The sequence below is a fragment of the Burkholderia alba genome, assembly GCF_034721475.1.
GTDB lineage: Bacteria > Pseudomonadota > Gammaproteobacteria > Burkholderiales > Burkholderiaceae > Burkholderia > Burkholderia alba.
This window is the reverse complement of sequence record NZ_JAWJWL010000010.1, coordinates 113,492-169,076: the sequence shown is the minus strand read 5'-3', so window position 1 is coordinate 169,076 and position 55,585 is coordinate 113,492. Positions and strand designations below refer to the sequence as shown.

Annotated in this window: 55 protein-coding genes and 3 pseudogenes (2 of these 58 cut by a window edge); 33 read left to right on the top strand and 25 right to left on the bottom strand. The window is 63.8% G+C overall.

Features of this window, described 5'->3' with window-relative positions; genetic code table 11:
* The 4 genes from RZR99_RS13885 to RZR99_RS13870 all read right to left on the bottom strand — a co-directional run.
* Nucleotides 1–764 carry the 5' portion of a DUF3050 domain-containing protein gene (locus tag RZR99_RS13885; RefSeq protein WP_323120348.1) on the bottom strand. It extends 25 nt beyond the left edge of the window, so 764 of the gene's 789 nt are visible here — the first part of the coding sequence; its start codon is at nt 762–764; the stop codon falls past the left edge of the window.
* A gap of 497 nt (nt 765–1,261) precedes the next feature.
* Nucleotides 1,262–1,963, bottom strand: a complete 702-nt coding sequence (locus RZR99_RS13880) for a fumarylacetoacetate hydrolase family protein (protein WP_323120347.1) — start codon at nt 1,961–1,963, stop codon at nt 1,262–1,264.
* A gap of 124 nt (nt 1,964–2,087) precedes the next feature.
* On the bottom strand, nt 2,088–3,008 hold the full coding sequence (locus RZR99_RS13875; RefSeq protein WP_323120346.1) for a helix-turn-helix transcriptional regulator: 921 nt from the start codon (nt 3,006–3,008) through the stop codon (nt 2,088–2,090).
* Between the two features lie 195 nt (nt 3,009–3,203).
* Complete coding sequence (locus RZR99_RS13870; protein WP_323120345.1) at nt 3,204–4,316, bottom strand: response regulator; 1,113 nt, start codon at nt 4,314–4,316, stop codon at nt 3,204–3,206.
* A 314-nt stretch (nt 4,317–4,630) separates the two neighbouring features.
* Between RZR99_RS13870 and RZR99_RS13865 the strand changes: the two genes are divergently transcribed.
* Nucleotides 4,631–6,058 (top strand): sensor histidine kinase, encoded by a 1,428-nt coding sequence (locus RZR99_RS13865; RefSeq protein WP_323120344.1) that lies wholly within the window; start codon nt 4,631–4,633, stop codon nt 6,056–6,058.
* A gap of 22 nt (nt 6,059–6,080) precedes the next feature.
* On the opposite strand, the gene RZR99_RS13860 is transcribed toward RZR99_RS13865, so the two are convergent.
* Nucleotides 6,081–6,578: an acyl-CoA thioesterase gene (locus tag RZR99_RS13860; RefSeq protein WP_323120343.1), complete on the bottom strand. Its 498-nt coding sequence runs from the start codon at nt 6,576–6,578 to the stop codon at nt 6,081–6,083.
* A gap of 439 nt (nt 6,579–7,017) precedes the next feature.
* Here RZR99_RS13860 and RZR99_RS13855 point away from each other — a divergent pair, with 439 nt between their 5' ends.
* The 4 genes from RZR99_RS13855 (at nt 7,018) to RZR99_RS13840 (ending at nt 11,901) form a co-directional block, all read left to right on the top strand.
* On the top strand, nt 7,018–7,527 hold the full coding sequence (locus RZR99_RS13855; RefSeq protein ID WP_323120342.1) for a sigma-70 family RNA polymerase sigma factor: 510 nt from the start codon (nt 7,018–7,020) through the stop codon (nt 7,525–7,527).
* Nucleotides 7,524–8,510 (top strand): FecR domain-containing protein, encoded by a 987-nt coding sequence (locus RZR99_RS13850; protein WP_323120341.1) that lies wholly within the window; start codon nt 7,524–7,526, stop codon nt 8,508–8,510. Before RZR99_RS13855 ends, RZR99_RS13850 begins: the two co-directional genes overlap by 4 nt.
* Nucleotides 8,511–8,611: 101 nt before the next feature.
* Nucleotides 8,612–11,095: a TonB-dependent siderophore receptor gene (locus RZR99_RS13845; RefSeq protein WP_323120340.1), complete on the top strand. Its 2,484-nt coding sequence runs from the start codon at nt 8,612–8,614 to the stop codon at nt 11,093–11,095.
* A 59-nt stretch (nt 11,096–11,154) separates the two neighbouring features.
* Nucleotides 11,155–11,901, top strand: a complete 747-nt coding sequence (locus RZR99_RS13840; protein ID WP_323120339.1) for a hypothetical protein — start codon at nt 11,155–11,157, stop codon at nt 11,899–11,901.
* Nucleotides 11,902–11,933: 32 nt separating this feature from the next.
* Here the strand turns inward: RZR99_RS13840 and RZR99_RS13835 are convergent, their stop codons facing one another.
* The 4 genes from RZR99_RS13835 to RZR99_RS13820 are packed head-to-tail and all read right to left on the bottom strand — an operon-like array spanning nt 11,934 to nt 16,543.
* Entirely contained in the window at nt 11,934–12,902 is a 969-nt protein-coding gene (locus tag RZR99_RS13835) for an ABC transporter permease (protein ID WP_323120338.1), read from the bottom strand.
* Nucleotides 12,895–13,914 carry an ABC transporter permease gene (locus RZR99_RS13830; protein ID WP_323120337.1) on the bottom strand — a complete coding sequence of 340 codons (1,020 nt, stop codon included), beginning with the start codon at nt 13,912–13,914 and terminating at the stop codon, nt 12,895–12,897. The genes RZR99_RS13835 and RZR99_RS13830 overlap by 8 nt, the downstream gene beginning before the upstream one ends.
* Nucleotides 13,911–15,503: a sugar ABC transporter ATP-binding protein gene (locus tag RZR99_RS13825; protein WP_323120336.1), complete on the bottom strand. Its 1,593-nt coding sequence runs from the start codon at nt 15,501–15,503 to the stop codon at nt 13,911–13,913. Before RZR99_RS13825 ends, RZR99_RS13830 begins: the two co-directional genes overlap by 4 nt.
* Nucleotides 15,500–16,543: a sugar ABC transporter substrate-binding protein gene (locus tag RZR99_RS13820; protein ID WP_323120335.1), complete on the bottom strand. Its 1,044-nt coding sequence runs from the start codon at nt 16,541–16,543 to the stop codon at nt 15,500–15,502. The genes RZR99_RS13825 and RZR99_RS13820 overlap by 4 nt, the downstream gene beginning before the upstream one ends.
* Nucleotides 16,544–17,353: 810 nt before the next feature.
* Here RZR99_RS13820 and RZR99_RS13815 point away from each other — a divergent pair.
* On the top strand, nt 17,354–17,956 hold the full coding sequence (locus RZR99_RS13815) for a methyltransferase family protein (RefSeq protein WP_323120411.1): 603 nt from the start codon (nt 17,354–17,356) through the stop codon (nt 17,954–17,956).
* 283 nt (nt 17,957–18,239) lie between these two features.
* Here RZR99_RS13815 and RZR99_RS13810 read toward each other — a convergent pair whose 3' ends face one another.
* A complete protein-coding gene (locus RZR99_RS13810; protein WP_323120334.1) occupies nt 18,240–18,461 on the bottom strand; it encodes a hypothetical protein in 222 nt (73 codons plus the stop codon).
* Between the two features lie 168 nt (nt 18,462–18,629).
* Here RZR99_RS13810 and RZR99_RS13805 point away from each other — a divergent pair, with 168 nt between their 5' ends.
* From RZR99_RS13805 to RZR99_RS33570, 7 genes and pseudogenes are all read left to right on the top strand, one after another.
* Nucleotides 18,630–19,241 (top strand): hypothetical protein, encoded by a 612-nt coding sequence (locus tag RZR99_RS13805; protein WP_323120333.1) that lies wholly within the window; start codon nt 18,630–18,632, stop codon nt 19,239–19,241.
* 125 nt (nt 19,242–19,366) lie between these two features.
* Nucleotides 19,367–19,927, top strand: a pseudogene (locus RZR99_RS13800) (rolling circle replication-associated protein); the annotation flags it as partial.
* 360 nt (nt 19,928–20,287) lie between these two features.
* On the top strand, nt 20,288–20,524 hold the full coding sequence (locus RZR99_RS13795) for a type II toxin-antitoxin system RelE/ParE family toxin (protein ID WP_323120332.1): 237 nt from the start codon (nt 20,288–20,290) through the stop codon (nt 20,522–20,524).
* Between the two features lie 61 nt (nt 20,525–20,585).
* Nucleotides 20,586–20,969, top strand: a complete 384-nt coding sequence (locus RZR99_RS13790; RefSeq protein WP_323120331.1) for an aggregation-promoting factor C-terminal-like domain-containing protein — start codon at nt 20,586–20,588, stop codon at nt 20,967–20,969.
* 4 nt (nt 20,970–20,973) lie between these two features.
* Complete coding sequence (locus tag RZR99_RS13785) at nt 20,974–21,450, top strand: hypothetical protein (RefSeq protein WP_323120330.1); 477 nt, start codon at nt 20,974–20,976, stop codon at nt 21,448–21,450.
* Nucleotides 21,451–21,604: 154 nt separating this feature from the next.
* The gene (locus RZR99_RS13780) at nt 21,605–21,889 is read left to right on the top strand and encodes a hypothetical protein (RefSeq protein WP_323120329.1); all 285 of its coding nucleotides are present in this window, start codon (nt 21,605–21,607) and stop codon (nt 21,887–21,889) included.
* A gap of 142 nt (nt 21,890–22,031) precedes the next feature.
* A pseudogene (locus tag RZR99_RS33570) lies at nt 22,032–22,366 on the top strand (helix-turn-helix domain-containing protein); the annotation flags it as partial.
* 151 nt (nt 22,367–22,517) lie between these two features.
* On the opposite strand, the gene RZR99_RS13770 reads toward RZR99_RS33570, so the two are convergent.
* From RZR99_RS13770 to RZR99_RS13760, 3 genes and pseudogenes are all read right to left on the bottom strand, one after another.
* Nucleotides 22,518–22,826: a hypothetical protein gene (locus RZR99_RS13770; protein ID WP_323120328.1), complete on the bottom strand. Its 309-nt coding sequence runs from the start codon at nt 22,824–22,826 to the stop codon at nt 22,518–22,520.
* 381 nt (nt 22,827–23,207) lie between these two features.
* A pseudogene (locus RZR99_RS33320) lies at nt 23,208–23,480 on the bottom strand (hypothetical protein); the annotation flags it as partial.
* A gap of 64 nt (nt 23,481–23,544) precedes the next feature.
* Nucleotides 23,545–24,456: a LysR family transcriptional regulator gene (locus RZR99_RS13760; RefSeq protein ID WP_323120327.1), complete on the bottom strand. Its 912-nt coding sequence runs from the start codon at nt 24,454–24,456 to the stop codon at nt 23,545–23,547.
* A 140-nt stretch (nt 24,457–24,596) separates the two neighbouring features.
* Here RZR99_RS13760 and RZR99_RS13755 point away from each other — a divergent pair, with 140 nt between their 5' ends.
* The 3 genes from RZR99_RS13755 (at nt 24,597) to RZR99_RS13745 (ending at nt 26,506) form a co-directional block, all read left to right on the top strand.
* Entirely contained in the window at nt 24,597–25,808 is a 1,212-nt protein-coding gene (locus RZR99_RS13755; protein ID WP_407655442.1) for an MFS transporter, read from the top strand.
* A 16-nt stretch (nt 25,809–25,824) separates the two neighbouring features.
* Nucleotides 25,825–26,121: an ArsR/SmtB family transcription factor gene (locus RZR99_RS13750; protein ID WP_323120326.1), complete on the top strand. Its 297-nt coding sequence runs from the start codon at nt 25,825–25,827 to the stop codon at nt 26,119–26,121.
* Between the two features lie 115 nt (nt 26,122–26,236).
* Nucleotides 26,237–26,506, top strand: coding sequence for a Rossmann-fold NAD(P)-binding domain-containing protein (locus RZR99_RS13745; protein WP_323120325.1), 270 nt, complete (start codon nt 26,237–26,239; stop codon nt 26,504–26,506).
* A gap of 237 nt (nt 26,507–26,743) precedes the next feature.
* On the opposite strand, the gene RZR99_RS13740 is transcribed toward RZR99_RS13745, so the two are convergent.
* Nucleotides 26,744–27,337: a 2-hydroxychromene-2-carboxylate isomerase gene (locus RZR99_RS13740; protein ID WP_323120409.1), complete on the bottom strand. Its 594-nt coding sequence runs from the start codon at nt 27,335–27,337 to the stop codon at nt 26,744–26,746.
* A gap of 29 nt (nt 27,338–27,366) precedes the next feature.
* Between RZR99_RS13740 and RZR99_RS13735 the strand changes: the two genes are divergently transcribed.
* From RZR99_RS13735 to RZR99_RS13685, 11 genes are all read left to right on the top strand, one after another.
* Nucleotides 27,367–27,999 carry a TetR/AcrR family transcriptional regulator gene (locus RZR99_RS13735; protein WP_323120324.1) on the top strand — a complete coding sequence of 211 codons (633 nt, stop codon included), beginning with the start codon at nt 27,367–27,369 and terminating at the stop codon, nt 27,997–27,999.
* A 94-nt stretch (nt 28,000–28,093) separates the two neighbouring features.
* Complete coding sequence (locus RZR99_RS13730; protein ID WP_323120323.1) at nt 28,094–28,834, top strand: SDR family oxidoreductase; 741 nt, start codon at nt 28,094–28,096, stop codon at nt 28,832–28,834.
* A 456-nt stretch (nt 28,835–29,290) separates the two neighbouring features.
* Complete coding sequence (locus RZR99_RS13725) at nt 29,291–29,692, top strand: DUF4902 domain-containing protein (RefSeq protein WP_323120322.1); 402 nt, start codon at nt 29,291–29,293, stop codon at nt 29,690–29,692.
* A gap of 177 nt (nt 29,693–29,869) precedes the next feature.
* Nucleotides 29,870–30,538: an acyl-homoserine-lactone synthase gene (locus tag RZR99_RS13720; protein WP_323120321.1), complete on the top strand. Its 669-nt coding sequence runs from the start codon at nt 29,870–29,872 to the stop codon at nt 30,536–30,538.
* Nucleotides 30,539–30,621: 83 nt separating this feature from the next.
* Entirely contained in the window at nt 30,622–31,371 is a 750-nt protein-coding gene (locus RZR99_RS13715; RefSeq protein ID WP_323120320.1) for a hypothetical protein, read from the top strand.
* A complete protein-coding gene (locus RZR99_RS13710) occupies nt 31,368–32,300 on the top strand; it encodes a homocysteine S-methyltransferase family protein (RefSeq protein WP_323120319.1) in 933 nt (310 codons plus the stop codon). Before RZR99_RS13715 ends, RZR99_RS13710 begins: the two co-directional genes overlap by 4 nt.
* A gap of 22 nt (nt 32,301–32,322) precedes the next feature.
* Entirely contained in the window at nt 32,323–33,165 is an 843-nt protein-coding gene (locus RZR99_RS13705; RefSeq protein ID WP_323120318.1) for a class I SAM-dependent methyltransferase, read from the top strand.
* Nucleotides 33,166–33,217: 52 nt separating this feature from the next.
* On the top strand, nt 33,218–34,507 hold the full coding sequence (locus RZR99_RS13700) for an adenosylhomocysteinase (RefSeq protein ID WP_323120317.1): 1,290 nt from the start codon (nt 33,218–33,220) through the stop codon (nt 34,505–34,507).
* Nucleotides 34,507–35,628: a trans-sulfuration enzyme family protein gene (locus RZR99_RS13695; RefSeq protein ID WP_323120316.1), complete on the top strand. Its 1,122-nt coding sequence runs from the start codon at nt 34,507–34,509 to the stop codon at nt 35,626–35,628. Before RZR99_RS13700 ends, RZR99_RS13695 begins: the two co-directional genes overlap by 1 nt.
* A gap of 45 nt (nt 35,629–35,673) precedes the next feature.
* Complete coding sequence (locus tag RZR99_RS13690) at nt 35,674–36,915, top strand: aminotransferase class V-fold PLP-dependent enzyme (protein WP_323120315.1); 1,242 nt, start codon at nt 35,674–35,676, stop codon at nt 36,913–36,915.
* Nucleotides 36,916–36,953: 38 nt separating this feature from the next.
* Nucleotides 36,954–38,138, top strand: coding sequence for a Bcr/CflA family efflux MFS transporter (locus RZR99_RS13685; RefSeq protein ID WP_323120314.1), 1,185 nt, complete (start codon nt 36,954–36,956; stop codon nt 38,136–38,138).
* A 155-nt stretch (nt 38,139–38,293) separates the two neighbouring features.
* Here the strand turns inward: RZR99_RS13685 and RZR99_RS13680 are convergent, their stop codons facing one another.
* Nucleotides 38,294–38,947, bottom strand: coding sequence for an acyl-homoserine-lactone synthase (locus tag RZR99_RS13680; protein WP_323120313.1), 654 nt, complete (start codon nt 38,945–38,947; stop codon nt 38,294–38,296).
* 549 nt (nt 38,948–39,496) lie between these two features.
* On the opposite strand from RZR99_RS13680, the gene RZR99_RS13675 reads away from it, so the two are divergent.
* The 3 genes from RZR99_RS13675 (at nt 39,497) to RZR99_RS13665 (ending at nt 41,903) form a co-directional block, all read left to right on the top strand.
* Entirely contained in the window at nt 39,497–40,210 is a 714-nt protein-coding gene (locus tag RZR99_RS13675) for an autoinducer binding domain-containing protein (RefSeq protein WP_323120312.1), read from the top strand.
* 347 nt (nt 40,211–40,557) lie between these two features.
* A complete protein-coding gene (locus RZR99_RS13670) occupies nt 40,558–41,319 on the top strand; it encodes a hypothetical protein (RefSeq protein ID WP_323120311.1) in 762 nt (253 codons plus the stop codon).
* Complete coding sequence (locus RZR99_RS13665; RefSeq protein WP_323120310.1) at nt 41,316–41,903, top strand: C39 family peptidase; 588 nt, start codon at nt 41,316–41,318, stop codon at nt 41,901–41,903. Before RZR99_RS13670 ends, RZR99_RS13665 begins: the two co-directional genes overlap by 4 nt.
* Nucleotides 41,904–41,949: 46 nt before the next feature.
* On the opposite strand, the gene RZR99_RS13660 is transcribed toward RZR99_RS13665, so the two are convergent.
* From RZR99_RS13660 to RZR99_RS13620, 9 genes are all read right to left on the bottom strand, one after another.
* The gene (locus RZR99_RS13660) at nt 41,950–42,351 is read right to left on the bottom strand and encodes a cupin domain-containing protein (protein ID WP_323120309.1); all 402 of its coding nucleotides are present in this window, start codon (nt 42,349–42,351) and stop codon (nt 41,950–41,952) included.
* A 13-nt stretch (nt 42,352–42,364) separates the two neighbouring features.
* The gene (gene ampC / locus RZR99_RS13655) at nt 42,365–43,540 is read right to left on the bottom strand and encodes a class C beta-lactamase (protein ID WP_323120308.1); all 1,176 of its coding nucleotides are present in this window, start codon (nt 43,538–43,540) and stop codon (nt 42,365–42,367) included.
* A gap of 397 nt (nt 43,541–43,937) precedes the next feature.
* Nucleotides 43,938–44,339 (bottom strand): ATP--cob(I)alamin adenosyltransferase, encoded by a 402-nt coding sequence (locus RZR99_RS13650; protein WP_323120307.1) that lies wholly within the window; start codon nt 44,337–44,339, stop codon nt 43,938–43,940.
* A 125-nt stretch (nt 44,340–44,464) separates the two neighbouring features.
* Nucleotides 44,465–44,650, bottom strand: coding sequence for a helix-turn-helix domain-containing protein (locus RZR99_RS13645; RefSeq protein WP_323120306.1), 186 nt, complete (start codon nt 44,648–44,650; stop codon nt 44,465–44,467).
* 26 nt (nt 44,651–44,676) lie between these two features.
* On the bottom strand, nt 44,677–45,204 hold the full coding sequence (locus tag RZR99_RS13640; RefSeq protein WP_323120305.1) for a cupin domain-containing protein: 528 nt from the start codon (nt 45,202–45,204) through the stop codon (nt 44,677–44,679).
* Nucleotides 45,205–45,626: 422 nt separating this feature from the next.
* Nucleotides 45,627–46,400, bottom strand: coding sequence for a coniferyl-alcohol dehydrogenase (locus RZR99_RS13635; RefSeq protein ID WP_323120304.1), 774 nt, complete (start codon nt 46,398–46,400; stop codon nt 45,627–45,629).
* Between the two features lie 182 nt (nt 46,401–46,582).
* Nucleotides 46,583–47,122 (bottom strand): hypothetical protein, encoded by a 540-nt coding sequence (locus RZR99_RS13630; RefSeq protein WP_323120303.1) that lies wholly within the window; start codon nt 47,120–47,122, stop codon nt 46,583–46,585.
* 459 nt (nt 47,123–47,581) lie between these two features.
* On the bottom strand, nt 47,582–49,399 hold the full coding sequence (locus RZR99_RS13625; protein ID WP_323120302.1) for a S53 family peptidase: 1,818 nt from the start codon (nt 49,397–49,399) through the stop codon (nt 47,582–47,584).
* Nucleotides 49,400–50,518: 1,119 nt separating this feature from the next.
* Nucleotides 50,519–50,989, bottom strand: coding sequence for a universal stress protein (locus RZR99_RS13620; protein ID WP_323120301.1), 471 nt, complete (start codon nt 50,987–50,989; stop codon nt 50,519–50,521).
* Nucleotides 50,990–51,515: 526 nt separating this feature from the next.
* Here RZR99_RS13620 and RZR99_RS13615 point away from each other — a divergent pair.
* Nucleotides 51,516–51,650, top strand: a complete 135-nt coding sequence (locus RZR99_RS13615; RefSeq protein WP_323120300.1) for a hypothetical protein — start codon at nt 51,516–51,518, stop codon at nt 51,648–51,650.
* A gap of 199 nt (nt 51,651–51,849) precedes the next feature.
* Here the strand turns inward: RZR99_RS13615 and RZR99_RS13610 are convergent, their stop codons facing one another.
* The gene (locus RZR99_RS13610) at nt 51,850–52,329 is read right to left on the bottom strand and encodes an Lrp/AsnC family transcriptional regulator (RefSeq protein ID WP_323120299.1); all 480 of its coding nucleotides are present in this window, start codon (nt 52,327–52,329) and stop codon (nt 51,850–51,852) included.
* 184 nt (nt 52,330–52,513) lie between these two features.
* On the opposite strand from RZR99_RS13610, the gene RZR99_RS13605 reads away from it, so the two are divergent.
* Both RZR99_RS13605 and RZR99_RS13600 read left to right on the top strand, forming a co-directional pair.
* The gene (locus tag RZR99_RS13605) at nt 52,514–53,815 is read left to right on the top strand and encodes a cystathionine gamma-synthase family protein (protein ID WP_323120298.1); all 1,302 of its coding nucleotides are present in this window, start codon (nt 52,514–52,516) and stop codon (nt 53,813–53,815) included.
* 532 nt (nt 53,816–54,347) lie between these two features.
* On the top strand, nt 54,348–55,585 hold the 5' portion of the coding sequence (locus RZR99_RS13600) for a hypothetical protein (protein WP_323120297.1). The gene runs 616 nt beyond the window's last position; the window shows 1,238 of its 1,854 coding nt (coding positions 1–1,238); it begins with the start codon at nt 54,348–54,350; its stop codon lies off the right edge, out of view.

The window sequence follows — 55,585 nt, the reverse complement described above, 5'->3', positions numbered from 1 at the left end:
CGTTCCTGGCTCAGATGCGCGAGCAAGCCGTCCCACAGCCGGAGGCGCTCGTCGATGGCGGCAAGTCCCGCTTCCAGCGCCTGCTCGAACTTCACGGGATCGTCGCCGGCCGCCTCGAGAATCAGCGCGCGTGCCGCCGGCCCGTGTTCGCCGGAATCCACTTCGATATGCCGGTCCAGGTAGTAGCTCAGCAACGGCACGCTCTTGCGATCGATACCCCAGGTGTCGAGCAGGGTGCGGAACATGTCGGGAATCACGTTCTCGCGGCCGTAGAAGAAATTGCCGAGCACTTCATGGGTCGGACGCTCCAGACACGTGGTCATCGTCGCGGTGACGAACGCATGAACCGGCGCGGGCGGCGCCACCGTGTCGAGCGCGGGGCCGATGCCGGTGCCCGCGCGCAGCAGCGTCATGAGCCGTTCGACCTGTTCGGTCGAGGCGTCGATGTCGCGCATCGCATGCAGGTACAGATCGTAGTGGCTCATGTAGCCGCGCGGCGTTTCATCGCACTCCTCACCAAGGACGATCTCGTTGATGAGCCGCGCGGCGTTGACGTTGCGCGGCGCGATCCACGGCACCGACACCGTCGTCAGATCCGCCTGCAGGCGCTTGACGAGGGACATGAAATCCCACACGGCGAACACGTGCCATTCCATGAAGGTCTGCAATTCTTCGATCGAACGAATCGAACTGAAAACGGGGTGATTAGCCAGCGCCTCGTGCTGAGCGGCAATCTTCGATTCCAGCAATTCAATCTTGGCCATGATGTTATTCCTTGGGAGAGGTCAGATTATGTTTTGATGCCGGGAACGGATCGAATAGGCGAGCGCTACCAGGCATTGCGAGCGGAACGGAATGTAGTTGGCCCGGCTCGCGCCTCCATAGTAATAAGCCTTAAGTGCGGAGTATCGCGTTTTCGACTCGCCGGGGAAGCCGCCTGGATAACAGAAGCCGGTTTCTTTTGGCGGCGCGGGCGAGGCAGATCCGAGGGGATTTTTTTATGATTTTCGTTTATGCGATTCGGTTTGTTTGCTCAGGGCGTTGGCCGAAAAGATAAATTTTTCCAATCCCCGATCGGCGGGATTTTTATTTGGCGAGGGGAATGGACGACGAAGCCGGCGGGGACGGTCCGGCGTCTGCCGCAATCGAATCTGTCGCAGCGCGGCGAACGAGCGGCGCGCCTTGTCTGGCCGGCCTTCGGGGAGGATCGCGACCGGCTGCGGCACGCCTGTCGCGGCGCCGCGCACCCGGTCGTCATGGTTTACACGGGTTTGGCGCCCACCGTGAATTCGAACGATGCCACGCCGTCGACGCCGCCCGTCACCCTGTCGCCCGGCTGCAGCGCGCCGACTCCTGCCGGCGTGCCGCTGAAGATCAGATCGCCCGCGCGAAGCTCGACCGAGCGCGACACGTAGCTGACGATGTCGGCGACCGGCCAGATCATGTCCGCGAGGTCGCCTTGCTGGCGAATCTCGCCGTTCACCGACAACCAGATGCGGCCGGTCAACGGATGCCCGATCGATGCGGCCGAATGCAACGGACTGACCGGACCGGACGCGTCGAACCCTTTGGCCCAATCCCACGGCCGGCTCAGTTTCTTCGCTTCGGCCTGCAGATCGCGGCGGGTGAGATCGACGCCGACGCCATAGCCCCACACATGGTCGAGCGCGGCGGCGGCCGGGATCGAACGGCCCGACCGGCCGATCGCGATCACCAGTTCGATCTCGTGATGCAGGTCGCCCGTCAGCGGCGGATAGGGGACGGTGCCGCTCGCCGGCACGACGGCATCGGCCGGCTTGGTGAAAAAGAACGGCGGCTCCCGATCGGGATCGGCGCCCATCTCGCGCGCGTGATCCGCATAGTTGCGACCCACGCAGAAGACGCGGCGCACGGGAAAGCGCGTCGTGGTCTCCGCGATCTCGACGGAGGTCGGGGTGGGCGGCGTCACAGCATAGTCGGTCATGTTCGAGTCCTCGGATAGGGATCGGCGCCGGCGGCCCGGTTGGCCGCCGTGAGCCGGTTGTTCATCACGATAGCAACGCTACCGCTGCGCGAGTGCGACGGAAGTGTCGATTCCATGGACAAAACTACGCTGGCCGAGCGGTGTCGGTACTGTTCGCTTCCCGATAATCTTTCGGGGACATGCCGACGCGCGCCCGAAAGCGCCGTGAAAAATAGCCTTCGTCGCGAAAGCCGACCGCGCGCGCGATGTCGGCGATGCGCCGCGTGGTGTGCGCGAGCAGCGATTGCGCGAGCGCGATGCGGCGCTCGGTAACGAGATCGGTGAAGGTACTGCCGGTTTCCTTGCGAATCAGATGCGCGAGATAGTTCGGCGAAAGGAAGGTCGCTTCCGCGGTATTCGCGAGCGTCAGTTCGCCGCTCGTCAGGTTCACGCGAACGTGACGCATCACGCGCGCGAGCGCATCGCGTCGGCCGGCGCGCTGCGCGCCGCTCTGCGCGAGCTTGCCGAGCCCACCCGCGTACTGCGTGCACACGAGCCCGATCAGTTGCAGCAGGTAGCCGCGCAGCAGCGGCACCGAGCCGAACGTGCGGGCCCGGTCGGTATCGAGCATGCGCTGTGCAAGCCGGCGCGCTTCGTCGAACGCGCCGCCCGTCAGGATGAAATCGAGATGTTCCTGGAAGCGGAACGGCGTGAGTTCGGGAACCCGCTGCGCGGAGACATCCTCGAGATCGAGCGGGTCGACGTCGAGATCGGCGCGCAGGAACGCCTGCGAAAAATTGATGACGATGAAGTGCGCGCCGGGCGGATGCGGGATCAGATGCTCGCGATACGGCAGGATGAATGCGAGCGCGCCGTGCGGAAACGGCCGGGTGACGCCGCCGATCCGCTGTTCGGTGTCGCCGCCGAGATTGAGCTGGATCTGGAAGTACGCGTGCCGGTGCGATTCGGTGATGGCCTGGCGCGTGGTCTGATCGCGGATGTAGAAATCGAGACGGTCGCTGCGCTCGGGCATTCCGTAAGTGCGCGGCAGGGAGGGGGCGGGCATGGCGATCGATACGAGGTCAGGCGGGACGAGTCGCGATGGTACAGCGGTTGGCTGCATCGCGCCGGATCCGGCAAAGCGCGCGCGGCCTCGGCACGGCGGACATCGGCGGCGGGCTTGCGCGCGGCGAGGGGGCATATCCGGGCATGGCCCGGGTTGCTTCGCGCAGGGACAGGGGCGGGCCGATTCCCTGCTCCGTCATTTCGAACGCAGTTGCCCCGATTCGCTCCATTCCGCGAAGGTCAGCGGCTGCCACTCCAGTTCGCTCCTGTCGAGCCTGACCCAGGTATAACTGACGTCCGGCAGCCCGGGAACGACATGAAGCGGCGCGCGGTGCGCGGGCCGGGAGCCTGACCGGTAGGTCTGATCCGGCCAGAAAACGGGAATGAAGCGCCGCGCCTGGATATCCTGTTCCAGGTCCGCCGGGCCGCGCTCGTCGCGCACCACTTCGCACTGGAAAGACCAGTCGTTTTCATCCCAGGCGAGAAACACGCCCGGTTCGCCGTCCGCATCGAACGTCAGCACGGCGTTCTGTTCCGGCCGCCAATAGTATTCGACAATGCGTTCGCGGCTGACGACGCTGTCGAGCACGGCCATCACCTCGGGCTTGCAATAGACCGCACCGATGCGATGCACGCCGATCCGGCCGCGTTTCATGCAGTGGCTGCGGCGGGCTTCGTCCAGCAGCGCCCGCAGCTTTTTCCCGAGGTTCGGCTCGGACTTCCTCAGGTAATAATCGATCAGACCCGCGTTGAACGCCTTGACGGCCTGCGTATCGCCCGCCGCGCCGGTCAGCAGGATGCGCGTGCAGGCCACGTTGTCCAGCCGGGACAGAAATTCGATCCCGGTGAGATTGGGCATGTCGTGATCGACGATGATCGTGGCGACGGTCTCGAACCGCGTCTCGTCCTCCATCACGTCCGGCCCGATGGCGTTCACGTAGCCGCGCTCGATCTCCCCGCACTCGGATTCGGCCATGCGGGCCGCGGCGGCCGGGTATCCGTTTCGCATCACAAAATCCAACGCCTCGGCCGGGCTCGAAAAGAAGTGATTTGTCCGAGTGTCCGGAAATATACCCTTCAGCGCATACAGAAAATCGGAACTATCGTCGATAAACGCCACCGAAATGGGGTACCAGACGGGTTGCCTGACATAGTCGCTCATTGTTGCCCTCGACATTAACCGCGCACATGAACCGATTCCGCGTGACCGATGCCTGGCGCAGATCGAATGTGGCCGATTATCGGCGCATCCGCCCGCTGCCGCAACGCAGATCCCTTCCAACGGACCGCCCGGCATGCCAGTGATCAACGAATGAGACCCTGTCAAATCTATCATCCGTGTTAACCAGCATTCACAAATCCGTAGTCACGCTTCTCCGATTATTACCAAGAAAAATCAAATTCAATCTGATGAGATGGCGTCGAATCCATTCATTTCCTGTTCTAGAATCGCGGTGAAATAGGTAAATCGACGAGATCGGCCGAGTTGTTTCTCGCGCATCACGCTCCGCGCGCTGAAACGGTGAGATCGGCGCACTGCCTGTGATTGATCTTGGCGGCGGACGGCGCTGGAAAGTGGTCCGCAGCGTGCCGCCAACTGACTGACCTCTACCCGGGCCGACCATGTATTCCCTTGTTCCTGCATTCGTGTCCGCGCTCTTCCTAGGCTTCGGATTGTACGTCTGGATGGCGGAGGGCATGACCCGGCAATCCGCGCCGTTCGGCGTGATGTGCGTGTTCACCTGTGCGTGGCAGGGTATCTGGGCGTTCCTGTTTCAGACCTCGGACCCGGATGTGGCGCTGACGCTGGTCCGCATCGGCTATCTCTTCATCCTGTTTCTGCCCACGACGTTCTATCACTTCATCACCGAAGTCACCGCTCGTCGCCGGGAGCGGCCGTGGCTGATCTGCTCGTACCTGTTCAGCACGATGCTGGCGGTCATCCTGCTCACGGGCGACGACATGGTGGCGGGTTACCACACGTATTTCTTCGGCCCGTATCCGCGCGCCGGCATACTGCATCCCATTCACCTCGCGCAGACCGCGCTGCTCGCGAGCCGGAGCGGCTGGCTGCTGCTTTCCGCCAGATCGAGCGTGCAGACCGGCGCGCGCCGCCGTCTGCTGGATCTTTGCCTGCTCAGCCTGCTGTTCTACTCGCTCGCGGCGGTCGACTATGCGGTCAACTACGGCGTCGCATTCTATCCGCCCGGCGCCATCTTCATCGCGGTCAGCCTGGGCATTCTCGCGGTCGCGGTGGTGCGCTACGGACTGATGCGCCCGTATGCCCTGGCGGCTTCGGTTGCGCACGAGGTGGCGACGCCGCTCGCCGCCATCGGCCTGCACGCGGACGAGTTGAACGATGCGCTTCCGGATCTCGTGCGCGGCTACCAGCTCGCCGCCCAGCACGGGCTGTTCGTGGACGAGATGTACCCGGGGCAGACCGACCGGCTGCTGAACATCGTGTCCGAGATCAGAAATCAGGTGGACGCCACCAGCACGGTGATGCAGATGTCACTCGCGTCGTTCACGCTCGACAAGGTCGACCGGACGAGCTTTTCCGCGTACCCCGTCCAGCATTGCGTGAACCTTGCGCTGGAGCGGTTTCCGTTTCGCGGCAGCGAGCGAAGCCTCGTCGCCGTCGCGCCGATCGATCCGCACCTGAGATTCTGGGGGCAGGACGTGTTGCTGACATTCGTGATTTTCAATCTGCTCAAGAACGCGCTCTACGCGATTCAGGCAGGGGGAAGGGGCAATATCGAAATCTCGGCGTCGAACGTCTCGGGCGCGTGCCAGGTTCATTTCAGCGATACCGGACCGGGCATCAGCACCGACGTACTGCCGCACATTTTCGACGATTTCTTTTCCACGAAATCGCACGGCAGAGGCGCCGGGATGGGCCTGGCGTTTTGCCGCCGGGTGATCCGCGCGCTCGAGGGCGAAATCACCTGCAAATCGGAACTCGGCACGCGGACGCTGTTTACGATACGGCTGCCCCTGCCGCCGGCTTCCCGCGACACGGAGCCGCTCGGCGTGGCGACATCCCCCGGCTGATGAAGCCGGGGGATGCGTCCGATTAATTGACGGCCGACGGCAGGATCATTTCATAGTCCTTGACGCGTTCGATGATGCCCTCGGGGAAACGCCGGATGCGCCGATCGCTGGCCGCGAACAGAATCTGCTGGTAGCCGAGCGAGACGAGCCGGTTGTCAATCATGAAACGGAAGACCAGGTAGGCCGAGCACTGCCTGACGGCAAACGTGTTCAGGTAGCAATCGACCCGTTGGAACGGGAAGGTTTCCTCCACGTACTCCTGGTGCGCCCGCTTGGTGATGAAGATGCCGCCGGTCGCCAGCAGGTTGTCGTGAATGCACTCGTGGAACCAGCGTTCGCGGCAGACGCCCTGCCATTCGAAGTAGCGGGAAAAGTAGGTGTTCGAGAACGCATTGGAATCCTTCAGGTAGATATCGATCGGATGATGGAAGGTCTTGTGGGCCGCATCTTCCAGACCGTATTGCGGACGCAGCACGAGGCTTTGGGACAGAAACGACGGAATGGCTTCTCGGGTTTGCATGGTGTAACTCCAGATGAACGACTGCAGCGGCAGCCCCGCGCTCCTCCCGGAAAGGAAGGAACGGTTTTCATTCTGGTCCCGGTGTCGATTCGGCAAGAAAACACGCCGGCAGGTATCGGCGGGTATCCCATGCGTTGAAAGGCGCGGCCGGCCATGCGGCCGTTGGCGCGCCGACGGCATTCGGCGGCGGCGCCGGTCGGCGAGGATGGGGCGAACATCGGCTATTCCGCGCGGAAATCGGGGAAGTCGTTCGACGGCAACGCAGCGTAGCCCGCGCGCGCTTTGATCCCGGTCATCCCGCACCGGCACAACCGCGTTCCGGTGATTGCCGGATTCCCCCTGGTGTGCTCGCGCCGTGTAGGGTTGCTGCAAGTTTGTATATAATAATCATTCTCATTTACATATGCAGCCACCGGCGTGAATCCGGGGAGGGCGGCTCATGTCGGCAAACAAACTGCATCTGCACCGCGAAATCTCGGCGCTCTACACCGGTCATCACCGCTGGCTGCACGGCTGGCTGAGCAAGAAGCTCGGCTGCGGGCACCGGGCCGCCGACCTCGCGCACGATACCTTCATGCGCCTGCTCGCGCGTGACGAGCCGATCGGCGCGAGCGAGCCCCGCGCGTTCCTGACGACCGTCGCACAGCGCGTGCTATACAACCACTGGCGACGCGAGCAGGTCGAGCGCGCGTATCTGGACGCACTACAGCAGATTCCGGAAGCGCATGCGCCGTCGCCCGAGACGCGCGCGATCCTGCTCGAAACCCTGATGGAAATCGACCGGCTGCTCGACGGCCTGCCGGCCGCCGCGAAGCGCGCGTTTCTGCTGTCGCAGCTCGACGGACTCTCGCATGCGCAAATCGCGGCGCAGTTGCGGGTGTCGCTGTCGACGGTGAAGCGCCATCTCGTCAAGGCCGGGGCGCAGTGCTTTTTCGCGATGGCGGCGTGAGCGCGCCGCAGCGGCCGGCGGTGCCGCCGCACGTTGCGCGGCAAGCGGTCGAGTGGTGGGTCGATCTCAGCTCGGACCTCGCGACCGACGCGACCCGCGCCGGCCTCGCGCGTTGGCGGAAAGAAAGCCCGCTGCACGAGGCTGCCTGGCACCACATCGAGACAATCAACGGCCGGCTGACCCGGCTCGCGAGCGAGCTGAGCACGGACGCCGCGCGCGCCGCGCTGTTGGCGCCGCACACGAAGCGCCGCCGTTCCGCCGTCAAGGCGCTGGCCGTGCTGCTGTTCGCCGGCGGCGCGGCATGGACGGTCGAACGGCGCGCGCCGTGGCAAGACTGGCGTGCCGATCTGCGCACGGCAGTGGGCGAGCGGCGTAGCGTCGTGCTGGCCGATCGAACGACCGTCATCCTGAACACCGACTCCGCCGTCGATATCCGCTTCGATGAGACCACGCGCGGCGTACATCTGCTGCGCGGCGAAATCATGGTGACGAGCGGACGCGATGTCCGCTCGGTGCCGCGTCCGCTCGCGGTGTTCACCGCGCAGGGCGAGTTGCGGCCCATCGGCACCCGCTTCGCGGTGCGCCAGCAAGCGGCGGCGAGCCGTGTCGAGGTGTTCGAGGGCGCGGTCAGCGTCGCGCCGTTCGACTCCGATGGCCCCGCGCAGGTGGTGGCGGCCGGAGAGGGCGCCCGCTTCACCCGTATCGCGCTCGATCCGCCCGATCCGCTCGCCGAACATGCGGCCGCGTGGACGGACGGCATGCTGGTCGCGGCGGGCATGCGGCTCGCCGATCTGCTCGACGAGATCGGGCGCTACCGGCGCGGCCGCGTGGACTGCGATCCGGCGGTCGCGGACCTGCGCGTATCCGGCACCTATCCGCTCGGCGATACCGACCGGATACTCGACGCGCTGCGCGCGACGCTGCCGGTCGAGATCCGCTTCTTCACGCGCTATTGGGTCCATGTCGTGCCGGTGCGCGCGTGATGCACGAAAATTTTTTGCCGCTTGCCTGACCTGTTTTCGATGTTCGCGGGACATAGGAAATAAGAACAGCACTTTGCCTGTCGCCCAACCAGCCATCGATCATGGATTCCTTCCGCAGCAACCGCCTTCGTCATCCCGCTTTTGCCCGCGCGCCGCGCCGGCTTGCCCGGCCGCTGGCCGCCGCGCTGATTTCCGCCGCCGCCGCGTCCGGCGCGCTGGCCGCGCCCGACGACGCCGCGACAGTCGAGGCCGCCCCGCGCCGGCAGTACGACATCCCGGCCGGGCCGCTCGAAGCGGCGCTGAACCGTTTCGGCCGGGAAGCGGGCATTCTGCTGTCGTTCCCCGGCGCGCAGGCCGACGGATTGCGCAGCCCCGGCGTGCATGGGCAGTTCGATACGGCGACGGCGCTGGACCGGCTGCTCACGGGCACCGGGCTAGCCGCGATCAGGCGGCCGGGCGGCGGCTATACGCTGATTCGCATGTCGGCGACGGAGGGCGCGACGGCGGCCGGCGTCGCCTCCGAGACCGCGCTGCCCACGGTGGCCGTGCGCGCCGCCGCGCTGCAGGCGGATAGCTACCGGCCCGCGAAAGAAGCATCGATCACCCGCTCGCAGATCCCGGTGCTCGACACGCCGCAGGCGATCAACATCGTTCCCGCGCAGGTACTGCGCGACCAGCAGCCGCGCAATCTCGACGACGCGCTCGGGAACGTCAGCGGCATCACGCAGGGCAACACGCTTGCGGGTACCCAGGACACGTTGATGAAGCGCGGCTTCGGCGCGAACCGCGACGGTTCGGTGATGCAGAACGGCATGCCGCTCGTACAGGGCCGCGCGCTGAATGCCGCGTCGGAGAGCGTCGAGGTGCTGAAGGGGCCGGCGTCCCTGCTGTACGGGATCATGGATCCGGGCGGCGTGATCAACATCGTCAGCAAGCAGCCGCTGCAGACGCGCTACAACGCGATCTCCGTGCGCGGGTCGACATACGGCCACGGCCGCAACGGCGGCGGCGCGACGCTCGACACGACCGGACCGATCGGCGATACGCGGCTTGCCTACCGGCTGATCGTCGACCAGACCAACGAGCGGTACTGGCGCAACTTCGGCGAGAACCGCAGCACGCTGGTCGCGCCGTCGCTCGCCTGGTACGGCCGCGATACGCAGGTCGTGCTGTCCTACCAGTACCGCACGTTCCTGGCGCCGTTCGATCGCGGCACGGCGCTCGATCCGCGCACCAACGAACCGCTGTCGATTCCGAGCCGCAGGCGGCTCGACGAGCCGTTCAACAATATGCAAGGCGAATCGCATCTCGCCCAACTGTCGGTCGATCATCAGATCAACCCGGACTGGAACGTGCATGTCGGCTACAGCTACAACCGCGAGACCTACGATGCGAACCAGCTTCGCATCACGGGCGTCGATCCGGTCAAGGGCACGCTGACCCGCAGCAACGATGCGACCCACGGTTCGCTGAGCACCGACAGTTACGGCATCGCCTATGTCGACGGCCGCTTCCGGCTGGCCGGCATGCAGCACGATGTGCAGATCGGCATCGACACGGAGTACCGGCGGATCTATCGCGCGGACCTGCTGCGTCAGGCCGTAAAGACGCCGTTCAGCTACGTGAATCCCGTCTACGGGCAATTGCCGCCGTCGAGCACCGTATCGCCGAGCGACAGCGACCAGACCGACACGCTGCACAACGCGTCCGTGTTCGTCCAGGACAGCGTGAAGCTGACCGACAAGTGGATCCTGGTCGGCGGCGCGCGTTTTCTCAGCTACAACCAGGTAGCGGGCCGCGGCCGGCCGTTCAAGCGCAACACCGATATCGACGGCAGCCAATGGCTGCCGCGCGCGGGCGTCGTCTACAAGTGGAACGACGCGTTCTCGCTGTACGGCAGCTACACGCAGTCGCTGAGACCGAATTCGACGATCGCGCCGCTCGGCTCGGGCGTCGTCATCGATTCGGCGATCCTGCCCGAGGAGGCGAAGTCGTGGGAAGTCGGCGGCAAGCTCGACATGCCGGGCGGCCTGACCGGCACGCTCGCGTTCTTCAACATCGACAAGCGCAACGTGCTGGTGTCGCAGTACAACGACTCGACCAAGCTGACCGACTGGCGCACGTCGGGCAAGGCGCGCTCGCGCGGCATCGAACTCGACGTATCCGGCCGGATCGGCGAACGTTGGAACGTGATCGCGAGCTACGCGTACATCGACGCCCGCACCACCGAAGACCCGCTGTACGCCGGCAACCGGCTGTGGAACGTCGCGCAGCATACGGCGTCGCTCGCGGCGGTCTATGACGTCGGCACCGTGTTCGGCGGCGACGAGCTGCGGGTAGGCGCGGCGGGACGCTATGTCGGCGCCCGGCCCGGCGATTCGGCCAACAGCTTCACGCTGCCCGCCTATGCGATCGCCGACGCGTTCGCGACTTACGACACGCGGCTCGGCAAGCAGAAGCTGCAGTTCCAGCTCAACGTGAAGAATCTGTTCAACCGGACCTACTACCCGTCGAGCGCGAACCGTTATTTCGTCGCGGTCGGCGACGCGCGCCAAGTGTCGCTGCTCACGACGCTGCAATTCTGACGCTTCGATTCATCGACCCGGTCCGCCCACGCGGCGGCCGGACTTCACCGGGGAATCCCATGAAAACCGTTTTGGACAGTCTGACGGGGCGCCGGCGCCACGTATTGCGCGCGGCCGGCGGCCTGATGCTGGCGATCGGTATCGGCGCAACGGCCGTCGCGCATACGGATGCGCCGCGTCCCGGCGCCGGCAGGCAAGTGGCCATGCTCGTCCAACTGGGCGGCCCGGACCTGAAGGTCGACGAACGGGCAAAGTCGCACCTGGAAGCGCGCGGCTACGCGGTACGCCTCGTCGATCAGGCGCAGCCGGCCGGCGCGGCGGCCGACGCGGATCTCGTGATCATCTCGTCGACGGTCGCGTCGAAGCAGGTCGCGAACGGCTGGCGCACGCTCGCGAAACCGCTGCTGACCTGGGAGAACGATCTGCTCGACGATCTCGCGATGACCGGCAAGCGGCATGACGCCGATTTCGGCGAGACCGGCAAGGAGCGCTATCTGTGGATCGTCAACGCGCCGCATCCGATCGCGGCGGGGCTGCCCGCCGGCACCGCGAACGTGTACGGCAAACAGGCGAGCATGAGCTGGGGCAAGCCGGGGCTCGGCGCAGCTATCATCGCCACCGTGTACGGCCAGCCGGACAAAGCCGCGATTTTCGCGTACGAGACCGGGGCGACGATGGACTACGAGTCGCTCGCGCCCGCGCGTCGCGTGATGGTCTTCCTGAACAACGACACCTTCACGAACCTGTCGCCGCAGGGTCTTGCGCTGTTCGACGCCGCCGTCGACTGGGCGGCCGGCGTGCGCTGAGCGCCGGGTTTCGTCTCCGGGGCGCGCGGAAATCAGTGCGCGTCGGCTAGCCGGCCGCGCTGCGCGGACGCGCCGAGCGCCAGGGTGCCGAATATCAGCACGCCGGTCGCGACCTGCTGCCAGTAGAAATTCCAGCCGATCAGCAACAGGCCGTTGGCCGCGAAACCGAGCAGCAGCACCCCGACCAGCGTGCCGCCGACATTCGGCCGCCCGGCCGCGGACAGCGTGGTGCCGATGAATGTCGCGCCGATCGCATTCAGCAGGTACGCGTTGCCGGCTTGCGGCGCATATGACTTGACCGTCGACGAGAGCACGATGCCGGCGACGCCGTAGATCAGCGCGCTCGCGATCAGCGTCAGCGCGGTAAGCGCGCCGACCGGCAGGCCCGAATACAACGCGACGCCGGGTTGCGCGCCGAGCGCCGACGCCTGCCGGCCGAATGTCGAGCGCGCCAGCGCGATGTGCAGCGCGAATGCGAGCAGCGCAACGATCCACAGCGGATGGGCAATGCCGGCGGTACTGCCGTGCGCGATCGCGTCGAAAGCGGGCGGCAGCGAGAGGCTCAGCAGATAGATCGGCTGGCCGCCGCCGGTGGCGAGCTGCTGGATCGTCTGGCCGATGAACAGGGTGCCGAGTGTCGCGAGAAACGGCGCGATGCCGAGCCGCGCGACGAGCAGCGCGTTGAAGGCGCCGACCGCGAATGCCGCGACGAGTCCCGCAAGCGCCGCCGGGGCCACGCCGAGCCGATGCGCGATGGCCGCGACGAACACGAGGCTCGCGACATCCACCGAGGTGCCGAGCGACAGATCGATCGCACCGATCGACAACGCGAGCGTCATGCCGAGCGCGGCAATCGCGAGCAGCGCGAAGTTGTTGACGAGCACCCGTTCGACATTGGCGAGCGTCGCGAAGCCGGGCGCCGCCGCCGCGAAGAATGCAAGCACGGCGAACAGCGCGCCGACGACCGCGAAGCGGCGGGCTCGGGCGAATCCCTCAGTCATGCGCTGATCCCCCCGCTTGGCGTCGCCGCTGCAACGCGGTTGCGGCGACGACGAACAGGATCAGCAGACCTTCGACGCCGTTGACCCAGTCGCTCGAAACGTTGTTCAGTTGGAAGCCGTTGATCAGCATGCCGACGAACAGCACCGCGACGAGCGTGCCGGGAATCGTCGGCACGAAGCGCCGGGAGAACACCACGCCGAGCAGCACCGCCGCGACGACGGGCAGCAGGTTGTCGCCCGCGCCGGGCGCGCTGCCGCTCAGCAGCGCGGACGACGCGAGCGCCGCGCTCGCCGCCGCGAGACCGCAGGCGAGATAGCTGGACGCCACGTAGCGCGCGGCATCGACCCCTGACGCGACGGCCGCCGCGCGGTACGCGCCGACCGCATGCAGCCGCAGCCCGTAGGGCGTGCGATGCAGTAGCGCGCTCGACAAGCCGGCGGCGATCAGCAGCGCGTAGGCGAGGTTCGGCACGCCGAACGGACCGTCGGCAAGCAGCGTGTCGAGCAGCGGACTCGCAGCCGCCACGGAGGTGTTCTGCGTCAGCACGAGCTCCAGGCCGGCGCAGAGATTCATGGTCGTCAGCGTGGCAAGCAGCGGCAGGATGCGCAGGCGCGTGACCGCCCACGCATTGAGCGCGCCGACCGCCGCGCCGGCCGCGAACGTGAGCGCGCAAGCCACAGCATCGCCATGGCCGGCGCGCTTGGCGACGGCGAACACCGCCGCGCACCAGCCTAGATTCGCGGCAACCGACAGATCGAGTCCCCCCCTGATCGCATCGGCGCCGCCGCCGATCATCACGATCGTGAGACCGAACGCCAGCAGGCCGGTGACCGCGCTTTGCTGCAACACGTTGCCTAGATTCGCGGGTGACAGGAACAGCGGTGAACTCAGTGAGAAGCCCGCGAACACGAGCGCGAATGCCAGCCACGCGCCGTGCCGGAGCCAGAAGCGCGGCGCGGCGAGCGTGGTCGCGAATACCGGGCGGGTCGCCCGGCCAGCGCCGTCGCTCATGCCGGCACCTCGGCAACCGGCGCGGCCCGGCCGGCGTCCTCGGACGGAGCCAGAGGGGCGCTCGCGCCGGTCACCCATGCGAGCAGTTCCTGCGTATCCGTCTGCGCAGACGAACGCGCCGCGACAATCCGGCCGCGCGCCATCACCAGCACCCGGTCGGTGACGGTAAGCAGTTCCGCCAGATCGCTGGACAACACGAGGACCGCCGCGCCCGAGCGCGCCAGTTCGTCGAGCAGGCGGTAGATCTGCGCTTTAGCGGCGACATCGACGCCGACGGTCGGCTCGTCTAGCAGATACACCGACGACGCGCGGCTGAGCCATTTGGCCAGCGCGACTTTCTGCTGATTGCCCCCGGACAGGAAGCGGACGGGCACTTCGGCGCCGGCCGGCCGGACATCGAGGCGCCGAATCAGCGCATCCACCGTATCGGTCTCGAACCGAAGGAGCATCAGGCCGAAACGCGCGAAGCGGGACAGGCTTGCGAGCGACATGTTTTCCCGCACGCTCAGCGCGGGTGCGATGCCATGCGCGCGGCGGTTTTCCGGCACGAGGGCGATACGCTGCCGCACCGCGTCTCGCGGACGCCGGATGCGGACGGTGCGGCCGTCGATCTGGAGCGTGCCCTGCGTCGCCGGCTCGATCCCGAAGAGGGCCCGCAGCAGTGCCTTGGCACCCGATCCCAGCGAGCCCGTCACGCCGACGATTTCGCCGCGCCCGACGTCGAGCGACACCGGTCCGAAACGGCCCGGCAGTGCCAGGTCGCGTACCGACAGGGCGATCTCTCCGCGACGGCGTGGCGCAAGCCGTTCGCGAGCGACCGCGCCGTCGCCGAGCATGGCGGCCACCAGCGCCTCGCCCGGTGTGGTGCGCGCATCCACATGGGCGACGTCGACGCCGTCGCGCAGGACCGTCACGCGGTCGCAGAGAGCGGAGATCTCGTTCAGGTAATGCGATACGTAGAGGATCGTGAGACCGTCTGCGCGCAGCCGGTCGATCGTCCGCAACAGCCGGTCTATTTCGCTCGCGACAAGCGCGGCGGTCGGCTCGTCGAATACCAGTATCTCGTTGTGCCGGATCAGCGCGCCGGTAATCTGGACGATCTGTTGCTCTGCGACGCTGAGCGCCCCGATCAGTCGGTCCGGCGGCAGATCGATCGCGAACTGCTCGTGCAGGAGATCGCGGCACGTTCGCCGCATTCGCTTCGTGTCGAGCGGCCGGAATGCGCGAAGCAGGGCGGGGCGGCTGCCGCCCAGGGTCGGCGGATCGGGGAAGCACAGCGCTTCCGCCACCGTGAGCGTTGCGGGCAGCAGTCGCTCCTGGTGAATGAAGCCGATGCCGGCCGGGCGCGTACGCGGGGCGCCTCGGTAGCGGGCCGGCGCGCCGTTGACGTCGACCGTGCCTTCATCCGGCGCGTGCAGTCCGGCAAGAATCTTGATGAGCGTCGATTTGCCCGCACCGTTCTGGCCGATGAGGCCGTGCACGGTGCCGCGCTGCACGGCGAGCGATGCGCCGCTCAGCACCGGTACGCCGTTGAAGCGCTTGACGATGCCGCGCAGTTCGAGCGCGGGCGGCAAAGGGACCGAGGTCATTGCGTGGCGACCTGGGCGGCGGCTTGTCCTGGATTGGGGGACTGGCCGAGGGTTTGCTGCACGATGCCCGCGTTGTCCTTCGTGACCAGCACCGACGGCACGTAGGTGTAGGCGGGCAGCGAGCGGTCGCCGGCCAGATAGCGCGCGACGTTCTGTACCGCGGTCTTGCCGATCACGGCCGGCTGCTGCGCGACCACGGCCGCCGCGCTCGATTTCGGATCCTTGACGAGCGCCACCACGTCGGGGCTGCCGTCGACCGCATAGGTCCGGATTTCGCGACGTCCCGCCGCGTCGACCGCCTGCGTCGCACCGACCTGCGGCACGTCCCAGGCCGCCCAGATTGCCGCGATCGAACCCTTCGGATATTTCTGCAGCAGTTGGCTGACCTGCGCATAAGCGTTCTGGACCGTGTTCGGAATCACATCGCGCAACTCGGGCTCGATGATCTTCACCTTCGGATACCACTTGAGCACGGCCTTCAACTGGTCGTAGCGAATCGCACAGACCGGCACACCGTAAAAACCGTTGAAAACCAGGATATTGCCTTCGCCGCGAATGTCGTTCACCAGCTTGAGCGCCAGTTGCGAGCCGATCAGGAAATTGTCGGACGTGACGACGTTTAGGCTGGCCGGGGACGCGGTGTCGATCGTCAACAGCGGAATGCCGGCCTGACGAATCTTCTGGAGCCACGGCTCCAGGACCGACGCCGTGCCGAGCTGTTCGATGATTGCGTCCGGCTTTTGTGCGATCAGCGTCTGGATCTGCGCGATCTGGCGGCTGTCGTTGCGGCCGGCGTCGAGTGCGATCGGTGTGCCGCCGAGCCGCTTGACCTCGTCGACCGCGCCCTGGTACGCCTTCAGGTCCCAGTAGTGATCGGTGCCGGCCACCGTGATGCCGATCCGTTTGCCTTTCAGCGACAACGGCGCTTTCGCCGAGCCGGTCGCCGGTACTGCCTGCGCCAACGCGGCACCGGTGCAGACCGCCGTCAGCGCAGCGGCGCTCAGCAGGGAGAGAAGCAGACGGCGGATGGGCGTGGGCATCGAGGGAGTCATGGCAGCGCAGTCGCGGGAAATTGATCGTTTGACGAGCGGACACTCTATGCAAGCCGTCCTCGGAACGGAACGATGGATTCGCGCTTTGGTTATCCGATTCCGGCAAATGCGGGGGCGCGACAAGCAAAGATGACGCAGTGGGAAGGCCGGTGAGGGCGCAGGCAGGCGCGGGCGTTCCTGTTAGTGGGCAGACCGTCGGAACGCGTCATGAGAATGAAAAAATCGAGTAGCTCGCGCTGCGTAAATAAAATGAAAGAATTGAGTAATCAGGTTTAACCCTCGACTTCGAAAAGATCGATTTCCTTTGATCATGGAATTGAGTAATGTGAGGTAACAAAGGGAGAATTCGAATGGACTGATGTTATGACCCATTCGATAAAAATAGAGAGAGTATTCGATTCATGTGCCGGTATTTTTTTACCGGAGGGGGCCGGTGCAAAGGCGTCGGCGGCCGATTCGCCTCGCAACCCGCAGGGAAGCGAACGATCGGAGAGACGGGCGCCCGGGGATAAGGGAATCATTGCTTTTGGCCAGCGACAGCGCAACATCGTCGCTTGGCGAATCAGCCGGGAAGCAAGGGTTTTCTATAAGATTAATTGACTTTATTTTAAGATTGTCAACGCGGGTCGCCTGATTGCGGATGGTACGGGGCGCGAAAAGGCGATCGATCGGCGTTGCCCGGATATTGCCATGACACCTATGACACCACGAGAAATGGCTGCGAGGAATCTGTACCCCGGTACCGTCTTGCCCAGCGCCTCGTCGTCGGGAGCGGCCGCGTCGCCCGGCTGGGTCGGCATGCTGGTCGAGGTGGGTTCCCGCGTGGCGGCGGGGCTCGCGCTCTGGTTCTTCGCGTACGGCGCGTTCCTGCAATGGCGCATCAGCCCCTGGCGCATCACGCTCGTCCTGCTGGTCGCGTCGACGGTGCTGAGCGTCGGCATGTCGCTGTTTTCCAATATCCCGAAGAAGCGCGACTGGAGTCCGCTGGCGCTGTTCTTCTCGATCGCCGGTACGTTCTATTACCTGGTGTTCCAGTTGACGACGAGCCGGCAGATCGTTCCGGAAAACATCGGTGCGGGCATTCAGGTGATCGGAATTGTCTGGCAGCTGTACGCGAAGCTGTCGCTGCGGCGCTCGTTCGGCATCCTGCCGGCCAACCGCGGTATCGTTTCGCGCGGCGCGTACCGGCTCATCCGTCACCCGATGTACCTCGGCTATCTGGTGATCGATACCGGCTTTCTGCTGACGAACTTCAGCACGCGGAATCTGTTGACGATCGTGATCCAGGTTCTGCTGCAGATCGGGCGGATTTATCGCGAGGAAAAGATCCTGTCGGAGGACGGCGAGTATCTGGCGTACAAGCAGAAGGTTCGGTATCGCGTGATACCGGGGGTGTTCTAGGACGGGTAAGGCCGGTTCAAGCAGGGCAGTTCGACGGTGCCGGCGCGGAAACGACGGGGTTCCGCGCCGGTTGCCGTTGGAGCTGCGATCGGACGATGCGACGTACCAGATGCCTTCGAGTCCGGCGGCTGACAGAGCCTGAATTGCGTGCGTCTAAGCTTGATTGCTTCATCAGCCGGAAGCCGGCGTCAGTTTGTTGATTTGACTTGAGTTGTGCGCTAGATACCGAACCGGATTGTCCGTCATTACTCTCCTGGATCACCGGGAAATTCCCCCAAGCGCGTCAGCGTTCATCGGCAGTCGTATTCCCTCGTTTCCTTAGCCCTTTACCCGACACGGCCACCGGTCGCGCGATGCCGTTTTCACGGACGCGCTTTCGCGAGTGAATTGCAGTCGCTTCGTTGCGCAACGCGAAACAACGGCTGAAAGCAGGGCGTTTGGGGCTATCAATAACCAAATTCGCAAGTTGAATTTTATGATCCTTCGCCAACCATTTCTTGCTCATTATCTTGGCCGATTAAAAGCGGTTTTTGATTTATGCTTACATATCGGTCTATGTATAATTAATTTGTCAGAATCCAATTAGGTGACTGACAGTCCCGCGATCTTTCGTCAGGTCACACTACCAGGATCGCCATTACATCAAGTGAGGAATAAAACTAGGGGATAGTTCATGAAATTAGTGCGTGCAGTCATTATTGTTTCGATGTTCATGTGCGGTATCGGCGTCGCTGGCGGGGCCGCGATCGCGGCGGAAACCTCCCAAGGGGCGAGCGGCATCTCGAGCACGAATGGCGTAGAAGGGAATTTCAAGCTGGATCCTGCGCAACAAGCTGAACTCAACCAGGCCCTCAGTTCTTATCCTCGGCAGGATTTCAAGGGCGCTTACTTTGACGTGACGCCTTACTGGAATCCGGGAAGCGGTCCTTTCTGTCTCTATAACTGTCCGCCGCCCGTCGGCAGCGTATCGGCATCCCCTCAGCAGGTCAGTGTCCCGAAAAATGGAACTGGCAGCACGACGTTGCACTGGACCTGGAACGAATCACGAGGCCAGCCGATTGCCGAGTATGCCTGCCTCTGGGTGAGTGCCGCCGGCGAGCAAAATGCTCATATGGTGGATTGCGAACATCCGGGGAACAATTACACGGTGAATGTCTCGTGGATTGCGCCGGTAACGTATACGTTCTGGGTCGCCTTGGGTAATCCTAAAGGCGGGCCGGCAACCGTGCCGATCACCAATCTGGTTCGATTCGCCCAGACGACTGTCGTGGGAATCTCTCAGTAATACACAAAGCGCTGGATAGCTCCGGAATTTCCGATTTTGGAGTTGTCGATGAAAGCCTTGCGGCCGAAGAAGTGCCGCAAGGCTTTCGTGCTTTGGTGCAGGTATTCGAGCAAGCATGTGTGGGACGGCTCCGTTGTAAAGCGATTGGAGCCGATCGCATGATCACGCTGACGTACCGGGAGAACATGCAGGACAAGGCCCGTCTCAAGTGCGATTTCGATGCGTTGCGCCGCCGTCTGTCAAAGCTGTCCAGATTTCAGTACGTCGCGACGCCGGAACGGCAGAAGCGAGGCGCGTGGCACCTACACGTCGCCGTCAAGGGGAGGCAGAACTATCGCGTGCTGCGTTCGATCTGGCAAAGCATCGTGGGCGCGGGTAACGGTCAGGTCAATATGCGGAGCCCGTTCAAGGAAAAGGGGCTCCGGCACAAGTTGGCGGCCTATCTTGCGAAGTACATCACCAAGGATTTCGCGGAGCACGCGCTCAATGAGAAGCGGTATTGGACGAGCCGGGGCGTTGTCGTACCTGAGGTGATGCCGATCGATCACATCCTGGCGGACGATCCTATCGAGGCGCTGAAAATTGCCTTCAAAGCGGCGTTACGTGTTGGCGCGACGCTCGACCGGTGCCAGTCGTATTGGCGACAGGAGCTTGGGGTGTTTTGGCTATCGACTCGTGAAAGCTAAAGATCTAGCCGTAGGACTGCTTGATGCGCCGGAAGGTTTTACAATAATGGGCATGATGTTTTTTGGGGACAGATATGCTTACTGTTACTTTGCCCGCCGAGCTCGAAACCGCCATCGTTACGGCGGCGCGCCGGTCGGGCCAATCTGTTGATGAGTACGCGGCGGCTGTTTTTGCAGATGCGTTGTCGCTTGAGGTGGATCGAGCCCGGTTGGATTCGTATCTCGCCGGAACACCGGCGGTGTCGCACGAGCGTGTGTGCCAGTGGTTGGATGATCTATCGTCGGGAAAGCGGGCTCCATGTCCGCGTTGAAGTGGCATCCCGATGCTGTAGAGGATCTTGAGCGGCTTTATCCGTTTTCTTGCTATCAACAAGTCCGGCTGCTGCGGCGCGGGCAGGTAAGGTTATCCAGGCGGCAGGCTACTTAATTGCTGAAAATCCGGGATTTGGCGCGCCGCGTGCTGAGTTTCGTGAATGGACGGCGAAATTTGGCCGAAGCTCATTTGTGCTGCGGTATGCGATCCTGGACGATACCGATGTCCTTGTAACGCGGGTGTGGCATAGCCGTGAGCTGCGAGAGCCGACCGGCGAAGTATGATTCACGCGTCAAGAGAGGCGTCGCCGGACGTACTATATAGATCGATGTAACCGGGCCATCTATGAAGAAACATTCTCACGCGCATCGACCACTAAAACCCGCAAAAAAAGGTTGGGTGGCGAAAGATCCTACAGTTGTTCCTGCAAGCTCTCAGGCGGCGCTGCGCGCTGCGATGGTTCAGGAGGAGGTTCCGGTAGCAGATTTCAATGACCTACTGTGGATCATGGCTCAAGAGTCTGGCGGACGGGTGAATGCGAGTAATTCGAGTTCGTCGGCACGCGGTCTGTATCAGTTGTTGAAGGCCCAATATTCGTTGAATCCGAACGGAGAAAAGTCGTTCGGCAATGCTGTCGAAGAGTGCCAGGGAGGTATCCGCTACATTTATGGGCGTTACCACTCCGCTCGTACTGCGCGGGCATTCTGGGAAAAACATCACTGGTATTGACGGAATGAAAAAGTATCCTCTGGTTACGCTCGCGTTCGGTTTGTGCGCTCTCGGGCACGTCTACGCTGACGAGCAGCTGCCAAGTTTCGACGCATACCCAGTTGCTGAAAAGTTCGAAGGAAAGGTCGCGAAGGTCCGTATCGAGTCATCAAAGGACAAAGAATATGCGACTCGCTTGCGGCAGGTCATTCGCGGCAAACCGAATTTTGCCGGGCATTACATTTTGAGTAGCTGGGGTTGTGGCGCTTCGTGTGTTACGACTGTGGCCGTTGACGCGAAGACAGGTCAGACGACATGGCTACCATTCACGCTGTGTTGCTGGGCTCCCGAAATTGACGTGCCAATCGAGTTTCGCGTGAACAGCCGTTTGCTAATCCTACATGGCGCTCGTAACGAGTCGGGCTCGGGTACTTACTATTACCAGCTGGGTAGATCAGGCTTTGAGCTTGTGAAGGCTGTAGAGGATGGCACGAACCACTAAGTTCGTCGGGATCAGAATGGTGCGTTTTAGCGCGCTTCGAGGGTGAGGATTTAGGGGCGGGCGTGTAGGGGGTTGCTGTTACGGGCTTACAAAAATATTCAAAGACATGAGGGTACTTGCCGATATAAAGCATGTCACCTTTTATGGACTTGAAATGATTCAGCTTGAACTGTTAGAACGACCTGAGCTGTCTGAACAAGAGCTGTTTGATGTGGCGCGCGATATCCGACACCTGTACTGGATCATTCGAAACACACGGCGCGGGGTTCATGACGCAAGGCGTCGCCGGACGTACTATCTGATCGCGGAGCATAAAAAACGCCTGCTCATGGCAGGCGTCTCGAAGGATGCGATTCTGGGTTTGCTACGCTGTTACCGGTCGAGGCATTGTCAGCAGCAGGGTTGTTTTGATTGCCCGAATCGTGCGGCGGATTCTTGACCTCAATTTGACATAAGGTAAATTATCACCATATTTGATGTTGGAGCTTTTTAGTCATGTCTGGTTTGGGCTCGTTAGAAATGTCTGATTTCCGCTCCTGAGCGCATGCCATGCTACGCGCTGGCGTCGCCGGGAGCCCAACATGAATGGACGTGAGCTGGTTACGGCAAGCATGCGTGAACTCGAGCGGGTCAAGGTCATTGCCGCAGTCGTCGAGGGTTGCCTGAGGTGTGGCCAGGCGGCTGAGCGACTGCAGATCAGTGAACGGCAGATCAGCCGGCTTGCCGACGGTATGAGGCGGCCGGCGTGGCGGGTCTGGTATCGGTCAAACGCGGGATGCCAAGCAATCGGGCGCTACCGATCGATTTACGCGCCCAGGCGATGGCGCTCGTGCGGGAGCGCTACGCGGATTTTGGGCCGACGCTGGCCTGCGAGAAGCTGTACGAGTGCCACGGCATCCGGCTGGGCAAGGAAACGGCGCATACCGCCGCCATGTGTTCATCAACAGATGGGCCTGACCGATGCGCGGCCGCCACGATGGCGGCCTGCAGTTCGACGGGCAACGCTACTGTAAGCATATGCATCCCCTATTCCAGCACCCCGCTATCGAATATTAAATCTTAGAAAATCAAAAATAATAATCACACTTTACAACACCCATCCCATGTACATCTTTGTAATGCGAATATCTTCCACAATTATCTTTGTAAGGAGCGAAATGTAAAAATTCACCTTGATCAAAATCGTAAAGTGTTTTTAAATACTCCTGGTTAATATCGGAAAAATTTTTCAAATAATCCGATTCATAATTTAAAAATATATCTGAATATTCCATTGAAATTGGCCTTGCATTGACGGATGACACGGAGCAAGAAAAAATCACACCTCCAACAAATGCATAAATAAAATTTCCAATTTTCGATGGATTGATTTTCATAATCACGTCCACATGGTAATTGATTGGTGATTTAATCTCTGTCCAACTGAAATTACGAAGCGTGCATCGACCGACCGCTTGACCTGAATCATTCACGGGATATACATGGCACTGGACACCAGAATTGGTTCCCAGGTCATCTTCAGCCTACTCCGTTGCAATCGGGAAAGTTCCCGCGAAGCCCAGCACAGAAACAGATCGCCCCTGTGATGCGCCAATTTTTCATCCCGCCCTCTATCGAAAAGCAAAGATTAATCATGTCGGCATGTGATGATTTGGCGTCGAGCAGAGTAAGCCTAGGATGATTTGTAGAATATTCAATTAATTTATAAAATATAATCAGACCATCAAGTCGAACAGAAGAATTAAAATCATCCACAATCAACCTAATAATTCAGAGTATGAGGCAGTATCAACTCTCTCTCGTAGATGCCTCCCCAACTCTTGCCTCCAGAATGCCCGACCACTGCAGGGCCACTTTCAGCGCCTCAGCGGGATCGTCCGAGAGAATGTGATCGATCGGCATCACTTCCGGCACCACTACGCCCGGCTCGCCCAGTAGCGCTTTTGGTTGAGTGCGTGCTCCGCAAAATCCTTGGTGATGTACTTCGCCAGATAGGCCGCAAGCCTGTGCCGTAGTAACCCCTTCTCCTTGATCCATGCCGTGATCTGGTCCGGATGCACATCGAACTGCTGCACCAGTTCGGCCCGTGAACGATCAGCGCCCGGGCGTCAGCCCCGCAATGCGTTCACGCAGGCGCGGCACGACGAAATCGAGGAACGCGCGCAGCTTCAGCGGCATCGGCGCCTGCCCCTTGTGCACCAGGCTGACCGGCAGCGGCTGCGATTCGAACGCGTCGAGCACCACGTCCAGCGCGCGGTCGCGCAATGCCTGCGCGACCTGATACGACAACACACGGATCAACCCCACGCCGAGCACGGCGGCATCGATGGCCGCCTCGGCCGTATTCACGGCGAAGCGCGAATGCACGGGCACCGCCAGTTCGCCCTTCTCTCCCTCGAACACCCAGGCACGCCGCGAAGCCAGCACCTCGAACGTGATGCATTGATGCCGCGCCAGATCGGCAGGCTCGCCGGGCGCACCATGCGTATCCAGGTAGGCGGGACTCGCACAGACCACACGGCGCACGCTACCGACGCGAGTCGCCATGAAACTGCTGTCGGGCAGCTCGCCGATCCGCAGCGCGACATCGATCTGCTCGTCCATCAAGTGAGCGACGCGATCCGTCAGCACCAGGCGCACGTCGATCTCGGGATAGTGAGCGAGGAACGCGGCCACCACCGGCACGATATGCAAACGTCCGAACACGATCGGCGCGGTGACGATCAGTTCGCCTCGCGGCGCCGCGTATTCGCCGGTGGCGGCTCGCTCGGTTTCCGCGATGTCGTCGAGGATCCGCCGGCAACCTGCGACATAAGACTCGCCCGCCTCGGTCAGTGACAACTGCCGCGTGGTGCGGTGCATCAGCCGCGTATTCAGGTAGGACTCAAGCTCCGCAATCTTGCGGCTGACCGTCGCCAGCGGAATACCGAGCTGGCGCGAGGCGGCCGACATGCTGCCGGCATCGATCACCGCCACCAGCAAGGACATCGACTCGAGACGATTCATGTTACCTCTCGAATTTTGGAAAGATGATTCCAAATTCTGGTGGATTATCTTTTCCGCCGCAAGTCGGTACGCTCCGTTCATCCATCGCGGCGACAACATCCGCTGTCCGCGATGAAGGATCGCCATGAAAGGAGCCTGCCATGAACGAATTACCGCTCGCATCCGGCATGCCGCCCGTCGCGGCCGCCGCTCATCCCGCCACCGCCTCGCGCGGAAAGATCGTCGCGATGGCCGTCATCGCCGGCGCCGTGGTCACCAACATCTACTGCACGCAGCCGATCCTGCCGCTGATCGCGCAAGGCCTGCACGCCGACCCGGCGACGGCCGCTCTCGTGGCGGGCGCGGCCCTCTTCGGTTTCGCGACCGGGCTCGCGCTGCTTCTGCCGCTCGGCGATCGCTACGATCGGCGAGCGCTCGTGCTGGGACAAATTGCGCTGGCCTTCGCGTTCGCCGTGACGTCGTCGCTCGCAACCGGCGTGTGGGCGCTGATCGGTGCCGCGTTCGCGCTCGGCGTGGTCAGTTGCGTGCCCCAGCAATTGGTGCCGTTCGCGGCCGTGATGTCGGCGCCCAGCGAACGCGGACGCAACGTCGGCACGGTCGTCACCGGCATCATGGTCGGCATTCTGCTCGGCCGCGCGATCAGCGGCCTGATCGCCGCGCACTACGGTTGGCGCGCGGTGTACGGCGTCGAGGCCGCCGCGATGGTGCCGGTGGGAATCGCCGCGGCCTGGCTGCTGCCGCGCGGCGTGCCGAGCACTACGCTGTCCTACGGCCGGCTGCTCGCCTCGCTGTGGACGCTGGCGCGCGATCATCGACCGATCCGCGAATCGATGATCGTGCAGGCGCTGCTGTGGGCCGCCTTCAATGCGTTCTGGGTCAATCTCGCGGCCCTGCTCGCCGACGGCCCCTGGCACCTCGGCAGCGCGTGGGCCGGCGGCTTCGGCGTCATCGGCGCGGCGGGCGCGCTGGCCGCCACGATCGGCGGCCGAGCCTCGGACCGGATCGGCACGCGGCGCGTGATCGGTCTGAGCATCGCGATCGTCACGGCCGCCTATCTGTTCCTGGCGGGCGCCGGCAGTTCGCTCGCGCTCCTCGTGATCGGCGTGGTCGTGCTCGACATCGGCGTGCAGGCCGGACTGGTTGCGAACCAGACGCGCGCCTTCGCCGCCGATCCGAAGGCGCAGGGCCGCATCAATAGCCTCTACATGACCGCGACCTTCATCGGCGGCGCGCTCGGCGCGATCCTGAGCGGCGCGCTGATGGCCCGCTTCGGCTGGCACGGCGTAGCCGCGTTCGGCGTCGCGGCCGGGCTCGCCGCCGCACTCGCGCATCGCGGCATGGGACGGCGCTGATCCGGCGGACCCCACGATGGACACCCAGCTCGTCCACAAGGCGCTTGCGCATCCGTTTCGGCAGGACGTACTGCGCTGGCTGAAGTCGCCGGACACGTTTCCGGACGCGGCGATCCTCCACTCGTGCCACGGCGTGCCGCTGTCATCGATCGTCGCACGCAGCGGATTGTCGCAGTCGACCGTTTCGGCCCACGTCGCGCTGCTGCGCGACGCAGGGCTGATCATCGCGACACAGGTGGGCCAATGGATCTTCGTTGCACGCAACGATGCGGCCATTGCCGCGTTCATCACCCGGATCGCCAGCGATCTCTGATTCGGCCGGCGACACGGAGGTGGTCAGCGCCGCAACGAGCACGCCCCGAGGCATTCCGCCCGCTTTCCGCGGTCGCGAAATATGCGCGGCGTACACGGAATGGGCGGGGCGATCCATGATTGTGTCCGAGACCATCATCGACGATTACGCGGAATCGGCCGGCAAGCGCCGAGCGGCAACATACGCCATCTCCGGTCACCAGCCGGGAGACCCGGCCAAAGGCGCCGCAGCGGTGATTGCCGCGATGGAATCCGATGCGCCGCCGTTGCGTCTGCTGCTTGGCAGGTCGGCGCTCGATGTCGCATTCAAGCGCCTGGATGCCTTGCGCGAGAATGTCGAAGCGTGGCGCGACTTGACCGAGAGCACCGATTATCCCGCGTCGTGAAGCTTCGCCCGGAGACGCTTCTGCGCGAACGGGCTTGGCAAGCCGGCAAGCTACCGGGTCATGCCGGTGCGGAGGAACACTGAACACTCAGCCCCTTTCTCGCGACGCCCCTGCCCGGCATGTGCCACCTCCTCGTGACACCCTTGATCAAGGTCGCGTACATACCGGGGAACGGCCGGCCTGTACGCGACGCGCTTCCATGCGGACTCGCGTATCGGTTCTGCCGCGCGATACGATTTAGCGCGTCAATTCATCCCGGACCATCTCGAGCCGGTCCTGACCGAAGAACATCTCGTCGCCGACAAAGAAGGTCGGCGCACCGAAGACGCCGCGATCGATCGCTTCCTGCGTCGCCGCCTTCAGCGCTTCCTTGATTTCCGGGCTTCCGGCAAACGCGAGCATCCGCTGGGGATCGAATCCCGCGTCCGAGAGAACCTGCGCGGTCAACTCCGGCTTGTTGAGATCCAGAGCGTCGACCCAGATAGCCTTGAATACCGTGTCCAGGAGCGCGTGCAAGCGATCGGGCTCCTGTGCCGCGATGCCCGTGACGACTCGCATCAGGAAAAGCGTGATGATCGGGAAATGCGGGTTGACCGCCAACGGCACGTCATATCTGCGCGCATATCGTTGCAGGTCGTGATTCACGTACCGCGCCTTGGCCGGCACGGTCATCGGAGACGCATTGCCGGTGCGCTGAAAAACGCCGCCGAGCAGCATCGGCTTGCAGACCAGCTCGGCGCCCGCGGTGCGGCACAGCGTCGGCAATTGAGTCCAGGCCAGATAGGAAGCAGGACTGCCGACATCGAAATAGAAGTCAACGCGCTTGGACATGGGCATGGACATAGGGTAACGATCGTTTAGTGAACGAAGGCTATGCTACGCTGGAGGCCGTGTCAACATGGGTCGCCTCTACCGCCATGCGCTACTCCAGCACTCACAAACAGGAAACCCGCGCACGGCTGCTCGCCAGCAGCCGCTCGATCGCCAAGCGCGGCGGATTCGCGTCCACCGGGGTGGACGCGCTCATGTCCGCCATCGGGCTCACGGGCGGCGCGTTCTACAGCCACTTCCCGTCCAAACAGGCGTTGTTCGAGGAACTGGTTCGCGAGGAACTTCAGAACAGCGCACACATGCTCGCAGGTCACGACGATGCGTCGGCCGACCACGTGGCCAAACGACTGCGCGGCTATCTCAGCAGCTTCCATGCCGCGAACCCCGAGACCGGTTGCGTCCTCCCCACGCTGGGACCGGAGATCGCACGCGCCGGCCCGGCCGTGCGCAAGGCAGCCGAAGCGAGTCTTCGGCATACGCAGGAAAGCTGGCACCGGCGGCTGGAGGATCCGGATGCGGCCTGGGCACTGATCGCTCAGTGTGTCGGCGCGCTCGTGCTGGCCCGCTCCGTGGAGAGCGACAAGATACGCAAGGAAATCCTGGCCGCATGCCGGCGCTACATCAGCCGGATGCACTCGCTGGAACTCGACAAGAAAACCTGAGCAGAACGCCGGCGCGCATCGGCACGCTTGACATCCTCATTCCCATTACTTAACGTTCGTTTTATAAAGCGAACGTTTATCAAAGGAGAGAGCGATGCCGGATGCCGCAGAAACCCGAAAAGTCGCGCTGGTCATCGGCGCGGGAGATTCCACCGGCAGCGCCATCGCCGCGCGCTTCGCGAGGGAAGGCTTCATCGCATGTCTGACGCGCCGCTCCGCGGATAAGCTGCAGCCTGCCGTCGACGCGATCCGTGCTGCCGGCGGTCAGGCCTTCGGTTTCGGCAGCGATGCGCGCAAGGAAGAGGACGTTGTCGCGCTTGTCGACCATATCGAGCGCGAACATGGGCCGATCGAAGTGTTCGTGTTCAACATCGGTGCCAATGTCTCCTGCAGCATCCTCGATGAAACGGCACGCAAATATTTCAAGATCTGGGAGATGGCGTGCTTCGGCGGTTTCCTCAATGCGAGAGAAGTCGCCAAACGCATGGTCGAACGTGGCCGCGGCACCCTCCTCTTCACGGGCGCCACCGCTTCGCTGCGCGGCTCGGCGAATTTCGCGGCTTTCGCCGGCGCGAAGCACGCACTGCGTGCGCTCGCGCAGAGCATGGCGCGAGAACTCGGCCCCCGGAACATTCATGTCGCCCACGTGGTGGTCGACGGCGCGATCAACACCGCGTTCATCCGTTCCAATTTCCCCGATCGCCATGCCCTCAAGGACCGGGACGGCATTCTGAATCCGGCCCATATCGCCGAGAACTACTGGAATCTCCATATGCAGCCGCGCGACGCGTGGACCTTCGAGCTGGACCTGCGACCGTACATGGAACGCTGGTAAATCCTCGTTCGATCCGTCTCCCGCTTGCGAGCCCTCGGCTGCCTCGGATGATTCACGGAAGACGCTGGAACGGACACAAGCACCCTGCTCGTTCAAGAATTCGACTTGTCGGCGCCGCGAACGTCCGTGCGCCCGCCTTCATTGCGCTGACGAAGCGTCCGGCCGGCGTGAAACCCGCGCGCGTTGACGGAGGCGTCGCGCCCCACGCCGCGGAGCCGGATCACGGCGACTGCCGCTGCACACGGATTCCCGGCCTCGTTCGCCTGGTGCCCGAACAGGCAGTATATTTTGTATGACTAACCGGTTAGAGTCCGGGTTTGAGATGCGCCCCAAGCGGGGACTTTGGCCGGTTCAAGCCGAATCGACTCCGGACACACCAACGCCCGGAATGGGTCATGCGTTGATGCGGACAGGCAGGCTGCCCCGTGTCAACGTCCGAACCTTATGCGAAGCGACATGCCAGAACATCGACACGACGACTCCATCCGGCTGACGCTTTCCGAGTTTCGCGCGCTCCGGTTCCGCCGGTATCTGTGCCTGCAGGATCTCGACCTGCTCCGCGAGCTTTGGCGGGAAGGCATTCCTGCCGTCAATGCCGGCTTCTATGAACTGATCTGTGAAGAACATCGCCCCGCAGCCAGCATCGGCTGTACCTGGCATGTTTGCGCCGGCCGGTACGACATCAGGATTCCAAAGGAAGACGTCAGCTTCAACATGATGCTTCTCGACACATACGGCAACGAATACGGCATGGGGTGCAGTCGCCTGCTGATCCACGACTGGTTATGTTCCGGCGCGCGCGAGCGCGATATCCAGTCCGCCGTTCTTAAGGAAACCGGTATCTACCGGCACAACTGAGACCCGTCCAGGGTCGGATCCGCCGTCGAAACGCGGTGCACTGCACAACGCTCGACGCGCGACGTTCATCTCCGCTCCCACCTTGCAAACACCCTTCGTCACTGCCCTGCCCATTCGGGCAGCTTCTTCGTTGGAATAAGAAAAGATTAAATAGTGATAACACTTTCGAGGATGCGCATGATGTTCGATGTCTTGTCGGGAAACAGCGCGGCACTGGGTCGAAGTACGATGCGGCAACTGAGGGGGTATCGACACAAGATGCTGTATCGGGAGCCGGACCGGCCTCTGCCGGCGCTCGATGAACCAGGGCATGACGAGTTCGATCACGACGAGACGCTCTACGTCGTCGCCATCGATCAGCGCGGCGACGTCACCGGTTGCGGCCGTCTGCTGCCGACAAGCCGGCCTTACCTGCTGGGAACCCACTTCGCGCATCTGATGAGCCCGGCGCTGCCGCCCGCGGACAACGACGTCTGGGAGTTGTCCTGCTTCGCGATCGGCCTGCCTCGGGGCGAATCGATGGGCGAAGAAGATGTTCGCCGGCCGGCGCTCCTGCTGGTCGACGAAATCGTCCGCGTCGCGCGAACGCAAGGCGCCGACCGTCTCATCACCTTCTCCTCGCTCGGCGTCGTACGGCTGCTTCAGCGAACGGGAATCGACATTCACCGGGCCGCACCGCCGCAATGGATGAACGACACGCCGACCCTGCCATGCTGGATCGACATCGACCGGCACGCCGGTGCCGCGCACGCACGTGATCCGGGGCCGAGGCGGACCGGCACACTCCGGCGCGCCGATCTCCCCTCCGCGAATCGGCCGGCCTGCCGGTTAAGCGGCGTCATGTAGCCGAAGGCAACGCGGTTCCCGAGCTCGATTCGGCTATCGATCAGAAATTTGCTTCAGTTCAATGGGCTGACAGGACTGACTTCATGACCTTATTGGCGGAATGCTACATCAAGGAAAAATTCCCTTTCAGGGAACGAAGGGCACTGGACCTGCGCGTGCAGGAGCACTTCTTCTCCCGCGTGGCGATCACCTACGACATGACGCCGCACGCTCCAGACGATCCGGACGTTCGCGAGGCGTACGAAGCGCTCAAGGAAGAGATCCTGATGCAGTTCGAGTTCATGTCACGGCATGACATCAAGATCCGTCCATTCCTCGGTCAGGGTCAGCCCTACGCCAATTCGGCCGAGATGATCGCCCAGGTAGGGTCGACCAGCACGCTGTTCGTCTATCTGACCTCGCGCGGATACGGCAGCGACGTCGCGCCGCCGCCCGATCATCCGATGCTTGAACTGAGCGACGTCGTGATCGATGGGTACCGGTTCGCATACAACGACCTGTTTCGAGCCGTCCACGACTACTACTGCCACTATTCGCCGCGCCAGGATTTTTCGCTGCACGGGGAATGCATGGCGGCACTGCATCATCTGGAACTGCTGTCGTCCACGGCGGGCCGCGCCGTGTTTACCGAGACGGTCGGCCAGATATGCTGGTTCTACCGCGGTGCCCATCTTCTCGACCGGACGCTGCACCTGCCGACCCGCACGGACGCCGACTACAGGCCGCCGCGTTCGCGGCGCTATCCTCCGCAAAAGGCGATGCTGTTGCCGGCCTGCCTGATCGAACGGTTTCGCGAAAGCGTCATCCAACCGTGGGCAGGCCAACCGACATGAGCGATCGCGCATTGATGTCGCTTCGCCTGAGGCTTGCGTCGAAGATGCCCGTGCTGCTCGACGGCGCCACGGCCACCGAACTGCAACGCCGCGGCTACGAGATGCGGCCGCCGCTCTGGTCCGCCGAGTCCTTGCTGACGCCCGAGGGGCGCGCGGCGCTGCTGGAAATTCACGGCGAGTACGTCGAGGCCGGCGCGGACATCATCACCGCCAACACGTTTCGGACGACCCGGAAGGCCGTTTCCGCGAGCAGCCATCGCATCACGGCCGCGGAGCTGACCGCCGTCGCCGTCGAGCTGGCCCGGCAGGCGATCGACCAGGCCGGCGGCGGCCGCGAGATTCTGATCGCCGGATCGCTAGCGCCCGTCGCCGACGCCTATCGCCCCGAAGAGACGCCGTCGAACGGCATTTTGCGCGAAGAACACGGCGATTCGATCTCGGGTCTGCTCGATGCCGGCGTCGATCTGATCCTGGCGGAAACCATCAACACGTGGCGGGAAGCGCAGGTGATCGGCGCGTTATGCCGCGAGAGGCAGGCGCCGTTCATCGTCAGCTTCGTCTGCAATCCAGACGGTCTGCTGCTCAGCGGCGAGAACTACGCACCGCTGGCGGATTTCGTCGCCGAATTCGCACCGCTCGCGATCAGCATCAATTGCAGCAATCTGGCCGCGACGCACCTCGCGCTATCCCGCCTGCCGTCGATCGGTCATCTCGCTCTCGGCGCCTATCCGAACGTCGAAGACCGGTCCGAAGAGCCCGCCGACGCGCCGGGCGGGTACTTGCGCCCCAATGTATCCACGCGACAGTTCGTGGAATTCATCAGCGAGAGCGCTTCGCGCTACGGGCTGAGCCTCGTCGGCGGCTGCTGCGGCACGTCGCCGAGATATATCGCGGCGCTGCGAAAGCTCGTCGATACCGGCGCGATGTAAGCGCCCTCTACAAGGAATGCCTATGAATACGATTTCCCCGAGCCAGGAACAGCGGCAAACCTGGAACGCGCTCGCTCAGGCGTGGGAACGCTGGGGCGACGCATTCGAGCGCGGTGCAAGCCACGTCAGCCGGACGCTGATCGGCAGCGCCGCCCCGCAGCCCGGCGACCATGTTCTCGACGTCGCGACGGGCCTCGGCGAACCCGCGCTGAGCATGGCGGCGCAGGTCGGACCCGACGGGCACGTGACGGGCATCGACATCGCCGAGGAGATGATCGCGGTGGCGCGCCGGCGCCAGGGTTCGGTCGGCAACGTGTCGTTCGCCGCGGCCGACGCCGAGCAGTTCGTGCCGGATTCCCGCTACCAGATCGTGACGAGCCGGTTCGGGCTGATGTTCATGCCGAACCGGCAGGCGTGCCTGCTCCGCTTCCGGGAGGCCATGACACCCGGCGGACGGCTCGTCTTTTCCACCTGGAGCACGCCGGACCAGGTGCCGATGATCAGTCTCGCCGTCGGCTTCTTCGCCCGCGAACTGGATCTGCCGCCACCGCCGCCCGGCAAACCCAATCCGTTCTGCATGGCCGACGAGCAGGCGGTACGCGCCGAGCTGGAGGCCGCGGGCTTCTCGCAAATTCGTTGCGAACGGGTCGTCGCCCCGTTCATGTTCGAGACGGTGGACGAATTCGTCCGGTTCTCGCGCGACCTGATCCCGCCCGGCATCGGCGCGGCCATCGCCGAACGGGCGTCGCCGGATCGGCTCGCCGCGTTGTGGACCCAGTTCGCCGAAGCGGCCGGCCGCTTCGTGCGGGCGGACGGTACGGTATCGCTGCCCTCGCATGCTCTGTGCTTTTCCGCCCGACGATGAGCGGTCAAGCCATCGTTTCCTTCACTTTCATCGTTCTCAACAAGGTGCCTGCATGAACATTCATCCGTCTCATATCGCCGATATCAAGCTGGCCGACGAAGGCCGCGAACTGACCGAGTGGGCACGGCGCAGCATGCCCGTGCTCGAATCGATTCGTGTGCGCTTCGAGCGCGAACGCCCGCTGGCGGGCCGCGTGATCGGCGCCTGCCTGCACATCACGGCCGAGACCTCCAACCTGATCGAGACGCTGCGCGCCGGCGGCGCCAAGGTGTTCCTCTGCGCGTCCAATCCGATCAGCACGCAAGATCCCGTCACTGCCTATCTGTCGTCGCAGGGCGTGCACGTCTACGCGATTCACGGCGAAGACCTGAAGACCTACGAAAGCCACTGCCACATGGTGCTCGACGCGCAGCCGCACGTGGTGATCGACGACGGCGGCGATCTCACCAAGCTGCTGCATTCGGACTATGCGTCCGCTGCCGCGAACATCGTCGGCGGGCTCGAGGAAACGACCACCGGCGTGATCCGCGTGAAGAACCTGGAGCGCATGGGCGGACTCAAGTATCCGATCATCGCGATCAACGATTCCAAGACCAAGCATATGTTCGATAACCGGTACGGCACCGGTCAATCGACCGTCGACGCGGTGCTGCGCGCGACCAACATGCTCCTGGCCGGCAAGAAATTCGTCGTGGCAGGCTTCGGCATGTGCGGACGCGGCGTGGCGATGCGCGCGGCCGGGATGGGCGCCGACGTGATCGTCACCGAGATCGATCCGGTCCGCGCGCTCGAAGCCGTGATGGAAGGCTTCCGTGTCATGCCGATGGATCAGGCCGCGCCGCTCGGCGACGTGTTCGTCACGGTCACGGGCAACAAAGCCGTCATCGACGACCGCCACTTCGCATCGATGAAGGACAACGTCGTGCTCGCCAATGCCGGCCACTTCGATTGCGAGATCGATCTCGTGCGCCTGCGCGCGCTGTCCTCCGGCACCCGGAAGATCCGCTCGGACATCGAGCAGTTCACCCTTGCGAGCGGGCGGCGCATCTCGGTACTGGCCGAGGGCCGCCTCGTCAATCTGTGCGCCGCCGAGGGGCACCCCGCCGAGGTGATGGACATGTCGTTCTCGAACCAGGCGCTGGGTTGCGAATATCTGCTCAAGCATCCGAACCTGCCGATCAGCGTGCTGGACATGCCGGCGGAAGTCGACACGATGATCGCGTCGATGAAGCTCGCGTCGCGCAGCATTGAAATCGACGTTCTCACGCCGGAGCAGCGGAGCTATCTCGACGCCTGGGAAGAAGGCACGAAGAAGGATCTCGAAGTCGAGAGCGTGGCCTGATGAAATTCGACACGATCGCGGTACACGTCGGCCAGGAGCCGGATCCGGTCACGGGGGCGGTCGTCCCGCCCCTTCATCTGGCGTCGACGTTCGCGCAGGAAAGCCAGGAGCCGCTGCGTTATTTCTACGGCCGGGGCGAGAATCCGACCCGTGAAGCGCTCGAACGCTGTCTCGCGGCGCTGGAAGGCGGCGACCATGCGCTTGCCTTCGCCTCCGGACAGGCCGCGGGTGCGGCGGCGCTGAGCCTGCTGCGTCCGGGCGATACGTTTCTGTGCTCGGACGATGTCTATGGCGGGACGCTCGACCTGTTCCAGGCGCTGGAAACCACCAGTGGCCTGCGCCACCGCAAGGTCGACATGAGCGATCTGCAGGCCGTGGAAGCCGCCCTGACCGGCGGCGTGCGTCTCGTGTGGATCGAGACGCCCACCAATCCGACGCTGAAGCTGGCGGACCTGCGGGCGATCTGCGCGCTCGCGAAGCGGCGCGAGGCGCTGGTGCTGGTGGACAACACCTTCGCCAGTCCGTATCTGCAGCGCCCGCTCGATCTCGACGCCGACTTCGTGCTCTACAGCACGACCAAGTATCTCGCCGGCCACGGCGATGTCATCGGCGGCGCGCTGATCTCGCGCGACGAATCGCATCACCGCGTGCTCGCCCGGCACCGCACGGTGACGGGCGCGGTGCCCGGGCCGCTCGACTGCTACCTGGTTCACCGGGGCGTCAAGACCCTGGGCTTGCGCGTCGAGCGCCAGGTCGCCAACGCGCGGGCGCTGGTCGATCTGCTGCAGCGATCGCCGAAGGTGTCGCGCGTCATCTATCCCGGCCTCGAATCGCATCCGCAGCACGCGTTGTGCGCGCGGCAGATGACCGGCCCGGGCGCGATCATCTCGTTCGAGTATCTCGGCGACGTCACGACGCTGATGCATGGCCTGAAGTATTTCCATTGCGCGGTGAGCCTCGGCGCCGTGTTCTCGCTGATCGAATGCCCCGCGCTCATGACGCATCGCGCCGTGCCGGACGAGATCAAGCGCAGCCTCGGCATCACCCCGAACCTGATTCGCCTGTCGGTCGGCATCGAGGATATCGCCGACCTGTCAGCGGATCTGACGCGCTATTTGTAACGCCAACGCCATCGCGTTCCCTCACGTTTCCAGGAAAAGGTCATCATGTCTCTCAACCAGGCCAAGAAAGACTTTCCGATCTTCACGCACGACGAAAGCCTGATCTATCTCGACAACGCGGCAACGACGCAGAAGCCGGCCTCGGTCATCGACGCCATCACGCATTACTACAGTCATATCAATGCGAACGTCGGGCGCAGCGTCCACAAGCTCAGCAATCGTTCGCACGAAGCTTACGAAGCCAGCCGCCAGACCCTCGCGCGTTTTATCAATGCGGCCTCGAGCGACAGCATCGTCTTCACCAAGGGCACCACCGAATCGATCAACTTCGTCGCGCAGAATTTTTCCAAGCGACGCCTGAAACAAGGCGACGAGGTCGTGGTCACCGGCATGGAGCACCACTCCAACCTGCTGCCATGGCAGACGGCCTGCGAGGAGGCCGGCGCCACCCTGCGCGTGGTGCCGGTCGATACGACGGGACGGATCCGCCTCGAGGATTACCAGGCGCTACTGTCGCCCCGGACCCGGCTGGTCGCGATCGCCCACGTGTCCAATGTGCTGGGCGTGACCAATCCGGTGAAGGAGATGGCGCGTCTGGCCCGCGAACGCGATATCCCGGTCCTGATCGACGGCGCGCAGGCCATCGCCCACGTGAAGGTCGACGTGCAGGATCTCGACGTCGATTTCTACTGTTTCTCCAGTCACAAGATGTACGGGCCGCAAGGCATCGGCGTGCTGTATATCAACCCGCGCCAAACCGAATGGCTCGCGCCGTTCCAGACCGGCGGCGGCGTCGCCTACGGCGTCAATTACGAGCGCGTGACGCATTACCTGCCGGCGCCGCATCGCTTCGAAGCCGGTACGCCCAACGTGGCGGGCGCCGTCGGCCTCGCGCGCGCGGCCGATTACCTCGTCGCCCTGGGCCTGGACGCCGTCCGGGAGCACGATCAGGCGCTGTTCTTCCATGCCGCGAAGCAACTCGGCGCCCTGCCCGGCGTGCAACTCTTCGGCGCGCCGGGCGAGCCGGGGAGCATCCTGTCGTTCGGTATCCGCGATCTGCATCCCTACGACGTGGGCAATCATCTGAACAGCTTCGACATCGCGGTGCGCACCGGCGTGCATTGCGCCATACCGCTCGTCGACAGCCTGGGCGTGCTGGGCACCGTGCGCATATCGTTCAGCGTCTACAACACGCAGGCCGATATCGACAAGGTGGCGGAGGCACTGGTCAGCATCAAGCCCGGGCAATGGACGAAGGAGCACCCGACGTCCCGCTTCCTGCATTGAACGGGCCCGCCGCCATGTCGCCTTCCTCGCGCTCCGCCATGACCTGGGCGCCCGTCCTGCTGGCCTTGTTCGAACTGGCCGTGTACCTGTCCAACGACATGTTCCTGCCCGCGCTGCCGGCCATGCGCGGCGATCTGTCGGCCGGTACCAACTTGGCCCAGCAGACGCTGACACTGTGGTTCCTCGGCGGCGCCGTGTTCAACCTGTTGCTGGGCCCGGTATCCGATCGCTTCGGACGCAAGCCGGTGCTGCTGGTCTGGGGCGTGCTGTTCTGCGCGAGTTCGTTCGTCTGCGCCACGACCAGCGATATCGCGCTTTTCCTGACCGCGCGTTTCCTGCAGGGCGCGACCGTATCCGCCGTCGCCGTATGCGGCTATGCGACGATCCACGAAATGATGGACGAGACGGCAGCCGTCAAGACGCTCGGCTGGATGAGCTTTCTCACCGTGCTGGCGCCGGCCTTCGGCCCCACTCTCGGCGGCATCATCGTCGAGTGGTGGGCCTGGCGGCCGATCTTCGGGCTGATCGGCGCGGCGGCCGCGATCGTCGTGCTGCTGATCGCGTGGCGCGTGCCGGAAAGCCATCCGGCAGCGCGTCGCACCTCGCTGCGAATGAGCGATGTGATCGCGCGTTACGGCCGCCTGCTCGGCAATCCGGCCTTCATGGTGAATACGGTGTCCGCATCGATCCTGTTCGGCGGCACGCTCGCGTGGATCGTATCCAGCCCGCATCTGCTGCTCGAGGTGCAAGGCTACAGCCCGGTACGCTACGGGTTGACCCAGCTCGTGCTGTTCGCCGGCTTCATGATCGGCGCGGCCGTGGTGAGCGGACAGGCGTCGACCGTGCGAAAGGAAGTCTTCGTGCGCGCCGGCATTGCGATCGCGCTCGCGGGCGGCCTGCTGCTCATGCTGTCCGGATGGATCGCCGAATCGGTGTGGCCGCTGCTCGCAGGCGTATTCGTCTACAACGTGGGGAACGGCCTGACGTTCGCGATCTTTCAACGCATGGCCATCGACGGAAGCACCGAGCCGGCCGGCGCCAAAATGGCCATGTTCGCCACGGCCATGGTGTCGTGCGCCACGCTCAGCAGTCTGCTGGCCAGCTTCGCCGACCGCAACATGTGGCACTTCGTGGCCATCATGTTCACGGGCGCGGCAATCGCAGTCGCCGCGATCCGCCTGCGCTGGCGCCGTCGGCGAGTGCTGGAACTGTCCGGCGAATAGGCCGCGCAATATCGATCCGGCGCGCGAGGCTCGCGGGAGGGCCCTCGGAGGCCTCGGCTGTCCGGCCGCAGCGAAGCGCGTCGACAGCCTCTCGATTGCCCTGCCCGCCCGGATACGCCATCGGAACAACGGCATGGCGCCGGCCGGATGAAGGCTCAGGCCGCTGTCATGCCGCAATCGACGCCGGCCGGCAGGCCGGGGCCAGCAGCCTCGCGGCGGCACGGGGCCGCCTCGAGATCGAGCGCGTCGAGTGTGCGCTCGTCGATGGCGACCCAGAACGGCACGGTCGGTTTGCCGTCGATCAGTTGAGGCGGCGCGGCCCGCCGGACGCTCACGCCCATGCGCCGCAGCAGCCGCTCGTTACCCAGCACCGAAAAGGCAATCAACCGCTGAGCTCCATGCCTCTGCGCCACGCGCACGATTTCCGCCATCAGGCCTCGCGTGTTGTCCCACGCTTGCTCGGCAGTCAGGGATTCGTCGTCGGGCGTGCTGATCGCGAAGCGCGACAACTCCCACACGTCGGACGCGCCGGGCAGCGCCGCGTTGCCCATCAGTCCGGGAAACACGGAACCGAGCAGATAAGGTCCGCTGGTCGGCAACAAGCGGCCGCACCCGGTCACGTCGCCGCGTTGACTGAGGGCGACCACGTAGAGCGTGTCGGCATGGTCGAACTCGTCGGACTCCAGACCGCCGGCGACAGGCAGAGACCACCCGAGTTTCTCGATGAATACCGCGTACCGGTATTGCTTGAGCCGCAGCAGCATCTCCCGGCTCAGTTCGGCGCCATTCCCTGATAAAAAGCGCAGCATCGCGACGGCTCCCTGAATTCGGTTCCGCAATTCAAGCCAATACCTGGTCATTCATCTAGCTGCCCGTATGGACAGGGCATGACGATGTCGCAATCCAAGCCTTCCGGCTGCTTCATTTACGAAATTTCTTTATCTGGCCACCGATGCCAACATGATAAAATTTCTGCAATAACATCTATATCGAAAGACTATTGTAATTAATTGAATTGAAAACCTCGATACTCGAGCGTGTTCACGCACGGCAGTCGGAAACACTGAAGAATTACGATGTGTGACATGCGGATCACATGGATGAAACATGATCGCTTCGCCAGTGCCGGCGCGTCGATCTTCAACCGCTTCCAGTCTGGATATTCCGTGTTTTCCTTGCCCCGGCGGCTACGGTAACCTCGATCGACGGCATGCCGCCACGGAGCGCGCCGGCGTGCTTCGCCGCAGATTCGTTTCGATATTTTCGTTTCGCTCCGCGATACCCGGTTTTATTTACTTAATCAGCATCATTTCCGACATGAATTGCTGTTTTTGAAAGTATTTAACGCAGGTGCCATCATGCAAATGTGGAGAGAGACGTATCTGGACTTATTTGCTGCGGCGCAATCCGAAGCCGATATTTTTCGGGAATTATCGTTTGCGGTCAGGGAGTTGGGTTTCGAATACTGCTCATTCGGCACTTGTGTCCCATTTCCGATCAGCAACCCGCGATTTACGCTTCAGTCCAACTACCCGGACGCCTGGGAAACCCGATATGTCAGTTCCAACTATTTCGCGATCGACCCCACGGTCCGGCACGGCCTGACTCAATCGATGCCGCTGGTCTGGCGAACGAACGGCCAGACGCAAAGCCCCGAGTTCTGGGAGGAAGCGGCTCACCACGGGCTGCGTTACGGCTGGAGCATGCCGACACTGTGCCGCAACGGACCGGTCGGATTGGTCACCATGGTGCGCTCGGGCGAGCCGATCGACCGGCGGGAGCTCGTATCCAAGGAATACCGGATGCTATGGCTCGTCGACGCGGTCAGCGGCGCAATGCGCGCGGATTTCGCTACACGGCTTGCGCCCGAATACGCGGTCGAACTGACAGGCCGCGAACGCGAGGCCCTGAAATGGTCGGCGTCGGGAAAGACCTACGTGGAGATCGGCATGATCATGTCGGTCGACGAACGGACGGTCAAATTTCATCTGGTCAACACGATGCGCAAGCTCAATGCGATGAACAAGACCGAGGCGGCGGTCAAGGCGGCGATGCTGGGCCTCCTGTGGTGACGCCGCGGTATCGTCGAGCGCCCCACGCTCGAGACGATTTCGCGAGCGATCCGGATGCCGGCACTATTCAATTTCTCCGGCGCGACGCAAGCCAGCCGCATACAACGCCCTGTCCGGGGAATGAGATGGTCCAAGCGGCGGTCCGATCAGGCTTCGACGTCCGGGCAGCCACCCGCCACCCTCCTATTTTTAATAGGTTTACTTCCTCTCAAAACCCCATATAACCAACATCACCCGTCATGCGACGCGTCAGGCCGGACGATCGCCCGCACGACACATGGGTGCACCGACCTTGCCCGATCACGCGCCGAAGCCGCGCGTCGTCTCCCCGCCTCCGAGGATCTGCCATGCGAACACGCCGAGCATGCCGTGCCTTGCTGCAAGCCGCTGCCCTGACGAGCGCCGCCCTCTTCGGCCAGCATGTGCTGGCCGTCGCGCAACCGGTTTCCAGCAGCGCCGTATCGAACGAGGATACGGCGCCTCGCGCGGCCGCTGAGCAGGGGTTGATCACCCTCGTCCAGCGCCTCGCCGCGCTTCCGCCGTCCGGCAACGCGCCGCGCATCATGGCGGTGAACCACTACACGGATTTGCGCCGCGCTTCGATCGGCTACGGATTCCAGGTCAATCTGCTGGATCCCCAGGCGCTTCTGAGCGGCGGCAGCCTCGCGGCCAGCGCACACCCGAGCGGCGAGTGGCGCTTCGTCGTGATGCTGGACAGCCAGCCGGTCGGATTGATCACCGTCGCGCAAGTGCGCAGCCGCTGGCGGATGGTGTCCGCCGGCGCCAGCGAACTGGCGCGCGACATCATGCCGGTCGTGTCGCGCTATGCCGGCCGGACGCCCCCGGTTCAACTGCGTTTCCTGCGCAGCCAGCAAGCTGTCGCCGATTTCATCGAAGTCGCGCCTTCCGCCGCCGACACGCCGGCCGCCCCCTCGTATCTCGCGCTCGATACCGTGCGCGAGGCGCTGCGCCAGACGTCCGGCGACACGCGAACGGCCGCGCCCAACCTGCAGCCGCGCCCGGAATCCCAGTTGATGCCGGCGTTGCGCGCCAGCGTGCGGCGCGGCATGCTCTCGCCCCGCTTCATGCACCAGGAGACGCCGCAATGAAAGCCCTCTCGCTCGTCCGCCGCAGCGTTGCCTTGCTCGGGCTCGCGCTGCCGATCGCCGCGATGAGCGGCGCTCAGCAACTCAACGTGCCGATCGTGCAGCAGGATCACAGCGAATGGTGCTGGGCCGCCGACGCCGACGCGGTGCTCACCTATCGCAACATCTCCACGTCGCAGTGCGCGATCGCGAACTGGGTCAGCGGCGTCGGCTACGCGTGCAACAACAGCAGCTTCGACTGGAACGACGCGGTGAATTCGCCGAACTACCTGAGCGGCACCACGGGAATTTCCGGAATCCTGTGGTCGCTGGGCCGGCGCAACTCGACCTACTACGACGAACCGCTGTCCTATCAGGCCGTCACCTCCGCCATCCGGCAAGGCAACCCCGTCGTCATTCTCTGGCAATGGCCGAACGGCGGCGGACATTTCCTGGTCGTGGACGGATATGACGACAACGGACAGATGATGTACTTCATGAATCCATGGCCCGGCGAAGGGGCGGGATACGGCGACTATGACTGGATGAGCGCCGGCACCGGCAACATGGGAACCCACACGTGGGTGGAGTCCCTGGTCACCCACTGACCCGGCCGGCGGCGGCCCCCGCGCAGCCATGCCGCCGCGCTTCGCGTCAATCGGGTACCGCTACGTTGAACGGCTTGCCCGGCACGCGCACCCAGCTCGCCAGGACTTTTGCACCGGCGGGGCCGGCCGTCGTCACGTGAACCACGCCGGCGGGCAATTGGAACGTCTCGCCCGCATGAAAGACGCGCGGCGGCTCGCCTTCCAGCCGCACCGTCACCTCGCCCTCGAGCACGTAGCAAGCCTCGGGGCCGCTGGCCTTGTGGCGCGGCTTGGCCGCGTTCGGCGGAAATTCGGCGATCCCCATGCCCATCTCGTGCCCGGTTCCCGGCACGGCGACGCGCTGCAGGACCACGGTGTCCTTGGCGTCGGGCGCTTTTCCGGCCGCGAGGGCCGGCTGCGCGCAGGACAGGGCCGCCAGAATCGGCAGGCACCATCGGATCCGATTCATCGCGTCCCCCTTCTTATTGATCAGGCTTGTTGTCCAGCGTCGTGAGAATCCGATAAGCGGCCTTCACACGGTCGTCGATCGGAAAATTCTTGTTGGCCAGGATGACGATCCCGAGCCGCTTTTCGGGGATGAACGCGACATAGGAGCCGAAGCCGTTGGTGGACCCTGTCTTGTTGATCCACACGTCCTGCCGGGGCGGCTGCGGCGGCGTGATCGCGCTGACCGGCGTCGGGTCGAAGATCATCGACGCTCCGTTCCCTTTCAGCAGCGACTTCAACGAGACCGGATACGGGTACTGTTCCCAGATCAGATCCTGCGTCATCGGTCCCGCCTTGAAGTAGCCGGTATGCGTATCCGTGACGGCGTCCTGGAGCTTCCCATCCAGCTTGATCAGTTGCATGTTGGCCTGCACGAAGCGAATCATGTCGGTCGCCGTCGCCTTGAACCCGTAGGCTTCGGCGAACAGCATGCCCGGCTTCATCCGGATCGGCGCGCCTTCCGTCGTGTAGCCCTGCGCATAATCGGCCATGCGGGTCTCGGGAACGTCGATGTAGCTGCCGGTCATGCCGAGCGCGGGAAGCAACTGCCCCTGCATCAGCGCGGTGAAGTCCTGCCCCATGCTCTTAGCGGCGATCAGACCGAGCATGCCGATGCTGGGATTGGCATAGGTCCGGTAGGTCCCCGGTGCATAGGCGGGGCGCCACGCCTGGAAATACCGGATCAGTTGCTCGTCGTTGCGGATGTCGTCCGGCACCTGCAGCGGCAGCCCGCCCGGCGTATGCGTGCCCAGATTCATCAGGCTGACGTGGCCGAAGCTGCTGTCTTGCAGCGAAGGCAGATACTTGCCCGTCTGGTCCGACAGCGACAGATAACCGCCGCGCTGCGCGTAGGTCGCGAGCGTCGCCGTCAAGGTCTTGCTGACGGATCCCAGTTCGAACATCGTGTCGCGCGTGACGGCCTTGCCGGTATCCGTCGACGCCACGCCGTAATTGAAGACATAGGGCTGCCCGTCCGCCACGATGCCGACCGCGACACCCGGAATCCGGTACTTCTCCATGAGCGGCCGTATCTCGCGATCCACTTCGCTTCTGATTCCGTCCTGGCGGGCGTCGGCCGCCTGGGCGGCGCACGGGATGGCGCTGATCGACACGGCGATGGCCGCGATCACGGTGCTGACGTTCAACTTCATATCCTGGGTGTCCTTCGGTGTCGGTCGGTTGTTCGATTTCGGTGGTGCGGGAGCCGCGCGGCTTTGTCCTGGATTCCGCGAGCGGCTCATGACGCCGCATCCCGGAACACGCGGCGCCGGCAGGCGACGGATGTCCGGCTCGGGGGATGCAATGCCAAATGATTTCTATCGGACGGATCGGCATGCGCTGACGGCGCAGATTGGACAGCACGCCCACCGAGCAGCACTATCCGCTGTTCCCGGGGCGCTGACAAACGAGGATATTTTTTCGCAGGATAAAGAAAATCTTATGGCTGCCTGGTGCGGCGTTGCCGAACGCGATCACCGGTGTGTCGCATTCGGCGGACACGCGCAATCAACCCGCGCGGTGCGAGAGGGCTGCTCCGCGCGGGACCGCTCATGCCGATGCGGGATACGGCGTCGACAGCAGCGATCGCGCAGTGGCCAATGCATCGTCGCGCGTCGTCTCCACGAGCAGCGGATAGCCCCAGACTTTCTCGAACGGGTCGGAAAATGCTTCCAGTACCGTCCGTTTGTCCGCGTCCGATTCGATCGCGATCATCGCACCGATCTGCTCGCGCGATTTCGGACGGTTTTTCTTGGCCCACAACACCGCCTGCTTACGGCCCTCGGCATCGTCGTGGGACGAGTCGTCGCCGGCCGGGGCATCGTCGGTCAAGAGCACGAACCGATCGCCTCTCGCAAGCAGCGTATCAAGATGGTCAAACACATGCGCCGCGCCCTCCCCGGACGTGTAACGCAACCAGACGAACGGAAAATCCTTGCTGTCGATATCCATGACGGCCTCCCAAGTGATAACGATTCTCATTCTAGATATCGGGATCCCGCGCGTCATTCGGCAATCCGGCCATTCTCTTGATCGATCCGGCCAAACTCGGTGCTTGCGGCTGCGTGCGTGACCGCTCAGCCGTGACGCGCCTTCAGATAACGCATCGGCGATTTGCCGGTCGTCTTGCGAAACATCGCGATGAAGCTGCTGGCGCTTTCGTAGCCGAGATCGATCGCGATGTTCTGCACGCTGTCGCCCGCCACGCGTTTCTGCAGCGCGAGGATCACGTGCCACTGGCGGCGCCAGTCGCCGACACTCATCCCGACCTCCTGCTGCACGAGCCGCCTCAGGCTGCGCTCGCGCCGGCCGATCCGCCTGGCGAATTCGGGCAAGCGTGTGTGGTCGGCGGGATCGGCGAGCGACATGCCGGCCAGGTCCCGCAAGCGCCGGTCGTCCGGCATCGACAAGACAGATCCTCGACCGGCGTAGCGGCCAGTTCGTCCAGCAAGGTGGCAGCGAGCCGCCCTTCGGGACCATCCAGGTCGGACAGACAGGGAAAACCGGCCGCTTTCAGCAACAACTCGCGCAGCAGCGGCGAAACGGCCAGCGTGCAGCACTGCCCGGGTAGCGCCGGGGACGCGTCCGGCTCCACGAGCACGCAGCAACATGCGGCGCCGATCAGGCCGCGCTCCACGCCGCATCGGATCACGCCGTCGAGCGTGCCAATCAGTTGCGCCTGGCGGTGTCGGTGCGTCTGACGCTGCGAGGTTGACCCGGCAACCGACGCCTCGATCATCACGAGCGGTCGAGGCACCTGATCGATGTCGAGCAAGGTCAACGGAGCGACGCCGGTGGCGAGCGGAATGGTTCGCATGAGCGGGCCGGAGAAGGATGCATCGAGAGGGGAACGGCTGTCCCGGGAAATGGATACGCGTGCGGCAGCGGTCATTCCGCTACGAGGTCAGAGGCACGCGTGTTCGGCGAGTGCGCGAGGCTGAACGAGGCATGGTGAGGCAATTCCGGATGGTCCGCGATGAGCCCGAACACGCAATGATCAAGGAGAGGCGCCGGGCGCGGCTTGCTCCGTATCGAGCCGTGCGGAGCAGTCGGACAAGCGCCGTGGCTTCATGCGATGGCGCGACGGCATGCGCCCCGGGAAGTCTCGCGTGAGCAGCGGCCGTCGACCGTCCGATGACTACCGCGGGTCGCAGACCCGCCTGTCGCGCCGTGACGGCTGACTACGAGGCAACCCGGCCGGCCCCCCGAACGCAAGCGGCTTCAGCCCCGGTCGCACCTTCACAGTCCGTATTGCTGCGCCTGGATGTGCGCGAACATCCCGCCGTCCGCCGCGATATTCGCGCCGCGCAGCCAACGCGAACCGTCGCTCAGCAGAAATGCCACGACCGGCGCGATATCCGTCGCATGTCCCGGCCGGTCCATCGTCTTCATGTCCTCTTCCACCCGCGCACCGAGGGTCTGCACGAAGTCCTTGAGAATCGGCGTGTCGACCGGTCCCGGGCTGACGGCGTTCATCCGGATGCCGCGATCGCGCCAGGTCCAGCGGTTCTGGATGGTCCACGCGATCAGCGCTTCCTTCGCGAAGAAATAGCTGCGTGTCTGGTCGATGCCGTGCCGCGCATTGAATGCGGCCACGCCGTCGAAGTCGAGCGCCTCCGCCGCCTTGATCGTCGCCACCGCCTCCGGCCACCCGAGGCCCGCGAGCGAAGCGAGATTGACGATCGCCGCACCGTCGGCCAGTTTCGGCAGGACGCCGAGCGTCAGGTACTTCAACCCGACCAGGTTCACCTTCACCACCGCGTCGGCCGGCCGGGTCGGCGGCAATCCCGCGATGTTCGCGAGTCCGTGGATCGCTTGCGGCAGCGCGTTCAGCAGATGATCGATCGCCGCCTTGTCGCCGAGATCGGCGCTCAGGAATCGATCGACCGCCACCTTCGGCGGATTGACGTCGACACCGATCACGATGGCGCCCAGCGATTTCGCAAGCCGCGCGGTTTCCTCTCCGATTCCGGAACCGACCCCGGTGATCAGCAGGGTTTTGCCATCGAGCATGTCTTCTCCTGTTCGTCCCGACGCAGACGGAAAGTCGGCGCGGCGGGTTGCATCGTGCATCGCGCAGCAATCCGCTGGACGTTCGCCGCGGCCGCAAGGCGGCGGTTCATCGCGCGCGCCGCGAGCCGGACCGCGCAACCGAGACGGCGGTTGCCGCGCCGCCGGCTCGACGCCCGACGCGGCTATTGCGCGGCGACCTTCGCGTTCAGCGTGACCGTGATCGCCGGATCGTAGTACGGCACGGTGATCATCGCGTCGTCGCTCGGGTCCGCGCTGAAGCGGAAATGTTTCGGCATGATCTGCGTGGTCGACGCCTTGACGGTCGTTTCGGTCGGATCATAGCCCGGCTTCTCGCAGCGGATCTTCAGATCGGAATCCGAGCGGCGGACCGTCACCGTGTCCGGCGCGGTGATCGACCAGTCGCCCTTCGCGTTGGACAGGGTGCAGGCCGCGCCGGCCACCGTGCCGCCGGCATCCACGACACGAATCGACAGATCCTCGCGATTCCGGTCCTCGCCGCCGGACTGGCCGTTGTTCCCGTCCGTCACGCTCCTTTGATTCGTGCCCTCCAGCATGTTACCCAGCTTGGGAATCGACCCATCCAGGGGGGCGGCGCAAACGTGAATGGAAACAAGCGAAACGGCGATCGTTAATGCAGCTTTCTTGAGATTTTTCGGCATGGACGGACTCGTTGGATTGTTATTCTGAGCGTCGTGCGGCACACGACGCCGCCGGGAAGCGGCCGGATCAGGCGGGCTTCATGATATACGGCAATTCAATCCCGTATCGGCTCGTTTAAGGCCATTGTGCGGGGCGAGGGAGAGGGGGCATGGGCGCGCTCGACACGGGACACGCTGGCTGAACGGCAGCGCCGCTACCGGATGCCAAGTGAAAGTCGATGCACCGGCAACGATTGCCGGTTCCAGGCGCTGCGACGATTCCTGCGGCGCCAACCTGCGCGTCCGTTCCGAGTCCGGCTTTCCGTCCGGGCTCACGCGCAAACACTCGGAGCGGCGGGACACCCGTTTCCGGCGCGAACATCGCGTAATCCATGTCGCGTATTTTCCGCGGACGCTCCAGCCGCCCGGCGATACCCGGGGCCCAGCCCGCGGAAAGACAGCGGGCCGGGCCGGAATGCCTCCCGACCCGGCCCGCCCGGTCAAGCCGCAGCGCTCAGATCCTCAACGGGCAAAATCCGACGTGCTCTGGATGAACGTATTCAGCTTGGAGATATCGACACTGCCGAAACCGGTAGTCGCATCCCAGCCCGTCTTGGCGGCGTATCCGTATCCGCCGCTGCCGTTGTTGCCGGACGTGACGTCGTGGATCAGCGCCGCGTTCGACGGGAAATACTTGTAGATGCTCGTCGCCGGGAAGCCGAGGGCGTTGTTGTTCGCCGACTGCAACCGGGCCCAGATCCCCGTGAAGATCGGTGCCGCGAGGCTCGTGCCGCCTTCGTTGTTCAGATAGCCCGAGCCCCACAGCGTGTCCGTCGTCTTGCCGGAGACAACCAGGATCGCCCCCGTCCGGATGTCGGCGTCGAAGCCGACGTCCGGCAGCGCCCGGTAGCTCGACCCGGTCACGCTGGACGACTGCCACGACGGCGCGCGCTCGTATTTGCTGAACCCGCCGCCCGTCGACCACACCGTCCCGGACTGCCAGCTCGGATCGTTCCACACGATCTCGCTGTTGTACGCGTTGGTCGCCGTGTTGGTGAACAGCGTCGTGCCGCCGACCGCGATCACGTACGGCGACGTTGCCGGCTCGCTGACCGTATAGGTCGAACCGGACGGCTTGCCGCTCGCGCACTCGTACGCGCCGTGATCGCCCGCCGACACCGAGAAGGTCTGCCCCTGCGCGACGGCCTGCTTGAAGATCGTGTCGTCGGTCGCCTGCGATCCGGCGCTGTTGGCGGACGATTCGCACACGCCGAGCGACACGTTGATGACCTTCGCGACATTGTCGGTGACGGCCTTGTTATAGGCTGCGGTGATCGCCGACAGCGTCATCGAGGGCGCATCGTAGAACACCACCTTCTTCACGCTGCCGCCGGCCGCGCCGACGATCGACTGGCTGTCCAGATTCCACTCGACCATGCCGCTGGTATCGGTGTACGAACTGCCCGACGAACCGGTCTTCACCACCGAGCTGCTGATCGTGCCCAGTCCGTTGTTCGATGCGAAGGTGTTCAGGTCGGCGATCGTCTGCGTCAGATCGCCTTCGGAAATGATCCCCACCGTGGTCTGCGATGCGTTCGGCGTGGTCCCGCCGCCGTAGATCGACGAGAACTCCGTCGGGTTGTGCGGCACGGCGGACGCGCCGGCCGGAATCGTCAGATTGCTGGTGTTCCCCTTGGGCTGGCTGGTCGCGCCCGTATGCATCACCTCGACGTTCTGCAGCCCGAGCACCGCTCCGACGATGCTGCCGAGCGCACTCGGCACCTGGGCGGCGTCGGTGTTCGCATAGACGCTCCGGCCATCCTTGCTGAAGCGCTTCAGCGTGGTGCGGAACGCGGACTTGACCGTGGCGGCCGTGCCGGACGCGGAGACGAGCAGGCGGTTCGGCGACACCACGATATTCACGAAGCCCGCCTTGCGCAGGTGCGCGGTGACCGCGGCCACCTGCTGCTCGGTGGGCGCGTACTGGGCCGCGAACTGCTCCGGCGTGACGAAGCGCCGGTACTGCGGTGAGCCCGGCGTATGCAAGTCGTGCAGGAACTGATCCAGTTGCGCTTCGTTGCGCAGGTTCAATCCCAGCACCACGTCGACCGTTTCGCCCGCCGTCATCTCGACGGCCGAGTTCGTCGCGGCGGCGGTGGCCGCCGACGCGCCGCTGCTTTCCTTGAGCTGCACCAGCGGCAGAAAGCCTTTGGTGCGGGTTTCCGTCCAGCCCGCATCCGCCGCCGCATGCGCGGTAGTCGCGCCGAACGCCCCCGCCACGGCGGTTGCGATCATCAACTTGAGGATGCTGTTCCCTGTCTTGCCTGAAACGTGATTCATTTGAAGTTACCCCCTCGGTTAAATATCAAATGCCATCGACATCGCCTTGTTCCGGAGGCGCCGAGACAATGCGCCTCCGTCCCTCTCCACCCCGGCCCGGCCTGCTCTGTGTAGGCGGCCGCGTCTCGGGGTGCGCGGGTTCTTTCGGCCTGGAGGGAAACCTCCGCTTCCATCAAGCCGTATTCTTCATCGATCATTAGCAGTACGACATATGCAGATTTCGCGTTTTCCAGGCGAACCGACCCGGCTCCTCGCCAGGCTGACGGCACAGGCCGTGCGTTCGACCGGAACCGGTGCTCACGCATGAATGCAAGCCGGGTACGCAGTCGTCACCGCGTGCCTGCCAACTTCGATAATTCTGGAGTCCTATCGGGCCGGGAGACTTCCCCGCCCGGCTGTCGAGCGAAAACGGGACGGCAACGAGCCCCCCGTGCCCACGCGATCGGCGTCGCGGAAAGATCCGCTCAAGGGCGCCGTTGCGGCGCAACAAGAACGGAAGGGGACTGTACGGATATTGATTGCTTTGTTTGCAATACGTCAGATTTCTTGAAGCCAACAGTAGCAAGAACGAAAACCAGGCGTCAAACTTTTTTTGATTGGATGTAAAAAATTTAAATGCGAATACATGAAAGCGATCAGTAATTTAAAAAACATTTTGTAATACTGAGTGCTAAAAAACGCCATAATCGCGAGATAACGCATTCATATCCATCGATGGAGCATCAATGGGCAGCGGGTGCTTTGTTTGGGTGGGGTTCGTCCGTGATTGACGTGGAACGTATCGCTGTGGCGCCAAGCGTCGCTCGAGACCGAATGGACCGATGCACGCTGAAAGAAATCAGGGCGGGGAAACGGACTGATGTTGCAGCGCAAGGATCGCGCGCGCCCAAACTGTGGGACGAGTCATGCCGCGATCGCGGCCGTCAAGTCCGCGACGGGGTCGACGTACGGGTCATGTCGAACGGCGATTTCGCCCGCGCCGCCGTTACGCGCCGGCGCACGGAGTACACGCCCGCGGTTCGAGCCATGCCGTGGCGGATCGGCTCGTCATGACAGGCGCCTCGCGGCCAGGTCGCCGATCACACCTGCCGCGGCCGGTCCCGCCATCGCATCGAACGGTCATCCGGCGGCGTCGACCGCGGGCTCGCCGCCGCGCACCATCAGCACCGGGCACCCCGAGACACGCAGGAAGCGTTCCGCCACGCTGCCCAGCAGCGCACGTCTGACGCCGCGTCGGCCATGCGTACCCAGCACGACGAGATCGGCGTCGAACTGCCGCGCGGCACGCGCGATCCGCTCCGCGATCTCCTCCCCCAGCAGATCGGTTTCGATCAACTCGGCCTCGCCGGAAACGCCGGCCTGCCGCATGTCGTGCTCCGCTTCGGTCAGCACGCGTCGGCCGTCGTCGCGCGACGCAGCCAGCAGCGCACCGGGATCGAAGTGGCCGGCGTAGTTGAACAACGCCGACCGGTCGACGATCGACACGGCGAGCAGTCGACCGCCGGTCGTCGCCGCGATCCGGATCGCTTCCCGCAGTCCATGCTTCGACACCTCGCTGCCGTCGAGCGCCACCATGATTTTCTGATACATGAAAGTCCCTTTCCCGTGGAACGGCATGCATGCGGACCGTCGAACCGTCGTCCTCGGCCGTGCGCGCCGATGCGGCATGCCGGGCTGGCCGCCGCACCGTGTGCATCATCGGAGGTTCCGTCGCTTCGGCATTGACGCCGGTCAAGCGCAAGCGGTGGATTCGGCTCGCGGAATGGAAAATCATGCGCGATGGCGCTCGAGCATGGCCGCATGAAGACGGCTCCCTCTCCAACGGAGCGCCTGGGAACGGATCAAAGCCCATCAGGATCCACGTTCGACACAGGCTCAAACAGGCGCATCACGCCCCCCTGATTCAAACGTCTCCTCGTGCCTGATTTTCGCGTGTACCACGCCAAGCTCGTACTTGTAGAAATTAGAAAATCAATCGATTATTTTCCATCCGATAACAAAATACGCGTTATTCGCGACAATTCATCGCGATACGCAGCGTGACGCGAATTAGAACGACACAAGCGCGTTTCGCACATCCACCTCTTATTACCTCTTATTCCTTCGACACCTTGCAATGAAGATCAGCCATACGATCGTCAACGGCAACGCATGTCCGGATCTCGACCATGCAGCCTATATACAGACCGGCGCGGCGATCAAGGGCGGTTCCGTGCACGCCGGAGCGCTGATCCCGCTTGACTATCTATAACGTGCGCCCGGCGGTCTTCGCCAGGCGGATCGGCGGACAATCGCGGCACTGCGTCGACGTCTCCCGTCACCATCTTGCCGGACGGCAATCCGTGCGAAGCCTCCGGAAGCAGGCTCATGAACCGGTGCGGCGGGCAACGTGATCGGCCGCCTCGAGCCGTCCCAACACCAACCCGCCGCGCGGTCTCCACGGCCGTCGCTCACTTCGCAGCGGGGGAGTCGATCGGCGGCAGCCGGCTGGTCGACTTCAGTTCGCGCATCGACACGGTGCTGAGCAGTTCCTTGACGCCGGGCAGCGCTCGCAGCCGGTTCAGCACGAAACTCGAGAACGAATCGAAATCCCGCACGAGAATCTCCAGCAGGTAATCGTGCTGGCCGGTCGTGTTGTGGCATGCGACGACTTCCGGCATCGCGATCACCCCCGCTTCGAACGCACGGCAGGTTTTTTCGGTATGGTTGTCGAGCGAGATGTTGACGAACGCGACCACGCTGAAACCCAGCGCGCGCCGGTCCAGGATGGCCTGGTAGCCGGTAATGAAGCCGGCCGCCTCCAGCCGCTTGAGGCGCTTCCAGCAAGGCGACGCGGACAGCGAGACGCGCTCGGCCAGCTCCGCGTTGCTGAGGCGGCCTTCTTGTTGAAGGATGTTCATGATCCTCAGGTCTGTTTCGTCCAGCGTCATCCGGGTTGCCTTCGCTTTTATGAAAATAGCTCAGGATAGAAGATTCTGCTGAACCTGGGGTCAAAACGGAATGAAATGGAAAGCCTATTTCCTGACCGCTTCTCTAAACTGAGCGGTTCAACGGCCGCCCGGCACCCCGCCGGACCGTCCCCCGGTAGCCGTTCCCTGGCAAAGGAGCCATCGCATGACGTATTCCAACTACCACAAGAAGGACATCAACGGCCACGCGCTGCACGCGGAGACGCAGATGATGTCGTACGGATTCGATCCGTTCCTGTCGGAAGGCGCGGTCAAGCCGCCGGTGTTCCTCACCTCGACGTTCGCGTTCCGCTCGGCGGAAGACGGGGCCGATTTCTTCGACATCGTGTCGGGACGCAAGGCGCTGCCGCAGGGCGAGGCGGCCGGGCTCGTGTACAGCCGCTTCAACCACCCGAATCTCGAAATCGTCGAAGACCGGCTCGCGCTGCTCGACGGCTCGGAGGCCGCGGTCGTCACGTCGAGCGGGATGTCGGCGATCAGCGCGGTATTTCTGGCTTTCCTGCGCCCGGGCGATCAGCTCGTGCAATCGGTGCCGCTTTACGGCGGCACGGAAACCCTGATCGGGAAAATCTTCAAGGAGTGGGGCGTCACCTCCCACGCGATCGAGGACGGGCTGTCGCCGCAGTCGATCGGTGCGGCGCTCGAAGCGGCGGCCCAAAAGGGCCCGGTGCGGATCTGCTACGTCGAGACGCCCGCCAATCCCACCAACTCGCTGATCGATCTCGACGGGATGCGCCGCGAGCTGGACGCATTCGAAGCCCGGCACGGCTATCGTCCGATCTCGGTGTGCGACAACACGATGCTCGGCCCGGTCTTCCAGAAGCCGAGCGAACACGGCGTCGATCTGTCGGTCTATTCGCTGACGAAATACGTCGGCGGCCACAGCGATCTCGTCGGCGGCGGCGTGACGGGCCGCAAGGATCTGATCGGGAAGATCCGGCTGATCCGCGGCGCGTTCGGCTCGCAGCTCGATCCGCATTCGTCGTGGATGCTGACCCGTTCGATGGAAACCGTCGTGCTGCGGATGAAGCAGGCCGAGCGGACGGCGCGCCGGGTCGCGCACTGGCTGGCGACGAACCCGCACCAGAAGGTCGACGTCTATCACCCCGACCTGATCCGGAACGACGCCTACCAGGCGGTCTATGCGCGCCAGTGCCACGGCGCCGGCTCGACGTTCGCGTTCGTGCTGGAGGGCGGCCGTCCCGAGTCCTTCCGTTTCATCAACGCGCTGCACCTGTTCCGCTCGGCGGTGAGCCTGGGCGGCACCGAGTCGCTGATCTGCCATCCCGCGTCGACCACCCACTCCGGCGTGCCGGAAGCCGCGCGCAAGGCCGCGGGCGTGTCGGAAGGACTGATCCGGATCTCGATCGGACTCGAACACGAAGACGACCTGATCGCCGATCTGGACAACGCGTTCCGGCAAGCGGGGCTGTCTTCGCAGGGTTGATTCGAAACCACGGCCGCGCGGCTCGCGCGGCCGTCTGTTTTTCCGCTCAATCATTCGGATAACGATTCATCTGCCTCGCCTGCCGCACGCCCATATCGGGTAGCGCGCCCCCGAAGCCCGAACCTTCCGATGGCGCCGCGCATTGGCTGGATGGCTAGCCGGATGACGGACTGACGGTTCTCGCGCGACGAATCCACGCCGGTTAAGCCCCCCCTCGCCGATCCTCTGTATGGGCCGGTTTTTACGCCGTTTCATCGGCCTTCCCTTCGTTGTTCAACGAATCCGCGACGCCAGCCACGATCCCCCGGCAGCGAGAGATTCGTTTCGACTCAAATCAATAAATAAGAATCATTTGCATTGACAAAGCCGGTTCGTAATGTAATCGTAATGCCTCTATCTCAATATGGGCTCCTAAGTTTTGACAGAATACAACCGACTCAATCCAGGGCTGGGACGGCGCCTTGTCGCCGCTTCGGTACTCGCCGCGCTGGTTGCCATGCCCTCCGCCATCCGTGCCCAATCGCTCGGATTCATGGATGCTGTCCAGACTGCCGGCGACGGCGGCATCGTCGAGCAGATCGCCAACACGATGGTGTTTCCGGCCTTCAAGGGCGAACTCAAGCCGGCGGGCAGCCTGGCCGTCGCGGCCATCGGGAATGCCGCGTCCGTCAGATCGGTCAAGGTCCTGGTCGCCCGCGACGGCAGCGATGCCCGTCTCTTCACGCTGCGGGCCGGCGACGTCACCATTTCGGCACGCGTGTCGCCGTCCGCGCTGGCCGTGACCTTCGGCAACGGCACCCCGCCGCTGACTGCCGAAAGCACCGCGTCGAAGCTGCTGTGGCGACCGATTCCGCAGGACGTCAAATACCTGCTGTTCACGGTCTACATCGTGCCCAGGACCACCACGCAATCGGAATGGTCCGACAGCGTGATCGTCACGGCGAACGAAGCCGCCGTGCACGACGCAAGTATCGTCGCAGGCCGGGAAATCGCCGATCCGATTCGATCGGGGTTGTCCAGCGAAGGGCTCGACGGGCTCCGCCAAAGCGCGATCAGCGTCAGCTCCGGCACGCTCGACAACCGGGGCGTGGCGCTCCTCGAACAACGTTCCGTGCCGCTTTCCGACGAGCCCGGCTCGCACCATCGAAGCAAGCGCTGCTTCGAGGACTTCATTCAGGGCGTCACGTCGCTGTCCGCATGGTGGTGGGAACGGCTGTTCGGTGCGCCGAGCATCTGCTCGACCCGGCTGCCGGGACCGCTGCCGGATCCGCAGATCGATCTCGTTCCGGTGCAGACCCAGCCCGTCAACGTCGATCTGAGCGTGTACGAAGCCGGCGAGATCCAAGGTGAAGATGCGCCTGACTTCGAGGTCGCGATGGGCGTGCAGTTCTGCAACGATCGTCCGCCCGCACGCCGCACCGGCAGCGCCGAGGACTGCACGCTGGCCGACCGCGATGCGATCCGCTCGATCGGCGAGTTGTCGCCGCGCACGGTGCGTGGATTGCTCCAGCGCATCAACGACTACCACGCCGACAGCGAGACGGGCGCCGCCGCGCCGCTGCGTCTGACGACCGGCAACGCGCAGCTCGATGCATGGCTGCTCGCCGATCCGGAGCGCGCGGCCAATGCGCTGAGCAGCGCCGCAAGCATCGCCCAGGCCTCGGACAGCCGCACCAAGCCGGACGAACCGACCAACCTGCGGCAACGCAAGAAGAAAGTCGTCAAGGCCAGCTGCGCGGACAACAACGCCACGCGAGAAGCCAGCGAGCA

What these genes read in the sequence shown, in the direction of transcription:
- RZR99_RS13880 (WP_323120347.1), bottom strand. Translation starts at nt 1,963, where the DNA reads ATGACCGACTATGCTGTGACGCCGCCCACCCCGACCTCCGTCGAGATC.
- RZR99_RS13875 (WP_323120346.1), bottom strand. Translation starts at nt 3,008, where the DNA reads ATGCCCGCCCCCTCCCTGCCGCGCACTTACGGAATGCCCGAGCGCAGC.
- RZR99_RS13865 (WP_323120344.1), top strand. Translation starts at nt 4,631, where the DNA reads ATGTATTCCCTTGTTCCTGCATTCGTGTCCGCGCTCTTCCTAGGCTTC.
- RZR99_RS13860 (WP_323120343.1), bottom strand. Translation starts at nt 6,578, where the DNA reads ATGCAAACCCGAGAAGCCATTCCGTCGTTTCTGTCCCAAAGCCTCGTG.
- RZR99_RS13855 (WP_323120342.1), top strand. Translation starts at nt 7,018, where the DNA reads ATGTCGGCAAACAAACTGCATCTGCACCGCGAAATCTCGGCGCTCTAC.
- RZR99_RS13845 (WP_323120340.1), top strand. Translation starts at nt 8,612, where the DNA reads ATGGATTCCTTCCGCAGCAACCGCCTTCGTCATCCCGCTTTTGCCCGC.
- RZR99_RS13840 (WP_323120339.1), top strand. Translation starts at nt 11,155, where the DNA reads ATGAAAACCGTTTTGGACAGTCTGACGGGGCGCCGGCGCCACGTATTG.
- RZR99_RS13835 (WP_323120338.1), bottom strand. Translation starts at nt 12,902, where the DNA reads ATGACTGAGGGATTCGCCCGAGCCCGCCGCTTCGCGGTCGTCGGCGCG.
- RZR99_RS13830 (WP_323120337.1), bottom strand. Translation starts at nt 13,914, where the DNA reads ATGAGCGACGGCGCTGGCCGGGCGACCCGCCCGGTATTCGCGACCACG.
- RZR99_RS13825 (WP_323120336.1), bottom strand. Translation starts at nt 15,503, where the DNA reads ATGACCTCGGTCCCTTTGCCGCCCGCGCTCGAACTGCGCGGCATCGTC.
- RZR99_RS13820 (WP_323120335.1), bottom strand. Translation starts at nt 16,543, where the DNA reads ATGCCCACGCCCATCCGCCGTCTGCTTCTCTCCCTGCTGAGCGCCGCT.
- RZR99_RS13815 (WP_323120411.1), top strand. Translation starts at nt 17,354, where the DNA reads ATGCTGGTCGAGGTGGGTTCCCGCGTGGCGGCGGGGCTCGCGCTCTGG.
- RZR99_RS13810 (WP_323120334.1), bottom strand. Translation starts at nt 18,461, where the DNA reads ATGAGCAAGAAATGGTTGGCGAAGGATCATAAAATTCAACTTGCGAAT.
- RZR99_RS13805 (WP_323120333.1), top strand. Translation starts at nt 18,630, where the DNA reads ATGAAATTAGTGCGTGCAGTCATTATTGTTTCGATGTTCATGTGCGGT.
- RZR99_RS13790 (WP_323120331.1), top strand. Translation starts at nt 20,586, where the DNA reads ATGAAGAAACATTCTCACGCGCATCGACCACTAAAACCCGCAAAAAAA.
- RZR99_RS13785 (WP_323120330.1), top strand. Translation starts at nt 20,974, where the DNA reads ATGAAAAAGTATCCTCTGGTTACGCTCGCGTTCGGTTTGTGCGCTCTC.
- RZR99_RS13780 (WP_323120329.1), top strand. Translation starts at nt 21,605, where the DNA reads ATGATTCAGCTTGAACTGTTAGAACGACCTGAGCTGTCTGAACAAGAG.
- RZR99_RS13770 (WP_323120328.1), bottom strand. Translation starts at nt 22,826, where the DNA reads ATGAAAATCAATCCATCGAAAATTGGAAATTTTATTTATGCATTTGTT.
- RZR99_RS13760 (WP_323120327.1), bottom strand. Translation starts at nt 24,456, where the DNA reads ATGAATCGTCTCGAGTCGATGTCCTTGCTGGTGGCGGTGATCGATGCC.
- RZR99_RS13755 (WP_407655442.1), top strand. Translation starts at nt 24,597, where the DNA reads ATGAACGAATTACCGCTCGCATCCGGCATGCCGCCCGTCGCGGCCGCC.
- RZR99_RS13750 (WP_323120326.1), top strand. Translation starts at nt 25,825, where the DNA reads ATGGACACCCAGCTCGTCCACAAGGCGCTTGCGCATCCGTTTCGGCAG.
- RZR99_RS13745 (WP_323120325.1), top strand. Translation starts at nt 26,237, where the DNA reads ATGATTGTGTCCGAGACCATCATCGACGATTACGCGGAATCGGCCGGC.
- RZR99_RS13740 (WP_323120409.1), bottom strand. Translation starts at nt 27,337, where the DNA reads ATGTCCAAGCGCGTTGACTTCTATTTCGATGTCGGCAGTCCTGCTTCC.
- RZR99_RS13730 (WP_323120323.1), top strand. Translation starts at nt 28,094, where the DNA reads ATGCCGGATGCCGCAGAAACCCGAAAAGTCGCGCTGGTCATCGGCGCG.
- RZR99_RS13725 (WP_323120322.1), top strand. Translation starts at nt 29,291, where the DNA reads ATGCCAGAACATCGACACGACGACTCCATCCGGCTGACGCTTTCCGAG.
- RZR99_RS13720 (WP_323120321.1), top strand. Translation starts at nt 29,870, where the DNA reads ATGATGTTCGATGTCTTGTCGGGAAACAGCGCGGCACTGGGTCGAAGT.
- RZR99_RS13715 (WP_323120320.1), top strand. Translation starts at nt 30,622, where the DNA reads ATGACCTTATTGGCGGAATGCTACATCAAGGAAAAATTCCCTTTCAGG.
- RZR99_RS13710 (WP_323120319.1), top strand. Translation starts at nt 31,368, where the DNA reads ATGAGCGATCGCGCATTGATGTCGCTTCGCCTGAGGCTTGCGTCGAAG.
- RZR99_RS13705 (WP_323120318.1), top strand. Translation starts at nt 32,323, where the DNA reads ATGAATACGATTTCCCCGAGCCAGGAACAGCGGCAAACCTGGAACGCG.
- RZR99_RS13700 (WP_323120317.1), top strand. Translation starts at nt 33,218, where the DNA reads ATGAACATTCATCCGTCTCATATCGCCGATATCAAGCTGGCCGACGAA.
- RZR99_RS13695 (WP_323120316.1), top strand. Translation starts at nt 34,507, where the DNA reads ATGAAATTCGACACGATCGCGGTACACGTCGGCCAGGAGCCGGATCCG.
- RZR99_RS13690 (WP_323120315.1), top strand. Translation starts at nt 35,674, where the DNA reads ATGTCTCTCAACCAGGCCAAGAAAGACTTTCCGATCTTCACGCACGAC.
- RZR99_RS13685 (WP_323120314.1), top strand. Translation starts at nt 36,954, where the DNA reads ATGACCTGGGCGCCCGTCCTGCTGGCCTTGTTCGAACTGGCCGTGTAC.
- RZR99_RS13680 (WP_323120313.1), bottom strand. Translation starts at nt 38,947, where the DNA reads ATGCTGCGCTTTTTATCAGGGAATGGCGCCGAACTGAGCCGGGAGATG.
- RZR99_RS13675 (WP_323120312.1), top strand. Translation starts at nt 39,497, where the DNA reads ATGCAAATGTGGAGAGAGACGTATCTGGACTTATTTGCTGCGGCGCAA.
- RZR99_RS13670 (WP_323120311.1), top strand. Translation starts at nt 40,558, where the DNA reads ATGCGAACACGCCGAGCATGCCGTGCCTTGCTGCAAGCCGCTGCCCTG.
- RZR99_RS13665 (WP_323120310.1), top strand. Translation starts at nt 41,316, where the DNA reads ATGAAAGCCCTCTCGCTCGTCCGCCGCAGCGTTGCCTTGCTCGGGCTC.
- RZR99_RS13660 (WP_323120309.1), bottom strand. Translation starts at nt 42,351, where the DNA reads ATGAATCGGATCCGATGGTGCCTGCCGATTCTGGCGGCCCTGTCCTGC.
- ampC (WP_323120308.1), bottom strand. Translation starts at nt 43,540, where the DNA reads ATGAAGTTGAACGTCAGCACCGTGATCGCGGCCATCGCCGTGTCGATC.
- RZR99_RS13650 (WP_323120307.1), bottom strand. Translation starts at nt 44,339, where the DNA reads ATGGATATCGACAGCAAGGATTTTCCGTTCGTCTGGTTGCGTTACACG.
- RZR99_RS13645 (WP_323120306.1), bottom strand. Translation starts at nt 44,650, where the DNA reads ATGAGTGTCGGCGACTGGCGCCGCCAGTGGCACGTGATCCTCGCGCTG.
- RZR99_RS13640 (WP_323120305.1), bottom strand. Translation starts at nt 45,204, where the DNA reads ATGCGAACCATTCCGCTCGCCACCGGCGTCGCTCCGTTGACCTTGCTC.
- RZR99_RS13635 (WP_323120304.1), bottom strand. Translation starts at nt 46,400, where the DNA reads ATGCTCGATGGCAAAACCCTGCTGATCACCGGGGTCGGTTCCGGAATC.
- RZR99_RS13625 (WP_323120302.1), bottom strand. Translation starts at nt 49,399, where the DNA reads ATGAATCACGTTTCAGGCAAGACAGGGAACAGCATCCTCAAGTTGATG.
- RZR99_RS13620 (WP_323120301.1), bottom strand. Translation starts at nt 50,989, where the DNA reads ATGTATCAGAAAATCATGGTGGCGCTCGACGGCAGCGAGGTGTCGAAG.
- RZR99_RS13615 (WP_323120300.1), top strand. Translation starts at nt 51,516, where the DNA reads ATGAAGATCAGCCATACGATCGTCAACGGCAACGCATGTCCGGATCTC.
- RZR99_RS13610 (WP_323120299.1), bottom strand. Translation starts at nt 52,329, where the DNA reads ATGACGCTGGACGAAACAGACCTGAGGATCATGAACATCCTTCAACAA.
- RZR99_RS13605 (WP_323120298.1), top strand. Translation starts at nt 52,514, where the DNA reads ATGACGTATTCCAACTACCACAAGAAGGACATCAACGGCCACGCGCTG.